This is a genomic window from Bradyrhizobium ingae (assembly GCF_055791185.1).
Map to the genome: position 1 here is coordinate 113,441 of NZ_JBVUBB010000017.1, position 53,496 is coordinate 166,936.

46 protein-coding genes (1 of these 46 running past the window's edge) are annotated in these 53,496 nt (G+C 64.5%); 36 read left to right on the plus strand and 10 right to left on the minus strand.

Features of this window, described 5'->3' with window-relative positions:
- The 3 genes from ACV1FX_RS23570 to ACV1FX_RS23580 all read right to left on the minus strand — a co-directional run.
- Positions 1-126, minus strand: partial view of a polysaccharide biosynthesis/export family protein gene (locus ACV1FX_RS23570; RefSeq protein WP_473119952.1) — the start only. The gene continues 615 nt to the left of window position 1, outside the view; the window shows 126 of its 741 coding nt (coding positions 1-126); it begins with the start codon at positions 124-126; its stop codon lies off the left edge, out of view.
- Positions 127-329: 203 nt separating this feature from the next.
- A complete protein-coding gene (gene msrA, locus ACV1FX_RS23575) occupies positions 330-986 on the minus strand; it encodes a peptide-methionine (S)-S-oxide reductase MsrA (protein WP_473119953.1) in 657 nt (218 codons plus the stop codon).
- 137 nt (positions 987-1,123) lie between these two features.
- Positions 1,124-1,441, minus strand: a complete 318-nt coding sequence (locus tag ACV1FX_RS23580) for a hypothetical protein (RefSeq protein WP_458148244.1) — start codon at positions 1,439-1,441, stop codon at positions 1,124-1,126.
- 387 nt (positions 1,442-1,828) lie between these two features.
- Between ACV1FX_RS23580 and rpsT the strand changes: the two genes are divergently transcribed.
- The 10 genes from rpsT (at position 1,829) to ACV1FX_RS23630 (ending at position 16,692) form a co-directional block, all read left to right on the plus strand.
- Positions 1,829-2,095 carry a 30S ribosomal protein S20 gene (gene rpsT, locus ACV1FX_RS23585; RefSeq protein WP_458148243.1) on the plus strand — a complete coding sequence of 89 codons (267 nt, stop codon included), beginning with the start codon at positions 1,829-1,831 and terminating at the stop codon, positions 2,093-2,095.
- Between the two features lie 1,316 nt (positions 2,096-3,411).
- Positions 3,412-4,830 (plus strand): chromosomal replication initiator protein DnaA, encoded by a 1,419-nt coding sequence (gene dnaA / locus ACV1FX_RS23590; RefSeq protein WP_473119954.1) that lies wholly within the window; start codon positions 3,412-3,414, stop codon positions 4,828-4,830.
- Between the two features lie 263 nt (positions 4,831-5,093).
- Positions 5,094-6,212 carry a DNA polymerase III subunit beta gene (dnaN, locus tag ACV1FX_RS23595; RefSeq protein ID WP_473119955.1) on the plus strand — a complete coding sequence of 373 codons (1,119 nt, stop codon included), beginning with the start codon at positions 5,094-5,096 and terminating at the stop codon, positions 6,210-6,212.
- A gap of 305 nt (positions 6,213-6,517) precedes the next feature.
- A complete protein-coding gene (locus ACV1FX_RS23600) occupies positions 6,518-6,823 on the plus strand; it encodes an endonuclease domain-containing protein (RefSeq protein WP_473119956.1) in 306 nt (101 codons plus the stop codon).
- Between the two features lie 90 nt (positions 6,824-6,913).
- Positions 6,914-8,050, plus strand: coding sequence for a DNA replication/repair protein RecF (gene recF / locus ACV1FX_RS23605; RefSeq protein ID WP_473119957.1), 1,137 nt, complete (start codon positions 6,914-6,916; stop codon positions 8,048-8,050).
- Positions 8,051-8,177: 127 nt separating this feature from the next.
- Positions 8,178-10,349: a hypothetical protein gene (locus ACV1FX_RS23610; RefSeq protein ID WP_473119958.1), complete on the plus strand. Its 2,172-nt coding sequence runs from the start codon at positions 8,178-8,180 to the stop codon at positions 10,347-10,349.
- Between the two features lie 450 nt (positions 10,350-10,799).
- The gene (gene gyrB / locus ACV1FX_RS23615) at positions 10,800-13,235 is read left to right on the plus strand and encodes a DNA topoisomerase (ATP-hydrolyzing) subunit B (RefSeq protein ID WP_473119959.1); all 2,436 of its coding nucleotides are present in this window, start codon (positions 10,800-10,802) and stop codon (positions 13,233-13,235) included.
- Between the two features lie 18 nt (positions 13,236-13,253).
- Positions 13,254-14,549, plus strand: a complete 1,296-nt coding sequence (murA, locus tag ACV1FX_RS23620; RefSeq protein ID WP_473119960.1) for a UDP-N-acetylglucosamine 1-carboxyvinyltransferase — start codon at positions 13,254-13,256, stop codon at positions 14,547-14,549.
- 269 nt (positions 14,550-14,818) lie between these two features.
- Positions 14,819-16,207: an MATE family efflux transporter gene (locus ACV1FX_RS23625; RefSeq protein ID WP_473119961.1), complete on the plus strand. Its 1,389-nt coding sequence runs from the start codon at positions 14,819-14,821 to the stop codon at positions 16,205-16,207.
- Entirely contained in the window at positions 16,204-16,692 is a 489-nt protein-coding gene (locus ACV1FX_RS23630) for a DUF2867 domain-containing protein (RefSeq protein ID WP_473119962.1), read from the plus strand. Before ACV1FX_RS23625 ends, ACV1FX_RS23630 begins: the two co-directional genes overlap by 4 nt.
- Here ACV1FX_RS23630 and ACV1FX_RS23635 read toward each other — a convergent pair whose 3' ends face one another.
- Positions 16,693-17,808 (minus strand): FUSC family protein, encoded by a 1,116-nt coding sequence (locus ACV1FX_RS23635; RefSeq protein ID WP_473119963.1) that lies wholly within the window; start codon positions 17,806-17,808, stop codon positions 16,693-16,695.
- Positions 17,809-17,931: 123 nt separating this feature from the next.
- On the opposite strand from ACV1FX_RS23635, the gene ACV1FX_RS23640 reads away from it, so the two are divergent.
- Positions 17,932-19,299 (plus strand): MmgE/PrpD family protein, encoded by a 1,368-nt coding sequence (locus tag ACV1FX_RS23640; protein WP_473119964.1) that lies wholly within the window; start codon positions 17,932-17,934, stop codon positions 19,297-19,299.
- A gap of 63 nt (positions 19,300-19,362) precedes the next feature.
- Here the strand turns inward: ACV1FX_RS23640 and ACV1FX_RS23645 are convergent, their stop codons facing one another.
- Entirely contained in the window at positions 19,363-20,790 is a 1,428-nt protein-coding gene (locus ACV1FX_RS23645; RefSeq protein ID WP_473119965.1) for a serine hydrolase domain-containing protein, read from the minus strand.
- A 143-nt stretch (positions 20,791-20,933) separates the two neighbouring features.
- Entirely contained in the window at positions 20,934-21,995 is a 1,062-nt protein-coding gene (locus tag ACV1FX_RS23650; RefSeq protein ID WP_473119966.1) for an AraC family transcriptional regulator, read from the minus strand.
- Positions 21,996-22,286: 291 nt separating this feature from the next.
- Between ACV1FX_RS23650 and ACV1FX_RS23655 the strand changes: the two genes are divergently transcribed.
- The 3 genes from ACV1FX_RS23655 to ACV1FX_RS23665 all read left to right on the plus strand — a co-directional run bounded on the left by ACV1FX_RS23655 (position 22,287) and on the right by ACV1FX_RS23665 (position 26,766).
- A complete protein-coding gene (locus tag ACV1FX_RS23655) occupies positions 22,287-23,204 on the plus strand; it encodes a pirin family protein (protein ID WP_473119967.1) in 918 nt (305 codons plus the stop codon).
- A gap of 63 nt (positions 23,205-23,267) precedes the next feature.
- Positions 23,268-24,182, plus strand: a complete 915-nt coding sequence (locus tag ACV1FX_RS23660; RefSeq protein ID WP_473119968.1) for a phosphoribosylaminoimidazolesuccinocarboxamide synthase — start codon at positions 23,268-23,270, stop codon at positions 24,180-24,182.
- Positions 24,183-24,549: 367 nt separating this feature from the next.
- Positions 24,550-26,766 carry an SLC26A/SulP transporter family protein gene (locus tag ACV1FX_RS23665; protein WP_473119969.1) on the plus strand — a complete coding sequence of 739 codons (2,217 nt, stop codon included), beginning with the start codon at positions 24,550-24,552 and terminating at the stop codon, positions 26,764-26,766.
- Between the two features lie 108 nt (positions 26,767-26,874).
- Here the strand turns inward: ACV1FX_RS23665 and ACV1FX_RS23670 are convergent, their stop codons facing one another.
- Both ACV1FX_RS23670 and ACV1FX_RS23675 read right to left on the minus strand, forming a co-directional pair.
- Positions 26,875-28,368, minus strand: coding sequence for an NAD-dependent succinate-semialdehyde dehydrogenase (locus ACV1FX_RS23670; RefSeq protein ID WP_473119970.1), 1,494 nt, complete (start codon positions 28,366-28,368; stop codon positions 26,875-26,877).
- Between the two features lie 108 nt (positions 28,369-28,476).
- Positions 28,477-28,797 (minus strand): hypothetical protein, encoded by a 321-nt coding sequence (locus ACV1FX_RS23675; protein ID WP_473119997.1) that lies wholly within the window; start codon positions 28,795-28,797, stop codon positions 28,477-28,479.
- Between the two features lie 342 nt (positions 28,798-29,139).
- Here ACV1FX_RS23675 and ACV1FX_RS23680 point away from each other — a divergent pair, with 342 nt between their 5' ends.
- Together ACV1FX_RS23680 and ACV1FX_RS23685 are read left to right on the plus strand one after the other, a co-directional pair.
- Entirely contained in the window at positions 29,140-30,333 is a 1,194-nt protein-coding gene (locus ACV1FX_RS23680) for a serine hydrolase domain-containing protein (RefSeq protein ID WP_473119971.1), read from the plus strand.
- A 116-nt stretch (positions 30,334-30,449) separates the two neighbouring features.
- Positions 30,450-32,144 carry an AMP-binding protein gene (locus ACV1FX_RS23685; protein ID WP_473119972.1) on the plus strand — a complete coding sequence of 565 codons (1,695 nt, stop codon included), beginning with the start codon at positions 30,450-30,452 and terminating at the stop codon, positions 32,142-32,144.
- A 186-nt stretch (positions 32,145-32,330) separates the two neighbouring features.
- Here the strand turns inward: ACV1FX_RS23685 and ACV1FX_RS23690 are convergent, their stop codons facing one another.
- Positions 32,331-33,332: an adenosine kinase gene (locus ACV1FX_RS23690; RefSeq protein WP_473119973.1), complete on the minus strand. Its 1,002-nt coding sequence runs from the start codon at positions 33,330-33,332 to the stop codon at positions 32,331-32,333.
- A gap of 121 nt (positions 33,333-33,453) precedes the next feature.
- Here ACV1FX_RS23690 and murJ point away from each other — a divergent pair, with 121 nt between their 5' ends.
- The 16 genes from murJ (at position 33,454) to trmB (ending at position 48,564) form a co-directional block, all read left to right on the plus strand.
- Positions 33,454-35,004: a murein biosynthesis integral membrane protein MurJ gene (gene murJ, locus ACV1FX_RS23695; RefSeq protein ID WP_473119974.1), complete on the plus strand. Its 1,551-nt coding sequence runs from the start codon at positions 33,454-33,456 to the stop codon at positions 35,002-35,004.
- An 87-nt stretch (positions 35,005-35,091) separates the two neighbouring features.
- Positions 35,092-36,144 (plus strand): tryptophan--tRNA ligase, encoded by a 1,053-nt coding sequence (gene trpS, locus ACV1FX_RS23700; RefSeq protein ID WP_473119975.1) that lies wholly within the window; start codon positions 35,092-35,094, stop codon positions 36,142-36,144.
- Positions 36,145-36,251: 107 nt separating this feature from the next.
- Positions 36,252-36,746 carry a universal stress protein gene (locus tag ACV1FX_RS23705; RefSeq protein ID WP_473119976.1) on the plus strand — a complete coding sequence of 165 codons (495 nt, stop codon included), beginning with the start codon at positions 36,252-36,254 and terminating at the stop codon, positions 36,744-36,746.
- Positions 36,747-36,903: 157 nt separating this feature from the next.
- Positions 36,904-37,473 (plus strand): NifU family protein, encoded by a 570-nt coding sequence (locus ACV1FX_RS23710; protein WP_473119977.1) that lies wholly within the window; start codon positions 36,904-36,906, stop codon positions 37,471-37,473.
- Between the two features lie 202 nt (positions 37,474-37,675).
- Positions 37,676-38,371 (plus strand): tRNA (adenosine(37)-N6)-threonylcarbamoyltransferase complex dimerization subunit type 1 TsaB, encoded by a 696-nt coding sequence (tsaB, locus tag ACV1FX_RS23715; RefSeq protein ID WP_473119978.1) that lies wholly within the window; start codon positions 37,676-37,678, stop codon positions 38,369-38,371.
- A complete protein-coding gene (gene rimI, locus ACV1FX_RS23720) occupies positions 38,368-38,853 on the plus strand; it encodes a ribosomal protein S18-alanine N-acetyltransferase (protein WP_473119979.1) in 486 nt (161 codons plus the stop codon). Before tsaB ends, rimI begins: the two co-directional genes overlap by 4 nt.
- Before the next feature lie 38 nt (positions 38,854-38,891).
- Positions 38,892-39,347 (plus strand): Fur family transcriptional regulator, encoded by a 456-nt coding sequence (locus ACV1FX_RS23725; protein ID WP_254101272.1) that lies wholly within the window; start codon positions 38,892-38,894, stop codon positions 39,345-39,347.
- Entirely contained in the window at positions 39,347-40,027 is a 681-nt protein-coding gene (locus ACV1FX_RS23730) for an HAD family hydrolase (protein WP_473119980.1), read from the plus strand. Before ACV1FX_RS23725 ends, ACV1FX_RS23730 begins: the two co-directional genes overlap by 1 nt.
- Before the next feature lie 193 nt (positions 40,028-40,220).
- The gene (gene miaB / locus ACV1FX_RS23735; RefSeq protein ID WP_473119981.1) at positions 40,221-41,618 is read left to right on the plus strand and encodes a tRNA (N6-isopentenyl adenosine(37)-C2)-methylthiotransferase MiaB; all 1,398 of its coding nucleotides are present in this window, start codon (positions 40,221-40,223) and stop codon (positions 41,616-41,618) included.
- A 65-nt stretch (positions 41,619-41,683) separates the two neighbouring features.
- Entirely contained in the window at positions 41,684-42,679 is a 996-nt protein-coding gene (locus ACV1FX_RS23740; RefSeq protein WP_473119982.1) for a PhoH family protein, read from the plus strand.
- Between the two features lie 56 nt (positions 42,680-42,735).
- Positions 42,736-43,233: an rRNA maturation RNase YbeY gene (ybeY, locus tag ACV1FX_RS23745; protein ID WP_473119983.1), complete on the plus strand. Its 498-nt coding sequence runs from the start codon at positions 42,736-42,738 to the stop codon at positions 43,231-43,233.
- Positions 43,234-43,246: 13 nt separating this feature from the next.
- Positions 43,247-44,365, plus strand: a complete 1,119-nt coding sequence (locus ACV1FX_RS23750) for a hemolysin family protein (protein ID WP_473119984.1) — start codon at positions 43,247-43,249, stop codon at positions 44,363-44,365.
- Entirely contained in the window at positions 44,362-45,975 is a 1,614-nt protein-coding gene (gene lnt / locus ACV1FX_RS23755) for an apolipoprotein N-acyltransferase (protein WP_473119985.1), read from the plus strand. Before ACV1FX_RS23750 ends, lnt begins: the two co-directional genes overlap by 4 nt.
- Before the next feature lie 219 nt (positions 45,976-46,194).
- Positions 46,195-46,608, plus strand: a complete 414-nt coding sequence (locus ACV1FX_RS23760; RefSeq protein ID WP_473119986.1) for a helix-turn-helix domain-containing protein — start codon at positions 46,195-46,197, stop codon at positions 46,606-46,608.
- A gap of 118 nt (positions 46,609-46,726) precedes the next feature.
- Positions 46,727-47,854, plus strand: coding sequence for a M20 family metallopeptidase (locus ACV1FX_RS23765; protein ID WP_473119987.1), 1,128 nt, complete (start codon positions 46,727-46,729; stop codon positions 47,852-47,854).
- Positions 47,851-48,564 (plus strand): tRNA (guanosine(46)-N7)-methyltransferase TrmB, encoded by a 714-nt coding sequence (gene trmB, locus ACV1FX_RS23770; protein ID WP_473119988.1) that lies wholly within the window; start codon positions 47,851-47,853, stop codon positions 48,562-48,564. Before ACV1FX_RS23765 ends, trmB begins: the two co-directional genes overlap by 4 nt.
- Before the next feature lie 91 nt (positions 48,565-48,655).
- On the opposite strand, the gene ACV1FX_RS23775 is transcribed toward trmB, so the two are convergent.
- The gene (locus tag ACV1FX_RS23775; protein ID WP_473119989.1) at positions 48,656-49,738 is read right to left on the minus strand and encodes a DUF2336 domain-containing protein; all 1,083 of its coding nucleotides are present in this window, start codon (positions 49,736-49,738) and stop codon (positions 48,656-48,658) included.
- Positions 49,739-50,193: 455 nt separating this feature from the next.
- On the opposite strand from ACV1FX_RS23775, the gene rimP reads away from it, so the two are divergent.
- The 4 genes from rimP to ACV1FX_RS23795 form a co-directional block, all read left to right on the plus strand.
- A complete protein-coding gene (rimP, locus tag ACV1FX_RS23780; RefSeq protein ID WP_473119990.1) occupies positions 50,194-50,949 on the plus strand; it encodes a ribosome maturation factor RimP in 756 nt (251 codons plus the stop codon).
- A 2-nt stretch (positions 50,950-50,951) separates the two neighbouring features.
- Complete coding sequence (nusA, locus tag ACV1FX_RS23785) at positions 50,952-52,562, plus strand: transcription termination factor NusA (protein ID WP_473119991.1); 1,611 nt, start codon at positions 50,952-50,954, stop codon at positions 52,560-52,562.
- A 24-nt stretch (positions 52,563-52,586) separates the two neighbouring features.
- Complete coding sequence (locus ACV1FX_RS23790) at positions 52,587-53,270, plus strand: RNA-binding protein (RefSeq protein WP_473119992.1); 684 nt, start codon at positions 52,587-52,589, stop codon at positions 53,268-53,270.
- A gap of 40 nt (positions 53,271-53,310) precedes the next feature.
- The coding region (locus tag ACV1FX_RS23795) for a hypothetical protein (protein ID WP_473119993.1) at positions 53,311-53,496 on the plus strand (186 nt) is incomplete at its 3' end.

Genomic DNA, 53,496 nt, shown 5'->3' on the forward strand with positions numbered 1-53,496 from the left:
GAGATCGCTGCGTGGCTGCGCCACCGCGATGGGACCGACGGTTTGCATGCAGCCGCCAAGGGCGAGCGCGGCGGACGCTGCCAAGATCGACAATCGAAACGCGCGCGCAACCCGCACTGGAGCCATCCCTTGAACCGAGATGGCTCCAGTCTTGCACCGGGTATGGTTAACAAAGCGTTGAGGGGACGTGAGACGCGACAATGCAACCAACGGGCATGGCGCGCTCCCTCTCCCGCTTGCGGGAGAAGAGTGGAGAGAGCCTTCAGCCGCATTGCATCGATGCAATGCGACCTTTCCCGCAAGCGGGAGAGGTGCAGCGAGTTCGTGGCTTACGCGCTCACACCGACGCCGATCGGGCAGGAGACGCCGGTGCCGCCCAAGCCGCAATAGCCGGCCGGATTCTTGGCGAGATATTGCTGGTGGTAGTCCTCGGCGAAATAGAACTCGCCGGCGGGCGCGATCTCGGTGGTGATGGCACCGAGCCCCTTACCTGCGAGCGCCTTCTGATAGAGCGCCCTGGACTCGTCGGCGGCCTTCTTCTGCGCATCGTTGTAGGTGTAGATCGCGCTTCGATATTGCGTGCCGACGTCGTTGCCCTGACGCATGCCTTGCGTCGGGTTGTGGTTCTCCCAGAACGCCTTCAGCAGCCGCTCGTAAGAGATCTTGTTCGGATCGTACACGACCAGCACCACTTCGGTGTGGCCGGTGCGGCCCGAGCAGACTTCTTCATAAGTCGGATTGGGCGTATGGCCGCCGGCATAGCCGACCGCGGTGACGTGGATGCCCTCGCCGAGCTCCCAGAATTTGCGCTCGGCACCCCAGAAGCAACCAAGCCCGAACACGGCCTGCTCGAGACCAGCCGGGTATGGCGGCTTGAGCTTCTGTCCGTTGACGAAATGGGTGGTTGCGGTCGGCAAAGGCTGCGCACGGCCCGGCAGCGCCTCGGCTGCGCTCGGGAGTGCAGTGGTCTTGCGCATGAACAGCATGGTCGGATCTCCGAAACGAGCTGTCCGTCGCCCAAGCAGGGGCGCCTGAGGCGGCGTGCTCGCGATACCAGTTGAATATAGGCAATTACGGCTGGAGAGGCAGCCCCGTTACGCCGCCCCCATGCACTGCGCGCGCGTCAGTCGCGCGAATAGCCGATAAGGGGCTTCCGCGGCCGAAACAGGATCATCAGGAGGATCCCGAGAATGCCGAGCACGGCGAAGACCGGCTGGTCCAGGATCAGGCGGATCACCGAGGTCCACAGCCAGGGGGCCTTGGCCTCGACCCAGGTCCGGAATGCCTGCTGGCTGGACTGATGGATATCGTTCCAGAACTGGCCGAACCGGGTGAACCGCAACGTCTGGTCCGCCACCCAGCGGGCGCCGTCATAGACCATGAAGATGAAGCCGCCAGCGAGCAGCAACAGGCCGATCAGTCGGAAAAAGCCGCGGATCATGCATCACCTTAATATGCCCGTCCGGCCGGGACGAGGCGAAACGCCGCCAGCCAATACCGGGGCGAGAGCGGAAATTCAACCTCGTCAGTACGTTACGGCAGTTCCCGGGCTGTCTGGGGGGCATTTCCAGCCCTCCCGAAGCCGTTGACGGTGCCGCAGGCCCCCTCTATAAGGGCGCCAACTGGCGGCGGGCGCAATCCCGCCGCCGCTGTTCTTTGAGCCATGCGAGGCAACCCTATTAGGCGATAGCCGCAAGGCTGGCGCGCGGGCTCCAAAGAACTGCTTAGCAACCGAACACCCTAAAACCGAGCGTCGATTTCGCGGTTCAAGCAACCGGCGCTAATCCGAGCAAGAAGCGACCGGTCACCGCAGAGGATCTTTCAGACTATGGCCAATACCACTTCCGCCAAGAAAGCGACGCGCAAGATCGCCCGTCGTACCGCCGTCAACAAGTCGCGTCGCACCCAGATGCGCGGCGCTGTCCGCACCGTCGAAGAAGCGATCAAGTCTGGCGATCGCACAGCCGCGCTGAAGGCGCTGGCGAACGCCGAGCCCGCCCTGATGCGCGCCGCGCAGCGGAATATCATTCACAAGAACAACGCGAGCCGCAAAGTGTCGCGGCTGACGCATCAGATCGCCAAGCTCGGCAAGTGATCTGACCGAACATCGCATGATCAGATGAAGCCCGGCATGCGCCGGGCTTTTCTTTTTGTCGGGCGCGTGACGAGGACCAGAGCGCTGCAGCCGGAGCTTCTGATTCAGAGCTCCGTCCTCGAAGCTCTTCGATCCGAACTCTGTTCTGTGACAGGAGTTCGCTGACGCATGAGAGCCCTCTTTGATCGAAGCTCTTTGAAAAAACCTTCGGCGCTATTTTACCTCCCGTAGTTTTACCTGCTGACGATTCTGTCACACCGGAAACTCTCACCGCAGTTGCGAAAAGCCTGCGTTGGCGCAGCAGAACGCATTCCTGCGTCGCCATCATTTCGCGTACCGTAGTTTCCAGGGGAGCTGCGTAATGAGAGGGTTACCCTGCAAAACGAGACTCGAAAAACGATGTCTCGATAATCACTTATCCACATAGTGACGGAAAGCATTTGGAAAATTGGCTCACACGGCACTCGCGTGACGCTTTTGTAAAAATTTTTTGCGCGCCGTCGGAGAATTGTCACACAACGCGCATTGCCTTCGATTCTGCACGGCGATTCAAAAACTTGGTTCTCGACCCTGTGTACAACTCGCGCGCGGCGTTAACGCAGATCAGGATTTAAGCTCCTCAACTGTGAATCAATTTCATTGCGAGTCTCGGCGCATCGTGTATTTCTTAAAGCCGTCCGCAGCGCCCACGATCTTGAGACCAGCGCGGTTTAGGAAACGGGGCGAGCGTGCAAATCGGCGGCGGTGTGCACGTTGGCGACGCTTTACCAAGCGATTGTCGGTTTGAAACCCATAGCAATATGGGAACGGTAGTGCTTTGTCCAAATGTCTCCAAGCGGGGCATTCGTGTCTCGTTCGCGTTCAGATGCAACGGAGAGACAGCGACGGGCGACCCGACAATCGTGAAGGCGGCGCCACCCGGACGAGTTAGGAAGACGGGCGGGCCTCGTGCCGGGAATGTGGAGTTCCTTGCGCGAAGTTCATAGACGACACGCAGGACCTTGCCGTGAGCAATCACGGCAGGACGGGGAGGCACCATGTCGAACGAACGTAACGCGGTATTGAATCACATCTCTTCTTCGAACGATGCCGTTTCGAGTTCGTCCTCCGACCAGCCCCCTGCGTGCCCTTGCGCGCTGAGTACGCGCTGACCTCGCGATCCCACCATTCTTGACATCACTGGTCTGCCTCGCGGCGTTCGCGCCGAACGGCCGATCTGTGCCTTCGAGATGGACTCGCTTGAGGTCGTGCCGTGGCAGGCAAACCTGCAACGGCACTCGCAACGCAACCTTATCTCCAAAGAAAAGTTACAAACGATGACATCGGAACAGGATCGCTGGTCACGCGTGAAGGGGCGGCTGCGCTCGAGCGTTGGCGAGGACGTCTACACGAGCTGGTTCGCACGCATGGACCTCGAAGGGGTGCAGGACGAGAGCGTGCGGCTGTCGGTGCCGACGCGTTTCCTGAAGAGCTGGATCCAGGCGCATTATGCCGAGCGCGTGCTCTCATGCTGGCAGGCCGAGATGCCGGAAGTGCATCGCATCGATCTCACCGTGCGCACCGCTGTGCGCCCGACCGTCGCGCTCAAGGAAGTGCCGGCACCGGTCGAAGCCAAACGCATGGACGGCCGCCCCTCCGCGGAGCTGCGCGCGACCGCGACCGCGCCGGTCTCCGCCAGCCATGACGCGCTCGGCGGCTCGCCGCTCGATCCGCGCCTGACCTTTGCAAGCTTCGTCGTCGGCCGCGCCAACACGCTGGCGCATGCGGCGGCACGCCAGGTCGCCGAGGGACGTCGCGGCGATCCCGTGATGTTCAACCCGCTCTACATCCATGCCGGCGTTGGCCTCGGCAAGACGCATCTGTTGCAGGCGGTGACCTGGGCCGGCAATTCCGGCAGCGAGCGCAAGGTGCTCTATCTCACTGCGGAAAAATTCATGTACGGCTTCGTCGCCGCGCTGAAGACGCAGACGGCGCTCGCCTTCAAGGAAGCGCTGCGCGGCATCGACGTGCTGGTCATCGACGACCTCCAGTTCCTCCAGGGCAAGTCGACGCAGGCCGAGTTCTGCCACACGCTGAACGCGCTGATCGATGCCGGCCGCCAGGTCGTGATCGCGGCCGATCGCCCGCCGTCCGATCTCGAGAGCCTGGACGATCGCGTCCGCTCGCGGCTCGCCGGCGGCCTCGTGGTCGAGATGGGATCGCTCGGGGAAGATCTGCGGCTTGGCATTCTCAAGTCGCGCGTCGCGGCCGCCCGCGCCCATCATGCGAGCTTCGATGTGCCCGAGGAGGTCTTGAACTATCTGGCGCGCACCATCACCCATAACGGCCGCGACCTCGAAGGCTCGATCAACCGGCTGCTCGCCCACTCGAAGCTGAACAACCAGCCGGTGACGCTGGAGATGGCCGAGCGCGAGGTGCGCGACCTGATCCGGCCGCAGGAGCCCAAGCGCATCAAGATCGAGGACATCCAGCGCGTGGTGGCGCGGCAGTATAATGTCAGCCGCTCCGACCTCCTGTCCTCGCGCCGCACCGCCAACGTGGTCCGGCCGCGGCAGGTCGCGATGTACCTCGCCAAGACGCTGACCCTGCGCTCGCTGCCGGAGATCGGCCGCCGCTTCGGCGGACGCGACCACACCACGGTGCTGCACGCGGTGCGCAAAATCGAGGCACTGGTCGGCAAGGATACGGCGCTGTCCGAAGAGGTCGAATCCCTGAAGCGCCAGCTTCAGGAATAAACCCCTAAGGCCATTCCGACCTGCCATCGATCGTCCCGGCTTTGCCGCCGGGGCGGGGTGAAACCGGCATGTAAATCGTGGGGAACAGCACCCCAATCCCTTGAATCGGATGGCTTTACGCGCCACCTTGCGCGACCCTGACGGCTTTGATCATATCGGCTGGATGATCCGGCTCTGTCGGGTGTCTTCCGTGCCGCGGCGCCGATTCTGGCCGCCCGGCTTTTCCAACGATGTGTTCTCTTGGGGATCGGGCGAGTAGTGCAATGAAGGTTACGGTCGAACGCGCGCAACTCCTGAAATCGCTGGGCCACGTCCACCGCGTGGTCGAGCGCCGCAACACGATCCCGATCCTCGGCAACGTGCTGGTACGCGCAGAGGGCGCAAAATTGGCGCTGAAGGCGACCGACCTCGATCTCGAGGTAACGGAGACGCTGCCTGCGGAAACCGCGACCGCCGGTTCCACGACCGTGCCGGCGCACATGTTCTACGACATCGTGCGCAAGCTGCCCGACGGCTCGCAGATCGTGCTGGAAGGCGATGGCGACCGTTCCGTACTGGCGATCCGCGCCGGCCGCTCGCGCTTCACGCTGCAGACGCTACCGGAGAATGATTTTCCCGATCTTGCGGCCGGCGACATGTCGCATTCCTTCAATCTTGCCGCCAAGGACGTGAAGCGGCTGATCGACCGCACCCAGTTCGCGATCTCCACCGAGGAGACGCGCTACTATCTCAACGGCATCTATCTGCATGCCGCAGGCTCTGCCAAAGCCGCGACCCTGCGCGGCGTCGCCACCGACGGCCACCGCCTCGCCCAGCTCGATCTGGTGCAGCCGGCGGGCGCCGCCGGCATGCCCGGCGTGATCGTGCCGCGCAAGACCGTCGGCGAGGTGCAGCGGCTGATCGAGGACAGCGAAGCCGAAGTCACGATCGAGCTGTCGCAGGCCAAGATCCGCTTCACCATCGGCAATGTGGTGCTGACCTCGAAGCTGATCGACGGCACCTTCCCCGACTACGGCCGCGTCATCCCGCAAAACAACGACAAGGAACTGGTCGTCGACAAGAAGGATTTCGAGGCCGCGGTCGACCGTGTCTCCACCATCTCCAGCGAGCGCGGCCGCGCGGTGAAGCTCTCGCTCTCCGCCGGCAAGCTGGTGCTGTCGGTCACCAACCCGGATTCCGGCAGCGCCACCGAAGAGCTCGAGGTCGAATACGCCTCCGACGCCCTCGATATCGGATTCAACTCCCGCTACCTCCTCGACATCGCCGCCCAGATCGAAGGCGAGGTCGCAACCCTCAAGCTCGCCGACCCCGGCTCGCCCACGCTGGTCCAGGATCGCGACGACAAGAGCGCACTGTACGTGCTGATGCCGATGCGGGTGTGAGGCGCGTGGCCCCGCGTCGACGCCAAACAATCTCTCATGAACCGGTTGCGCTGCGCATTGCTGTGCCCTCTCCCCCTGCGGGAGAGGGCAGCTCGGGCATCAGCCACGACCTTACTGGGGTGAGGGGTCCTCTCTCCACATATTCACTGCGGAGACAACCCCTCACCCGCCGTCGCTTCGCGACGGCACCCTCTCCCGCAAGGGGAGAGGGTAAAGCACCGCCATCACTCCACCAACAGGACGCGAGGTGAGGAGGCTGTGCCACAGGACCAGCACCATCGGCCGACCGCCAATTCGCGAAGAACATGCGGCACGAACCGACGGATGCAGAAGCCGCAATGTGGCGCTTGCTCAGGGATCGCCGGCTTTCTGCTTTCAAGTTTCGCCGACAAGTCCCAGTCGAGAATTATATTCTCGACTTCGTATGTTTCGAGAAGCGGCTTGTGATCGAAATCGATGGCAGTCAGCACGCAGAACTGCAAAGCGACACAAGACGCGATGCAGCGCTTATCGCGGCAGGGTTTCAAATCACCCGCTACTGGAACAATGAGGTGTTGCAACAGCCCACGGCCGTGTTGGAAGACATCCTTGCAAAGCTCAGTGCGCGGTAAGATACCCCTCACCCGTCGCCTCACTTCGTGAGGCGCCACCCTCTCCCACAAGGGGAGAGGGTGAAGAGTCCGGTTTGCGACGAACAGAGCATGACCCCCTCCCGCATTCATCGCCTGACGCTGACGCAGTTTCGCAATTACCGGGCGGCGGGGCTCGAGACGGCGGCTGACATGGTGGCGCTGGTCGGGCCGAACGGGGCGGGCAAGACGAACTGCATCGAGGCGATCTCATTTCTGTCGCCGGGCCGCGGCTTGCGGCGGGCGACGCTGGAAGACGTCGCCGACAATCAGGGCGACGGCGCCTGGGCAGTCTCCGCGCAGGTCGAGGGCGCGCTCGGCCTTGCCACGCTCGGCACAGGCATCGATGCGCCGCGCGCCGACAGCGCGGTGAGCCGGCGCTGCCGCATCGACCGCGAGCCTGTCAATTCGGCGAGCGCCTTCGGCGATCACATCCGCATGGTGTGGCTGACGCCGGCGATGGACGGGCTGTTCATGGGTGCCGCCTCCGAGCGGCGTCGCTTCTTCGACCGCCTCGTGCTCGCGCTCGACAGCGAGCATTCCAGCCGGATCTCGGCGCTCGAGCGTTCGCTGCGCTCGCGCAACCGGCTGCTCGAAGTGCGCAATTACGACGACCATTGGTGCGACGCCATCGAGCGCGAGACCGCAGAGCTTGCCGTGGCGGTCGCAGCGACGCGCGGCCAGACCGCGGCGAAGTTGACCGAGATGCTCAATGCGCGCGCGCAATCCTCCGCCTTCCCGTCGGCTCAAATCGCGCTCGACGGCTGGATGGAGAACGCACTGCTCAACGAGACCGCGACGTCGGTCGAGGACCGCTACCGCCAGATCCTGCGCGACAACCGCCCGCGCGATGCGATCGCCGGACGCACCACGGACGGACCGCATCTCACCGATCTGCAAGTCGTCTACGCGCCCAAGGGAATGCCGGCGCGCGATGCATCGACCGGCGAGCAGAAGGCGCTGCTGATCGGCCTGGTGCTGGCGCATGCAACACTGGTTGCCGAGATGACCGGCATCGTGCCGCTCCTGCTGCTCGACGAGGTCGTCGCACATCTCGACCCGAACCGGCGCGCCGCGCTGTTTGCCGAACTGCAAAGACTTGGCGCGCAGGTGTGGTTAACCGGGGCCGACCCTGCCGCCTTTGCCGAGATCGGCAGCTCCGGCGAGGTGTTCGACGTCGAGAACGGGCGCATCACGCCGCGCCGGTAGGGAAGTCACCGTTGAACCTGACGGGTTCCCCCGGCGACTAGTCTCTTGAGGCCACGACGGCAGTGTCGCAGCCGTTGCAATCGCGCGAGGCCCTTCAGTGGCGCGCGACATCCTTGGAGATTTGACGATGTCGACGGTAAGGCGCGGGACGAAAGTTCCGGCACGATGGCGGCTGTTTGCGTGCGGCCTCGCTCTTCTCGCAGGCAGCTCAATTTCGGCCAGAGCCGACGACGGCATCGTCGACGTACACACGCTGCCGAAGCTGGAGGGCGCGTTCGCGGACAATTCGCGCCCTGATCGCGTGCAGTATGGCGTGCCGACCGTGGTCGCGGTGACACGCGCTGCCGTCGGGAAGATGCTCGCCGCCGAGGGCTGGATGCCCTATGTACGGCCGCTCGACGAAAACAACACCGGTCTCGTCTTCAAGAAGGGACGGCAACTGCTTTCTGTCTCTTTCACGCAGGGGCTCGGCCGGCCCGACCAATCGGCGGTCGAATACAGCGCGGGGCGCATTTGGTCGAACGTGCCCTTCCCCGATGGCGCGATCGATCTCGTGTTCGACGAGACCCGGCCCTATCTCGGCTGCATCGCGCCCGCCGCCTTCGACGCAACGCTGGCCTTCTACACCAAGGAAATGGCCGCGATCAGCTGGGTCAAGCTGACGCCCGCGACGGCCGCAAGCTGGCCGAATGCGGACCTGACCGAAACCGTGCCGAACGGCATCCGTGCGTTCTACGGCCACCCCGATGACGCATCGACGGGGTTCTATCATCAGAAGCCGGTGATGCTGACGCTGACGCGCCGCGATGACGGCCGCACCAATGTCGAGATCAGGATCGCGCCGTTCGCCTTGCCGACCGATCTCGAGACAGAAGAGATGTCCGGCCTGCCGATACCGAAACCATACAAGTCGGCGGGGGGCAGAGGCGTTGCCAGTTCGAACCGGCAAGAGCTGAATGTCGCCGACCTTGCCGATCTGCCTGCCGTGCTCGCTTTCTACCATCGCGAATTTGCCGCGCGCGGCTGGACGGAAGAAGGAAATGCGCCTCTTGCCGCAGGCGATGAGGTCGCGCTCAAATTCTCTTCGCCCGAGGAAACAGGCGTGCTGCGGCTCGGCCGCAAGTATGACTTCACGATGGTCCATTTGACCGCGCAGGTGAAGGAGTCCGTGCTCGCCGCCCGCGCCAAGGCGAAGAAGGACGCCGACGACCAGTTCATGAAGGACGCGGATCAGATGGTGAAAGATGTCCTCGCTGCCGACGCGGTCAGGCGCAAAACCCAGGCCGCCACACTGTCGGATACGCCCTTGCAGGCGCAGGCCGGCAGCAACACGCCGGTGCCGCTGCCGGAGAATGCGCAGGCGGTGGATTTCAAAGGCGATGACGGCCGGCTCGAATTCAACTCCACCTCGAGCGTCAAGGCGATTGCCGCCTTCTATCGTGGCTCGATGAAGCAGGCGGGCTGGAAGGAGCAACCCTCGGTGATCAACCAGCCGAACATGGCGGTGCTGGAGTTTGCCAAGGGCGGCAAAACGATCTCGTTCACGCTGATGCAGATGGGCGCCCAGGTGAATGTCAACGCCGACGGATCCGGCCTGCGCGTGGCCGCCGCCAAGCCGGCATCCACCGGCAAGCAGGCCGGCGGCGATCAGGCTGGCGCACAGGCCAAAGCGTCCGAGCCACTGGAAGCCGACCCCGAGTCCGCCCTGCCCGTGCCGAAGCAGCGTACGTCGACCTCACTTGGCACGGCAAAGCTGCCCGGCATCGAAGTCCCGTTCCGCCGCGAGCTCGAAGCCAGCGTGCCTGCCGAGCTCGGCGACGTGCTTGCCTTCTACCGCACGGAGCTCGGAAAGCTCGGCTGGCAGGAAAAACCGGACGGAGCCGTGGTCGCTGCCGATCGCGTCCAGCTCGCCTTCGCCTCCCCGCAGGGACCGGCCATGCTGAAGCTCGGCCGTGCCAACGGCGAGACATCCGTCAATCTCGTGCAGAAAAATCCGGATGCCGCAACGAAAGCGGACATCATGCCCAAGCCCGGACAGGCCAAGCTGATGCTCGGCAACATGGGCAATCAGGAAGCGCAGCTGACGATCAACAAGCAGACCGTCAAGATCGCCGCCGGCGCCGGCGGTCCGCAATCGCCGAAGCCGCCGATGCTCGACCTGCCGCCCGGCAAGTACCAGTACTCGCTGAAAGTCGCGGGCCGCCCGGCCCGCACCGACAGCATCACGATCGCCGCGGGTGACGCCTGGGGCCTCATGGTGGGGCCGACCGGCGAGGTGCTGCCACTCCAGATGTACTGAGCTCCCCCTTTGTCTGTAACGGCCAGATTGAACCTGGCCGGTTCGCGAGGCGACTAGTCGTCTAAAGCGCGATGCGATCGCGATGAATCGTCATCGCGCGAAGTTCAAGACGCGCGATCCCCTTGGAGAGTGCGCATGACGACGGTAAGGCATGGGACGAAAGCTCCGGCACGGCGGCCGCTGGCGCGCGCACGGCGCTTCGGAACCCGCGCCGTCATACCGGGAAAATGCTGTCGTTCTCGACGCGAAAAAGCGCCCTCGAATCGGGCTTTTCGCGTGCGCCAGAATCGGCCTTGGAATGCCTTGAAAACCGGTTAAAAAACCCTATCTGCTCAATAGGTTGCGGGGGAGTACTTTGCGCTAGGCGCAATCCTCCTTTCATGGCACAAATAGCTTCCAAATCAGCGCCTTTTTGCGCCGCTGATTCGGACGTCACCTCGAAGGCCTCTCATGACAGAACCTGCTCGGCAGCCGCGTGCCGAAAACGAGCCCTCCAACGCGAGCGATTACGGCGCGGAATCGATCCGCGTGCTCAAGGGTCTCGATGCCGTCCGCAAGCGCCCGGGCATGTATATCGGCGACACCGACGACGGCTCGGGCCTGCACCACATGGTCTACGAGGTCGTCGACAACGCGATCGACGAAGCGCTCGCGGGCCACGCCACGCGCGTCGACGTCGTGCTCAATGCCGATAATTCCGTCACCGTGCGCGACGACGGCCGCGGCATTCCCGTCGACATCCACAAGGGCGAAGGCATCTCGGCGGCCGAGGTCATCATGACCCAGCTCCATGCCGGCGGAAAGTTCGACCAGAACTCCTACAAGGTCTCCGGCGGCTTGCACGGCGTCGGCGTCTCCGTCGTCAATGCGCTGTCCAGCAAGCTCGGACTTCGCATCTGGCGCGACGACAAGGAGCACTACATCGAGTTCGCCCATGGCGATGCCGTCGCACCGCTGAAGGTCGTCGGCGACGCGCCGGGCCGGCGCGGCACGGAAGTCACGTTCCTGGCCTCGACCGAAACCTTCAAAAACGTCGAGTATGATTTCGCGACGCTCGAGCACCGTCTGCGCGAGCTCGCCTTTCTCAACTCCGGCGTCAACATCATCCTCTCCGACATGCGCCATGCAGTCGAGAAGCGCGAGGAGATGCATTATTCCGGCGGCGTCGAGGAGTTCGTCAAATATCTCGATCGCAACAAGAAGGCCCTCGTCCCCTCCCCGATCATGGTGCGCTCGGAAGCCAACGGCATCGGCGTCGAGGCGGCGCTGTGGTGGAACGACAGCTACCACGAGAACGTGCTGTGCTTCACCAACAACATCCCGCAGCGTGACGGCGGCACCCATCTGGCCGGTTTCCGCGGCGCGCTGACCCGCCAGGTCAACGGCTATGCCGAGGCCAACGCCAAGAAGGAAAAGATCGCGCTGACCGGCGACGACTGCCGTGAAGGCCTCACCGCCGTCCTGTCGGTCAAGGTGCCCGACCCGAAGTTCTCGTCGCAGACCAAGGACAAGCTGGTGTCCTCGGAGGTGCGTCCCGTGGTCGAGAACGTCCTCAACGAAGCGCTGCAGGCCTGGTTCGAGGAGCACCCGTCCGAGGCCAAGATGATCGTCGGCAAGGTGATCCAGGCCGCCGCTGCCCGCGAGGCCGCGCGAAAAGCGCGCGAGCTGACGCGCAAGAGCCCGCTCTCGGTCTCCTCGCTGCCCGGCAAGCTTGCCGACTGCCAGGAAAAGGATCCGGCGAAGTCGGAGCTGTTCATCGTCGAGGGTGACTCGGCAGGCGGCAGTGCCAAGCAGGGCCGCAACCGCGAGTTCCAGGCGGTGCTGCCGCTGCGCGGCAAGATCCTCAACGTGGAACGCGTCCGCCCCGACAAGATGCTGTCATCCGAGCAGATCGGCACGCTGATCACCGCGCTCGGCACCGGCATCAGCGACGACTTCTCGGTCGAGAAGCTGCGCTATCACAAGATCATCGTGATGACGGACGCCGACGTTGACGGCGCCCACATCCGCACGCTGCTGCTCACCTTCTTCTACCGGCAGATGCGGGACATCATCGACGGCGGCTATCTCTATATCGCCCAGCCGCCGCTCTATAAGGTCTCCCGCGGCAAGTCCGAGCAGTACCTGAAGGACGAGCGCGCGCTGGAGGACTATCTGATCGACGCCGGGCTCGACGACTGCGTGTTCGTCTCCGGAAACGGCGGCGATCGCACCGGCCGCGACCTGCGCGCGCTGGTCGACGACGCCCGCATCGTTCGCAGTATCCTGCGCAATCTGCACAGCCGCTACAACCGCAAGGTGGTCGAGCAGGCCGCCATCACCGGTGTGCTGAACAAGTCGATCTACGGCAATCCCGAGAACGCCGCGGCCGCCGCGCAATATATCGCGAACCGACTGGACAACCAGGCCGAAGAGGTCGAACGCGGCTGGGTCGGGCAATTCGTCGAGGGCCAGGGCTTCCTGTTCGAGCGCACCGTGCGCGGCGTCAAGGAAGCCGCGATCATCGACGATGCGCTGCTCGGCTCGGTCGAGGCCCGCAAGCTCGACGAGTACACGACGAAGCTCCAGGATGTCTACGCCCGCTCCGGCAAGCTGCGACGCAAGGACAGTGAGCACGTGGTCCACGGCCCGGTCGACCTGTTCGAGGCGGTCACCGACGCCGGGCGCAAGGGCATCACGCTCCAGCGCTACAAAGGTCTCGGCGAGATGAACCCGGAGCAGCTCTGGGAAACCACGCTGGACACCGAGGTGCGCTCACTGCTCCAGGTGAAGGTCAAGGAGGTCGACGAGGCCGACGACATCTTCACCAAGCTGATGGGCGACGTGGTCGAGCCGCGCCGCGACTTCATCCAGGAACACTCGCTCAGCGCGACGATCGACATCTAGCCAACAGGGGCAGAAGCAGTGGCGCCCATCCAGTACATCGTCGAGGGCGGTCATCGGCTCTCGGGCTCGATCGAGCCGTCCGGCAACAAGAACTCGGCGCTGCCGATCATCGCGGCTGCGCTTCTCACCGAACATCCGGTGACGCTTCAGAACGTGCCGCGCATCCGCGACACCGAGACGCTGGTCGAGCTGATCCGCTCGGTCGGCGCGTCGGCCGAATGGCGCGAACGCAATACGCTCGTCATTCACGCCAAGAGCATCCGCGCGGCCGATCTCGATCCTGAGCTCTGCGTCCGCATCCGCGCCTCGATCCTGCTCGCAGGTCCCCTGCTCGCCCGCTGCGGCGAGGTGATGCTGCCGCCGCCCGGCGGCGACGTCATCGGCCGGCGCAGGCTCGACACGCATGTGCTGGCGCTGGAGCAGTTGGGCGCCAAGGTCACCGCGACCGACCGGCTCGAGTTTCGCGCACCAAAACTGACCGGCGCCGACGTGTTCCTGGACGAGCCGAGCGTCACCGCGACCGAGAACGCACTCGTTGCGGCCGTCGCTGCCGACGGCGTCACTTATTTGCGCAACGCGGCCTCCGAGCCGCATGTGCAGGACCTCGCCAATTTCCTCGTCGCGCTCGGTGCGAAGATCGAGGGGATCGGTACCAACACCATGATCGTGCATGGGCAGTCGACGCTGGGGTCGACGACCTATGCGATCCAGCCCGACCATATCGAGGTGGGCTCGCTGATCGGACTTGCCGCCGTAACGCGCTCGCCCCTGCGCATCGTGCGCGCCGGCGTCGAGCATTTGCGGTCGATCCGCATGGGCTTCGAGCGGCTCGGCATCGTCTGCCGCGTCGAGGGCGACGACCTCATCGTGCCGTCCAACCAGACCCTGAAGATCCAGGACGATTTCGGCGGCCACGTGCCGAAGCTGGAGGACCAGCCCTGGCCGGCTTTCCCGGCCGATCTGATGTCGATCGCGATCGTCACTGCCACGCAATGCGAGGGCGTGATCCTGATGTTCGAGAAGATGTTCGAATCCCGAATGTTCTTCGTCGACAAGCTGATCGCGATGGGCGCGCGCATCGTGCTGTGCGACCCGCACCGCGCCATCATCGCAGGGCCCAGCCGCCTGCGCGGCGCCTCGATGATCTCGCCCGACATCCGCGCCGGCATGGCGATGCTGCTCGCCGCGGTCTGTGCCGAGGGTACCTCCACGATCAACAATGCCGACCAGATCGAGCGCGGCTACGAGCGCATCGACGAGCGGCTGAACGCACTCGGCGCCAGGATCAAGCGCGTGCCGGAACGGAAGAGCTGAGGCTTTCTTCCCTTCTCCCCTTGCGGGAGAAGGTGGCGCGCAGCGCCGGATGAGGGGTTCTATCCGCGCATTCAAGTTGGAGGGTCATTCGCGGAGAGAAACCCCTCACCCGGCTTCGCTACGCGAAGCCACCCTCTCCCGCAAGGGGAGAGGGTGCAGAGAGCCTTCATGCCTCACCACGACGCAGTGCAACATCCTGCATTCACGATAGCGTCTCTTCCCCTTCGATCTGCCCCCTTTTCGACGCGCCGCAATGCTATTGCTCGGCCATGCTCGAGACCATCCGCCGCCCATCGCAGCAGCTCGCCGCGCAAAATCATCTCGCCGATGAATTCGGCGAGACGTTGCGGCTGGCCGTGCCGATGATGCTGACGCAGCTCGGGCAGATTGCGATGATCACCAGCGATCTCGCACTGATCGGGCGGCTCGGCGAGGAGGCCGTCGCAGCTGCGGCACTTGCGCACACCGTCTATTTCGTCAGCTTCACCTTCGGGCTCGGCTTGATGGCGGCCGTGTCGCCGCTGGCGGCCCAGGCGTTCGGCGCCGGCGACGTCAGACGCATCCGCCGCTCCTTGCGCGTGGGCTTGTGGGTCGCGTTCCTCATCTCGCTGCCGATGATGGCTTCGCCGCTTTATGGCGAGCACATACTGATCGCGCTCGGACAGGCGCCGCCTTCGGCCGCGCTCGCGCAGCGCTATCTGAATGGTCTTGCCTGGGGCATTGCGCCGGCGCTCGGCTTCATCGCGCTGCGAAGCATGATGAGCGCGGTGAACCGGCCACAGGCACCGCTATGGATCACGCTGGCGGCGATCCCTGCGAATTTCGCGCTGGTCTATTGCCTGATCCATGGCCTGTTCGGCTTGCCGAAGCTCGGCCTGTTCGGCGCGGGGCTTGCGACCACGCTCGTCAATCTCGGCACCTTTCTCGCAGCACTTGCCATTGCGGCGTGGCGCAAGCCGTTCGCCGACTATCATCCGCTCGCGCATCTCTGGCGGATCGACTGGCCCTTGATGCGCCAGCTGATCGTGATCGGCGCGCCGATTTCGTTCTCGCTGTTGCTGGAATACGGCCTGTTCTCCTCGGCGGCGCTATTGATGGGCCTGATCTCGACCACCGCATTGGCCGCGCACCAGATCGCGCTTCAGGTCACGGCTGTGCTGTTCATGGTCCCGCTCGGCATCGGCATGGCTGCGACGGTGCGGGTCGGCCACGCCTTCGGCCGCGACGACCCGGCGGGCGTCCGACGCGCGGGTCTCGTCGCAGCCCTGCTCGGGATTACGTTCGTCGCGGTACTGACGGTTGCGATCATCCTCGGCCGCTATGAGCTGGGACGGCTGTTCTTCGGAAGCAGCGAGGCGAGCGCACCGACTGTCAATCTGACCGCGACGCTTCTCCTGGTCGGCGCGACCTTCTTCGTCGCCGATGCGCTGCAGACCATCATGGGCGGCGCGCTGCGCGGCATCAATGACACCCAGATGACATTGGTGTTCGCGGCAATAGGCTATTGGTGCGTCGGCTTCCCGATCGCCTGGGTGCTCGCCTTCCACGCCGGCCTCGGCGCGGTCGGCGTCTGGATCGGATTATCGATCGGATCGTTCGTCTATGCCGGCCTCTTGATCTTGCGCTTTCGGATGCTGACGCGCAAAATCCCGGGATGACAAGTCCCGTTCGCGAAATCACCCCGAATGTCGATACCGGCACGGTGCTGTCAGGCGCGCAGTTCATCGACGCCTTTCGCGTCGACATTGGCACCGCAGCAGTCGACGCCCGTGAGGCCTGCACAAGGATGGTCTTGAACGGGCCACGCTGGGTCGATGCGCTGGTGCGCCTGCGCAATATTCTGGTGACGCCGTTCGGGCTGAAGAGATCGGGCGAAGGCGCACCTGCGCCCGGCGGCTTGATCGGCCTGTTCCCAGTGTTGAGCGAGACGCCCGAGCGACTGGTCGCCGGCTTCGACGATTCTCACCTCGATTTTCGCATTGTCGTCGACGTGGCCGGGGATGCAGCGAGCCGGCAGGTCACCTTGACCACTCTGGTGAAGACAAACAATTTCCTCGGCCGGACCTACCTCATGCTCATCACGCCGTTCCACAAGCTCGTGGCCCGCGGCATGATGGGAAGGATCGAGGAGCCGGTCCGCTAATTATTCCGCGGCTTTCTCCGGCCCATCGGCCACGGCTTCGGACCACTCGCCGATGACGCGATCGAGGTCGCAGAGATTCTGGTGCATCTGCTCCAGCGAGAAGCCGAGGGCGAAGAAGCGCTCCGCGGTGTCGCCGGGATGGCCGCGGATCACGCCGTCCTGACGGACGGCGGCAACCGCCTCGGCATAGTGCTGGAGCGCGACGTGCACGGGGTGGATCGGCGGCGCGCCGGCGCCCTGGCGCATGGCGTCGGCCGCCGACTTCAGGAAGCGCACGATCGCCGCGCTGACCTCTGCCAGGGGTGCCGCGAGCCTGACCTGCACCTCGACGGGCAGCGGCACCACGGTCGCGCGGCCGATCATCACGACGTCGTGGCGCAGCCGCAAGATCGTGCGCAGCAACGGGCCGGTATCCGGTCCGCTGGACAATCGCGCGGAGCGCTCGCGCTCGGCTTCGGCGCCAATGGTATTCATGCCCACCATCGCGGCGCCGATCCCGTCCTGAATCCGATGCAACGCATCATTGTCGCGGCCGCGCGTCAGACCCGCGAGCAGTTCGGTAAAGGCCTCCGCAATCAGCTCGAGCAGCTTGGCCGCGCTTGCGCGTATCTGCCGTACCGCGCGCGACGGCAGCACCAGGAACGAGACGAGCAGCCCGGTCACGGCGCCGACCGAAACCTCGCTGACGCGATCGATCGCCGAGGCCATGGGATCGGCATGATGCATGGTCGGAAGCACGAGCACGATCACGGCCGTCACCGTTGCAGAGCTCAGATTCGGATAGATCGATGCGATATAGGCAAGTGGCGCCACGGCCAGCACCAGCAAACACAGCAGGCCCAGTTCGCCGGAATAGGGGATCAGGATTGCGATGGCGCCGCCGTAGACGGCGCCGCCGATCGTGCCCAGCATGTAGTCGCGCGTCGCCTTGAGCGAGCGCCCTACGCTCATCTGAGTTACGATGATGGACGTCAGCACAGCCCAAAGTGGCAACAACAGGTGCAGCGCGGTGGCGAGTGCATAGGCGGCGGTGGCCGCCACCGTGACCCGGACCGCCAGCCCCAATTGCGTCTTTCGCAACCAGAGCCGGTCGAACAGCTGTCTTACGCTCACCATCGTCAAACGTCCCGGTCCCATCCTCGTCAACCGACCAAAATCATAGCTGATACCCGTGGCCGCGAGGCGGCTTGAAAGGGGAAATCCGCCCGCCTACCCTGCTGGCCAAAACGAGGAAACACGATGGCCCACGAAACCGCAACGCTCGCGGCCTATGTCGCCAAGCTAAAATATGAGGATATTCCGGCAGAGGTACTTGAGCGCGCAAAGGTGCTGACGCTCGATTTCCTCGGCAGCGCCATTCGTGCACGGCGCGAGGCGGAATCGACGCCGTCGCTGCTGAAGATGCTGGAAGCGCTGGCGCTCGACGGCAAGGGCGAATCCACCGTGTTCGGCGATGCCAAAACCTGGACGCCGGCGGTCGCCGCACTGCTCAACGGTGCCCTCGGCCACTCCCTCGATTTCGACGACACGCATGCCGATTCCTCGCTGCATCCGAGCGCGCCGGTGGTGCCGGCCGCGTTCGCGGTCGGCGAGATGGTCGGCGCCTCCGGACGCGACGTGCTGACCGCGATCGTTGCGGGCTATGAAGTCTGCTGCCGGCTCGGCAACGCGCTCGATCCGACTTCGCACTATGCCCGCGGCTTTCATCCGACCGCGACCGCAGGCACCTATGGCGCGGCGGCCGCAGCCGGCAAGCTGTTCGGCCTCTCCGAGGCGCAGATCATCTCGGCCTTCGGCGTCTCCGGCAGCCAGGCCGCGGGCTCGCTGCAGTTTCTGCTCAACGGCGCCTGGAACAAGCGCTACCAGGTTGGTGCCGCCGCGATGAACGGCGTGATCGCCGCCACGCTGGCGCGCAATGATTTCGTGGGCTCGACGGAATCGGTCGAGGGCAAGCATGGCCTGCTCGTCGGCTACACCGACGACGCGCATCCGGACAAGTCCGTCGCCGAACTCGGCAAGAGCTATGAGACCATGAAGATCGGCGTCAAACCCTATCCGAGCTGCCGCTATACTCATGCCGCGATCGACGCGCTGATCGCGATGCGGCGGGAGCACAATCTGACGCCAGAGCAGGTCAAGCGTGTCGAGATCGGCCTGCACCGCAACGGCATCACGCTGACCGGCGATGCCGCGACCAAGCGGCACCCGCGCTCGATCGTCGCCGGCCAGTTCTCGATGTTCTTCACCGGCGCGCTTGCGCTCGACCAGGGCAGCTTCGGCTGGGACGATTACAACCGACTTGGCGATGCCGTGATCGACGCGCTCGCCGACAAGTTCGAGGTGGTGCAGGATTCGCGGCTGGAAGGCCGCGTCCATCCCTTCGGCGCGCGCGTGCGCATCACCACCGACGACGGCGTGCATGAGCGACTGCACGCCGACCCTTCCGGCGAACCGACCTCATTTCCTGATGCGCAGGCGATGCAGCAGAAATTCTTGACGCTGGCACGCCCGGTGCTGAATGCACGCGCGGAGAAGTTTGCGGACGCGATCCTGTCGCTGGAGCGGTTCGATCGCGTGGTGAAGGCGACGCAGCTGGGGAGGCAGTAGATTCGCGCCACATCGGCGCTGCACCCTCTCCCCTTGCGGGAGAAGGGAAGAAGAGCCCACTGCTCAATTCGTACCCGCCATCTTGCCCTTGTCATGCGTCGCCGCAACCACGTCGCTTACAAGCTGGAACACCCCGTCCACCTCCGGCGGCCAGTTCAGCGAGCGGCCGAGGCGCACGATCACGAGTTGCTCGGACGGAATCACGATCGCGTATTGCCCGATCGTGCCCTTGGCGAAGAAGGCATCGCGCGGCCAGCCGTGTTCGACGCGAAACTTCGCGCCAAAGCTGTCGCCCTGGTTGGTCCAGAAGCCGACACCGATTCCGACCCAGGCATTCGGCGTGGCCGTCGCGGAATAGTTCACCCAGCCCTCGGGCAGGATGCGCTTGCCGCCAACGACGCCGTCGTTGAGATAGAGCTGGCCGAAACGCGCCCAGTCGCGTGCGGACGCCAGCATTTCGCCGGAGCCCTCGATCGTGCCTGTTACGTCGAGCTGAAGCGTGACGTTGACCATGCCGAGCGGCGCGAACAGTTCGCGGCGCGCGAAGCGGAGTGCATCTGCGGGCTTGCCGCCGACGGCGTTGCGGATCAGATGTGCGAGGATGAGGAAGTTGCCGTCGTGATAATTCCAGGCCGTGCCCGGCGCGGTCGCAAGCGGCGCGCGCTCGGCAAAGGCGGCCATGTCGTTTTCCGCATACTTCATCGTGTTGACCGGCTCGAGCACAGAGCCGAGCGAGGCCTGCAACGAGCTTCCGAGCGCGAGCCCCGCGGTGTGACGCAGCAATTGGTCGACAGTGATGGCATGGCGCGGATCATCCGGACTCTGCCAGGCGGCGGTCGGCGCAGGCCCGTCGAGCTTGAGTTTACCCTGGCGCACCAGAATGCCTGTCAGCGCCGAGGTCACCGACTTGGTCATGGAGAAGCCGAGCAGTGGGGTCTCCGGCCCGATGCCATCGGCGTAGCGCTCGGCGATGATGCGGCCGGCCTTTGTGACGACGATCGCGCGCGTGCGCCGGTAGGGCGGCTGCGCGGGTTCGGTGAAGGCGCGGTCGAGCGCGGTTGACAGTGCTTCGCTTTGCGGCGCCACCAGTCCTGGGCCGGCGATCTCCGGCAGCAAGGCAGGCTGCTTGTCATCCGGCGGCAACGCGACGTCGGTGATCCCCTGGCCGTGCTCGAGCGTGCAGCCGAGCCCCTCGCGATAGACGGCATGGCTGCGGCCGATGCCGAACAGGGACACCATCACGTCCTTGCGCGCACGATCGACCTGAAAATCCATCGCCCAGGTGAGCAGACCCGCGCCCGGCATCGCATCCGTGGTCTCGGCGAGGTTGCGGCCGGGATCGAGGCCGGAGACGAACGTCTCCGAACAGAGCGTGTGGGCGATGAAGCCGGTCGCAACCTTGGGCACGTCACGGGCCCGCGCCGCGGCGAGCGCGAGGCCGGCACAGGCAATGGCGGTAGTAGCGAGGATGATCTTGCGGCGGCGGGTCACGGGCTTTCTCCGGCTTCGGGGCGAGTACCGGAGAAGGAGCAGAGCGGGTCGATGGCGGCTCGCCGGATTTGGAAAATGACCTGGTTGAAACTGATCGGGCCTGGCCGATTCTAGAGTTATCCTGTGATTTCAAAGGCATAAGACTAAGCCACATCGGCCTTGAGGCGCCGATATTCCGTCGGTGTCACGCCCGTGACCGCCTTGAAGGCGCGGTTGAACGGGCCGAGGGACTGGAAGCCGGCGTCCATCGCGATGGTGATGACGGGAACTTCGGCCTGCGAAGGATCGGCCAGCGCGGCCTTGGCTTCCTCGATCCGGTGGTTGTTCAGGAACACATTGAAGTTGCGGTAGCCGAGCCGCTGGTTGATCAGCCGGCGCAACCGGTATTCGGGAATCTTGAGCCGGCCCGCCAGCACGCCGATGGTGATGTTCTCCTGGCGGTAGATCCGCTCGTCCGCCATCAGCCGCATCAGGGCGTCGATCAGCTTCTGGTCGGCGGCGTCTTCGGTAGCTTGCGGGCGGAAAATGACCGCCGGTGCCGCCTCCGCGGCAACCGGAAACAGATCGGCGGCGTCGACGCGCATCATCGCGTAGGCGATGGCCGCGACGATGCAGGCGAGCACGCCGGCATTGATCGTATCGGCGGCATCGCCGACGTGGTAACCCGCGACGGAGATCTGAAGCAGCGCATTCACCCCGCCATAGAGCGCGCCGGCACAGACGATGAAGACGCGAACGCGGCGGCGGCGCTCGACCAGGTCGGCCGGCCAGGAGGCGATCGTCTGCCCAATCGCAAGCGCGATGAAGCCGAGCACGATCAGGTTGACCACCGTCACCGAGAACCGCACGTGGCCCCCAGGCGCAATCCAGACGCAGCCTGCGAAGCTGAACGCCGTCACCAGCGCCCAGACCCATCCGTGCCACCAGCTTAAGCGAAACTCGTCGTCGAACAGCGCGCGCGTGAACAGCCAGAAGACCACGATGTTGCCGGTCGATAGCGCAACCAGCGGCGCATGCGATACCGGGATCCGCGACGTGACACCGACCGAATAGCTCACCGCATGCGCGGCCAAGCCAAGTGCGAGAGCAGCACCGAGCCGCCCCGCCAGCACGTTGCGGAAATCGGCGACCAATGACGCAGCCAGCACCAGCAGCAGCGCGACGCTGGCGGAGCGGAAGGCGAGCTCTGTTGCGGCAAGGGTCATCGGGTGCAATCGGGCGTGGTTGAAAGCAGCCGAACATCGTTCGTTACACCGGGTTTTTCAAGGACCATCCACGCACCAGGATTAGTGGCACCTCGCTCACAACTGTCATCCCCCGGCTCGACCGGGCGATCCAGTACTCCGAGACGGAAGTGATTGAACCGAGCCGCCGCGGCGTACTGGATTCCTCGCTTTCGCGGGGAATGACGGCGGAGTATGTGCCCGGCCTTTGCCGCGACGGCGCTGCAGATTTCTGCTAGGCTCGCGGCCAAGAAAGCCAAAAAGGAGTCCACCATGAGCTGGATGCCCGACAACGATCCCGTGCTTGGCGACCCCAAGACATGCGATGCGCTCGATCTCGTCATCGTACCGCGCACCCGCGATCTCGGCGATGGATTTGAAGTCCGCCGCGCGCTGCCGCATGGCAAGCGGCAGATGGTGGGGCCCTTCATCTTCTTCGATCATTTCGGACCGGTGCAATTCGTCTCCGGGAAGGGCATGGACGTGCGGCCGCATCCACATATCGGCCTTGCCACCGTCACCTATCTGTTCGACGGCGCGATCATGCACCGCGACAGCGAGGGCAACATCCAGGAGATCCAGCCCGGGGCGATGAACCTGATGACCGCCGGGCGCGGCATCGCGCATTCCGAGCGCACGCCGGATACGCAGCGCGCCTCGGGTCAGAAGATGCTGGGCTTGCAAAGCTGGATCGCGCTACCGGCGGCTTCGGAAGAAATCGCCCCATCGTTCCAGCATTACGCCGCGGGCGATCTGCCGATGATCTCCGAGCGCGATTTCACCGCGCGGGTGATCGCAGGCTCCGCCTTCGGCATCACCTCGCCCGTGTCGATGGTCTCGCCCTGGTTCTATACCGAGGTGACGGCCGCGGAAGGCGCGCGTGTGCCGCTCGACCCTGACCATGAGGAACGCGCGGTCTATGTCGTCGACGGTGAGGTCGAGATCGCCAATGAACGCTATGAGAGCCCGCGCCTGCTGATCTTCCGGCCCGGCGATCGCATCACCGTGAAGGCCGTGAGGCCGACGCGGATGATGTTTCTCGGCGGCGATGCTCTGGAGGGCCCGCGCCACATCTGGTGGAATTTCGTCTCCTCCAGCAAGGAGCGGATCGAGCAGGCCAAGCAGGACTGGAAAACCGGCCGCTTTGCGGCAGTTCCGCAGGAACACGAGTTCATTCCGCTGCCGGAATAGGTTATCCCGATCTCAGGCCGCGTTGTCGCGCGGCCCGAGATCTCCTGCCCGAAGGCCCTGCCGATGACCACGATGCTGACCAGCGACCTGCCGCTCCCCAAGATCGGACGCGGCAAGGTGCGCGATATCTACGCTGTCGATGACGATCGCCTGCTGCTCGTCACCACTGACCGCATCAGCGCCTTCGATGTCGTGATGGGCGAGACCATTCCGATGAAGGGCGCGGTGCTCACGCAAATCAGCGCCTTCTGGTTCGGCGAGCTCGAAGGCGTGGTGCCGCATCACGTCATCAGCGCCAATACGGACGAGATCATCGCAGCGGTACCGGCGCTGAAAGCGCACCGCACCGACATCCTCGGCCGCGCCATGCTGTGCAAGCGTACCACGGTGTTTCCGATCGAATGCGTGATCCGCGGCTACATCTCCGGCTCGGCATGGAAGGAGTACGCGGCCTCCGGCACGCTCGCCGGCGAAAAGCTGCCGGCAGGCCTCGTCGAGAGTGAAAAACTCGATCCGGCGATCTTCAGCCCGGCGACCAAGGCGGAGACCGGCCACGACGAGAACATCACGATCGCGCGGATGCGTGAGATCGTCGGCGACGAGGTCGCCTATACGCTGGAGAGCATGACGCGCGCGATCTACACGCTCGGCGAAGAGCTGGCGCGCGAGCAGGGCATCATCATCGCCGACACCAAGTTCGAGTTCGGCCGCGACAAGGACGGCCGCATCATCCTGATCGACGAGGTGATGACGCCGGACTCCTCGCGTTTCTGGGCGGTTGATGCCTACAAGCCTGGCCAGCCGCAGGCGAGCTTCGACAAGCAGCCGCTGCGCGACTATCTCGATGTCGAGCGCCGCGCCGGCCGCTGGAACGGCGACGCCCCTCCCCCGCCGCTGCCGGCGAACGTGGTGGAAGCGACCAGCAAGAGATATCTGGAAGCCTACCGGCGCGTGACGGGGAAAGAGCTGAAGATTTAGCGCCGTCGCAAGTCATCGACCGGGGACGCCGTCGAGCGATGGGCACCGCGCATCCTGGTGTCGTCCTGGCGAAAGCCAGGACCCATACCGCGAGGTCTATCGATCGCGGGCGGTCCTGGTCCCGAACGACCAATCGTCGCCAAACTTCTTCCTGGGGTGATGGGTCCTGGCGTTCGCCAGGACGACACCGGTTGTGTGGCGCCTCGCTTGGCCTTTCCCAACCATTGCCTGCCTTGAGAATGGCTTTGGCCGATCATTTCAGATCGCCCGAAACTGTTGGCGATTTCATATTTGCAAGAATCCTTTTGCGCTAGGCTCGCAGTCGTTTACGTCTCGGACGGGAATTTTCAGCGGCGGGCGCAAAGGCGTGACAGATCCAGCAATCACCTACAGTCCGGCCGCTCGATTCGATCCGACCCTCAAGCGTGCGCTGAATGACATATTGGGCGGAAGCGCCGCCAGCGTCCTGACCGTCACCTTCGGGCTCTCCTATTCACTGCTGATCTTTGCGGGGCCGCTGTCGCCCTACCTGTCATATGGAATCGCCGCGACTTTCATCGGCTCCGCCGTGCTTGCGGCCGTCATCGGATTTGGAAGCTCCCTGCCCTTTGCGATTGCCGCGCCGGACAGCTCCACCGCCGCGGTAACGGGAATCCTGGCCGCCTCGCTGGTCGAGCGCATCGAGGCGGCGAATCTACCGGCGCCATTGCTCTCCTCCGTTTTGATCACGCTCGGCCTGTCGACCGTCCTGACCGGAGTCACGCTGTGCGGATTGGGGCTGACGCGGATGGGCCGCGCGATCCGCTACGTGCCTTATCCCGTGGTCGGCGGCTTCCTCGGCGCCACCGGACTCCTGATCGTCATGGGCGCAATCCGGGTGATCACCAACCATCCGGTGCAACTCGGGACGCTGTTGCGATTCACCAGCGGCATCACGCTGTCGGAACTGGGCGCGGCCTGCGCGATGGCGCTGGTGCTGTACCTCACCTGGCATCGTTCGCGCAGCCCGTTCGGACTGCCTATCATTTTGGTCGGCGGCATGCTCACGGCGCATCTGGCGTTCTGGTTCGCCGGCATCTCGCCGGAGGACGCGCGCAGCCTGGGCTGGACCTTCCAGCCTCCACCGCCGGCCACCTTCATGCTGCCCTGGCATGCCGATGATCTCATCCGCTATCCCTGGGGCGCCGTGCCGGACCTGCTCGGCAACGTGGTCGCCGTCATCTTCGTCACGGCATCCAGCACGCTGTTCAACACCACGGGGATCGAGGTCGCCGTGCATCGCGAGGCCAATCTGGAGCGCGAGCTGAACATCACGGGGACGGCCAACATCCTGACGGGGGCGCTCGGCGGTTATGCCGGCTGCATTTCGGTCAGCCGCTCGATCCTCAATTTCAGCAGCGGCGGCCGCGGACGCTTGTCCGGCCTCACCGTCGCGGCCGTGTCGCTGCTGATGCTTGCCATCGCCCCCGACCTGCTCGGCTTCATGCCGAAATTCGTGCTTGGCGGCCTTCTGCTCTATCTCGGCGCGGACCAGCTTCACAAATGGATCATCGAGTCGCGCAAGCGGCTCTCGAAGCTCGAATATCTGTCGCTGATCGCCATCATCGTGATCATCGTGGCCTGGGGCTTCGTGCCGGGCATCCTGATCGGGGTGATCATCGGCTGCCTGACATTCGCGTTCAGCGCGGCGCGGGTGGAATCGATCAAGTACAGCTTTGACGGCTCCGAATACCGCTCTTCGCTCGACCGCTCGCGCGATGATCAGGAGGTGCTGCTGGCTCATGGCGGCACCATCCAGGGCCTGAATCTCCAGAGCTACCTGTTCTTCGGCTCCGCCAACCGGCTCTATCAGCACGTCAAGCGTCTGCTCCAGGAGCGGCCGGAGTGCCGCTATCTGCTGTTCGACTTCAAGCTCGTGACCGGCGTCGATTCCTCGGCCGCCTACAGTTTCGCCCAGATCAAGCGCAGCGCGCGCGATCTCGGCGTCGAGCTGATCCTGGTGCATCTGTCAGCCGCGGCCGAAAAGGTGTTGCGGTCCAGCGATTTCATCAGCGAAGGCGTCACCATCATTCCCGAGCTCGATCATGCGCTGGAGTGGTGCGAGAATGAGATCATCTCGCAACATCAGGGCCTGGCGCAGGAGGAGGCCAATTTGCGGGACTGGTTCGCGCGAATTCTCGACAGCGAGCGCGACGCCGACGAACTGATCCGCCGCTGCCAGCGCCTCGAGGTCGATGCCGGGGAGATCATCGTGCACGCCGGCGACCCCGCCGATTCCATGCACTTCATCCTCGACGGTCGCGTCGGCGTCATGGTGCCCGCTGAAGACGACCGCACCACGCGCGTTCGAAGCCTCGGCCGTTACACCACGATCGGCGAGATGGGCCTGGTGGCACACATGCCGCGCAGCGCGACCATCCAGGCCGAGGTCGCGAGCGTGCTCTATGTGCTGAACACCCACCAGTTCGATGCGATCAGGGATGAAGACCCCGAGCTCAGCCACAAGCTGCTGACCTATTTCGTGTCGGTGATGGCCGAACGGCTGAGCTTTGCAAACAGGACCATCGCGGTGCTACGGCGGTAAGCATCGTCATCGCGCAAATAACACGCCTCAAACTCTGTGTCGTCCTGGCGAAAGCCAGGACGACCAGAGAGGCAGCCACTCCCCTTCATTGCGCGCGCAATGGCGGAGTCAGATCCCCGCCATCATCACGTATTTGATCTCGACATATTCTTCCATGCCGTGATGCGAACCCTCGCGGCCAAGCCCACTCTCCTTCACGCCGCCAAAGGGCGCGACCTCCGTGGTGATCAGGCCGGTGTTGACGCCGACCATGCCGGACTCCAGCGCCTCGGCAACGCGCCAGACGCGGCCGAGGTCGCGGGAATAGAAGTAGGAGGCGAGACCGAACGGCGAGTTGTTGCACATCGCGACGACCTCGGCTTCGTCCTTGAAACGGAACACCGGCGCGAGCGGGCCGAAGGTCTCTTCATGCGCAACGAGTGCGTCCGGCTTGACGTTGGCGAGCACCGTCGGCTCGAAGAAGCTGCCACCGAGCGCATGGCGCTTGCCGCCGGTGACGATCCTGGCGCCGCCCTTGACGGCATCCTCGATGTGCTTTTCGACCTTCAGCACCGCGTCCATGTTGATCAGCGGCCCCTGCACCACGCCGGTCTCGGTGCCGTCGCCGATCTTCATCGCCGCAACCTTCCTGGAAAGCTTCTCCACGAATTCGTCGTAGATCTTGTCCTGGGCATAGAGGCGGTTGGCGCAGACGCAGGTCTGACCCATGTTGCGATATTTCGAGACGATCGCACCTTCAACCGCCGCGTCGATATCGGCATCGTCGAACACCACGAACGGAGCATTGCCGCCAAGCTCGAGGCCGAGCTTCTTCACTCCAACGGACGCCTGCTGATAGAGGATCTTGCCGACCTCCGTCGAACCGGTGAAGCCGACGAAACGCACCGCGGGATGCTCGCACAGCACCTTGCCGATCGCCGACGAATTGCCGGTGAGGATGTTGAACACGCCCTTCGGCACGCCGGCCTTCTCGGCGAGCGCGACCAGCGCAAGCGCCGTCAGCGGTGTTTCATTCGCGGGCTTCAGCACCACGGTGCAGCCGGCAGCCAATGCCGGCGAGACCTTGCGGGTGATCATCGAGCAGGGAAAGTTCCACGGCGTGATAGCGCCGCAGACGCCGATCGGCTGCTTGATCGCAAGCAGACGCGCATCGGGACGCTGGGTCGGGATGGTCTCGCCATAGACGCGGCGCGCCTCCTCGGCAAAGAACTCGACATAGGCGCCGCCGATATCGACCTCGCCAAGCGCTTCAGCCAGCGGCTTGCCTTGCTCGGAGGTCAGGATCAGCGCGATATCCTCGCGATTGGCCGCGATCAGTTCGAACCATTTGCGCAAGATGTTGGAGCGCTGCTTGGCGGTCAGCTTGGCCCAGGCCGGGAAGGCGCGCTCGGCGGCTTCCACCGCCTGCGTCGTTTCCGCCGTGCTCATGACCGGGACTTTCGCGAGCTCGACGCCATTTGCCGGATTGGTCACCGACCGCGACGGCGTGCCGACCCAGGCGCCGTCGATGTAGCAGGCCTCGCGCAGCAGCGACGCATCCTTCAGGCGGTCGCGCAGGGTGGATGTGGCTTGCGAGGCGCGTGCGGCGGCGGTCGGGGTCATGGCGTTGCTCCTGGGCTCAGATTTGCCCGGTATATAGGGGTAAACGGCGCATATTGCACCGCCCCGCAACGCAAGTCTGCTTCAAGCTAAGCTAGGGTCGGCGCTGCCTTAGGCGGCGCCGCTCATATAAGTCTCGCGCCGGCCGATCATGCGCTCGGCGGCCGCCTTTGCGTCGGCCTTGGTCGAGGTCGCGCAGGTCCGGTATTCGAGATCCGGCAGGGCCGTCGCCGTGCGCCGGCCAAACCACGATTTCGAGCCGACCTGCAGCAGTGCGAGAGCTTGCGCCAGATTGTCGACCGCTCCGAAGGAATGTAACGCGCCGGTGCCCGCGATCCGGACTTCATAGATGCCCGGCGAAATCGGCGCCTCAAGGTTGTCGCCCCGTCCGGCACGGGGATAGCGTTTCCATTCGCTCCAGGTCGAAATCATTTTCAGCCCCCTTGCGGCAATCGAAGCCGCCAGCATTTGCTTCAAATCCTCGGTCGGCCGCGACGATTTGGCCGTGTTCTGAACGCCTTGGTGCACAATATGTTTCACAGCAGTATGTCGGGAGCATATCGCCTGATACCCTGCGGGGTCTCGGCGAAGTGCACCCATCCACCGCAGATTGTGACGAGGTGTTGCAGTTTGGTTCGCTTGTCGTCCTTCGCAGGTGATCCGCCGTCAAGTCACGACATCGCGAACGGCGCGGGGATTGAGATGCTTGCCGCACGTGGTTGGCGGGAGGACAATCGATCGCTTCCAACAATAATCAAACCGGAGGAAACGCGCATGCAAAGCAAAGCCCAGATTGATCAGGTTCTGCGCCAGAAGTGCGATGCGAAGGCCATTCCCGGCGTCGTCGCCATCGCCGCGACCGGCAAGGACGTGCTGTATGAAGGCGCGTTCGGCAAGCGTGACCTGTCCAAGCCCGATGCGATGACCGTGGACAGCGTGTTCTGGATCGCCTCGATGACGAAGGCGGTTACCGCGGCAGGCGCGATGCAACTGGTAGAGCAGGGCAAGCTCTCGCTCGAAGCGCCGATCAACACAGTGTTGCCGGACCTCGCCTCGGTGCAGGTGCTCGAAGGTTTTGACGCCAGCGGCGCGCCCAAGCTGCGCCCGGCATCGAGACCGATCACGCTACGTCAGCTCCTGACCCATACTGCCGGCTTCTGCTACAACGTGTGGAACGGCGACTGCGCGCAATATCTGGAGAAGACCGGGACCCCGAACATCTTTTCCTGCCAGAACGTCGCGCTGAAGACGCCGATCATGTCCGATCCCGGCACACGCTGGGAATATGGCATCAACATCGACTTCGTCGGCAAGGCCGTGGAAGCCGTCAGCGGCAAGAAGCTCGATGCCTACCTGCGCGACAATCTTTTCGCGCCGCTTGGCATGAGCGATACGGCGTTCAAGATCACCGACAACATGCGCCAGCGGCTGGTCGCAACGCATGCACGCGGCGAGGACGGATCGCTGGCGCCGATCGCGTTCGAGATCGAACAGAACCCGGAATTCCACATGGGTGGCGGCGGCCTCTATTCGACGGCGGGCGACTACATCAAGTTCACCCAGATGATCCTCAACAAAGGCCGCGGCAACGGCAACCAGGTGCTCCGGCCCGAGACGATCTCGACCATGAGCCAGAACCACATCGGCGATCTCAACGTCACCAAGCTGACGTCCGTGGCACCGATGTACACCAACGACGTCGATCTCTACCCGGAGCAGGCGAAGAAGTGGGGCCTCAGCTTCCTCATCAACACGGTCAAGACTGCTGAAGGCCGCAGCGCCGGCAGCCTCGCCTGGGCCGGACTTGCCAACACCTATTTCTGGATCGACCCGTCACGCGACGTTACCGGCGTCATCCTGATGCAACTCCTGCCATTCGTCGACAAGGAGTGCCTCGAGGCCTACGCCGGCTTCGAGCGCGGCGTCTATGCCGGGCTCGATGCCGGAAGCGGCCAGAGGGCGGCATAGCCCCTTAAGTCTAAGGCGCGCCCTGTCGCGCGCGCCGAGAACAGGATGTACCGTGCCCCGAAGGCCCTCGCCCTCGGGGCACGCGGCCATCATGAACCAGGCTGGAGGACACGACCTTGGCGGACAAAGCTGACAGCTACGTTTGTGGCATCTCCGATACGCCGCTGCTCGGCGACACGATCGGCCGCAGCCTCGACCTGGCCGTGCGGCGCTGGGGCGATCGCGAGGCGCTGGTCTCGCCCAGCCACGGCGTGCGATGGACCTGGAAGGAGTTTGCCGAACGGGTCGACGCGCTCGCCGCCGGCTTCCTTGCGCTCGGCCTTGAGCGCGGGGCGCGGATCGGCATCTGGTCGCTGAACCGCCCGGAATGGACCTTGACCCAGTTCGCGGCCGCCAAGGCCGGACTGATCCTGGTGACCATCAACCCCGCCTATCGCCTCAGTGAGCTGGAATTCGCGCTTCACAAGGTCGGCTGCGCGGCGATCGTCACCGCGACGGCCTTCAAGACCAGCAACTACATGGAGATGCTCAACACGCTGCTGCCGGAGCTTGCCGGCGCCAGGCCCGGACAGTTGCACGCCGCGCGGCTGCCGGATTTGCGCATCGTCATCCAGATCGGCGGTCCTGCCGTCCCAGGCACGATCCCGTTCGACGAGGTCGCGCGGATGGGCGGCAACCGTCACCGCGAGCAGTTGGCGGCGCTCGGCGCGTCCTTGCAGTTCGACGATCCCGTCAACATCCAGTTCACCAGCGGCACGACCGGCTCCCCCAAGGGCGTGACGCTCACCCATCACAACATCCTCAACAATGGCTATTTCACGGGACGCGCGATGCGCCTCACTGAGACGGATCGCATCTGCATTCCGGTGCCGCTCTACCACTGCTTCGGCATGGTGATGGGCAACCTCGCCTCCGTCACGCTCGGTGCGGCCATGGTCTATCCCGGCGAAGGCTTTGATCCGCTGGCAACGCTGCGCACGATCGAGCAGGAGAAGTGCACCGCAGCCTACGGCGTGCCGACGATGTTCATCGCCGAGCTCGATCATCCCGAGTTCTCGAAGTTCAATCTGAAATCGCTGCGCACCGGCATCATGGCCGGGGCGCCGTGCCCGATCGAGGTGATGAAGCGCGTCAACACCGAGATGAACATGGGAGAGGTCACGATCGCCTATGGCATGACCGAGACCAGCCCGGTGAGCTTCCAGAGCGCGGTCGACGATCCGCTCGAACGCCGCGTCTCGACCGTCGGCCGCATCCATCCGCATGTCGAGGTCAAGGTCATCGATCTCGACGGCAAGATCGTCGAGCGCGGCGAACGCGGCGAGCTCTGCACCCGCGGCTACAGCGTCATGCTCGGCTATTGGGAGGACAAGGAGAAGACCGCCGACGTGCTCGACGCCAATGGCTGGATGCACACCGGCGATCTCGCCACCATCGATGCCGAGGGCTATTGCAACATCGTCGGACGCATCAAGGACATGGTGATCCGCGGCGGCGAAAACCTCTATCCGCGCGAGATCGAGGAATTCCTCTATCGTCACCCCAAGATCCAGGACGTGCAGATCTTTGGCGTGGCGGATACGCGCTACGGCGAGGAGCTCTGCGCCTGGATCCGCGTCAGGTCGGGCGAGAAGCTCACGACCGAGGAGGTCCGCGCCTTCTGCGAGGGCCAGATCGCCCACAACAAGATCCCGCGCTATGTGGAGTTCGTCGACGAATTCCCGATGACGGTGACGGGAAAGATCCAGAAATTTTTGATGCGGGATGCCGTGGAGAAGCGGCTCGGGCTCAAGGCGGCGAAGACGGCGTGAGGACTGTCATGTCAAACGACGCTGTCATTCCCCGCGAAGGCGGGTGATGACAGCGAAAGTGCGAAACGTCAGCACCACAAGCTACGCCACTGCGAGCAGCGCAGCGACAAAGCAATCCAGAGTCTTTCCACGGAGACTGTCTGGATTGCTTCGCTTCGCTCGTAATGACGGAGGATAGAGCTGTGCCTACACCGTCAGCCCGCGCTGCTGCGCGAGCTCCTTAAGCGACACAAGCGGGCGGGCGCCGATGTGCTGGATGACTTCGGCGGCGGCGAGCGCGCCGAGCTGGCCGCATTGCTTGTAGGAGAGATCCCGTGCGAGGCCGAACAGGAAACCGGCGGCGAAGAGATCGCCGGCGCCGGTGGTATCGACGAGCTTGTCGATCGGCGAAGCCGGCACCGCGACGGCGTCCTCTGACGACACTACCATGCAGCCCTTCTCACTGCGCGTGACGACGCCGAGATTGACGTCGTTGCGGAGCTGCTTGAGCGCGGTGTCGAAGTCCGACGTCGTGTACAGCGAGTGCAATTCCGCCTCGTTGGCGAACACGATATCGACCGTGCCGTTACGCATCAGCGACAGGAATTCGTCGCGATAGCGGTCGACGCAGAATGAATCCGACAGCGTCAGCGCCACCCTGCGGCGCGCATCATGCGCGATCTTCGCCGCCTTGACGAAGGCATCCTTGGCGTTCTTGGGATCCCAGAGGTAACCCTCGAGATAGACGATGCGCGCGGCCGCGATCTCGGCCGGATCGATATCGGCGGGCGACAGATCCTGCGCCGCGCCGAGATAGGTGTTCATGGTGCGCTCGCCATCCGCGGTCACCAGGATGTAGGAGCAGCCGGTGGCCGGACCATCCTTGGCGGCCGGCGTGTCGAAGGCAACGCCGGCGGCGCGGATGTCGTGCACGTAGAGCTTGCCGATCTGGTCGTCCTTGACCTTGCCGACATAGGACGCCCGCGCTCCCAGGCTCGCAACGCCGACGATGGTGTTGGCGGCCGAGCCGCCCGACACTTCCGTGGCCGGCCCCATGTCGCTGTAGATGGCGGCAGCGCGCGACTCGTCGATCAGGGACATGCTGCCCTTGGTCATGCCATGCTTGGCGAGAAAGGCCTCATCGGTCCTGACCAGCACGTCGAACAGCGCGTTGCCGATCCCGAGAACGTCATATTTCGCGTCAGCCATTCACCTTGATCCTGTTGCCCGATTGCGGTTACGCGGAAAATCCGCTTCGTATCAGCTCGAAAACTTGGCTCGCGGCCTATCACGTTAGACCCCGCGCGAGCAAGCAACGGTATTAGGCCAGATGATCCGCTCCTTCCTGACAGTCTCGACGGGAACATTGGCCTCGCGGCTGCTCGGTTTTGCGCGCGATTCCCTGATCGCGGCGCTGCTCGGCACGGGCGCGGTGGCCGATGCGTTCCTGGCCGCGTTTCAGCTCGTCAACGTGGTGCGCCGGCTGCTCAGCGAAGGCGCGCTCAATGCCGCTCTGGTCCCGGCCTGGCTGCGCACGTGCGAGCGCGACGGCGAACAGGCCGCGGCGGCCTTTGCCGGCCGCGTGCTGGGGACGATCAGTGCGGCGCTGATCGTGGCATCGATCGCGATCGCGCTCGTGATGCCGCTGATCATCACCGTCATCGCACCGGGTTTTGCCGGAAGCGACACGCGCGATCTCGCCGTGGCCAACGCGCGGCTGATGCTGCCTTACCTCGCCTTTGCTGGCCCGGTCACGGTGTTGATGGGGCTGCTCAATGCACAGGGGCGATTTGCGCTCACCGCGTTCTCGCCGCTGCTGTTCAACATCGCGCTGATCATCGCAATCGCGGCTCTCCTGCTCGGACATGCCGATGCGGTCTTCGCCGCATGGGCGCTTGCCGCGACCGTCGGCATCGCCGGCCTCTTGCAACTGGTGATGCTGGGCTCGCAGCGCAGCGCGCGCCTCGCCACGCCCTTGCGCGTCACCTTTGACAAGGAGATGCGCGGCTTCTTTGCCAAGGCGATCCCCGGCATGCTCGCAAGCTCGGGGCCGCAATGGCTGATGGTGGCCGGCGCCATCATCGCCTCCGCAACGCCGTCCGCGGTCTCCTGGCTTTATTTCGCCAACCGCCTGATCGAGCTGCCGCTCGGCATCGTCGGCGTCGCCATGGGCACGGTGCTGGTGCCGGAGCTGACGCGCGCGACCGGCAACGGCGACCGCAGCGCCGTGGCGCATGCCGAATCGCGCGCGCTCGAGCTCGCCACAGGTCTCGCGCTGCCGGCGACCCTCGGCCTGATCGTGCTGGCCGAGCCGATCGTGCGGCTATTGTTCGAGCATGGCGCGTTCGGGGCAGGCGACAGTGCGGCCACCGCACGCGCATTGATGGCGCTGGCGCTCGGCCTGCCGGCCCATGTCCTGATCAAGGCACTGTCGCCGGCCTTTTTTGCCCGCGGCGACACGATGGCACCACTGATCGCAACCGCAAAAGGATTCGTGGTCGCTGTGGCGCTCGCCTTGGTGCTGGGCCATGTCTTCGGCGCGACGGGCATCGCGGCGAGTATTGCGTGCGGCGCCTGGAGCAGCGCGCTCTCGCTGCTTCGCAAAGGCGCCGCCGAATTCGGCTTCGCGGTCGACGACGCCGCCCGCAAGCGGCTGCCGCGGATCGCGCTCGCTGCGCTTCTCATGGGTGCCCTGCTCTGGCTCGCGACATCAATTACGCCCGCCGGCGGCCGCAGCCTGCTCGGGCTGATCGTTCTCGGCCTTCAGATCGCGGGAGGCCTCATCGCCTACGGCCTGTTCCTGAAACTGTTCGGTATCGCCTCCTGGCGCGAGGCCGTTGCCGCCTTGAAGCGGCCGGCGCACCAGAACCGGGGCACGTAGGGCTTGCGAATTACACTTGACGGAGCAGCGCCGCTGTTGGAAACGACGGCCCGTCGACCTCAGGAAGGCTTGCCAGGAAAGCTTACCATGCCATTCGTTGAACGGGTTTTTTCGGGCGTCCAGCCGACGGGCAATCTGCACCTCGGCAACTATCTCGGCGCGATCGTCAACTTCGTGAAGATGCAGGAAACCCACAACTGCATCTATTGCGTCGTCGACATGCACGCGATCACGCAAGGCGTGGACGTCTGGGGCGGACCGGCCGAGCTCGCGCGCAACACCCGCGAGGTGACCGCGGCATTCATCGCGGCCGGCATCGATCCGAAAAAGCACATCGTGTTCAACCAGAGCCAGGTCGCCGGCCATGCCGAGCTCGCCTGGATCTTCAATTGCGTCGCGCGCATGGGCTGGCTCAACCGAATGACCCAGTTCAAGGAGAAGGCCGGCAAGGACCGCGAGAACGCCTCAGTCGGCCTCTACGATTACCCCGTGCTGATGGCGGCCGACATTCTGCTGTATCGCGCCACCCATGTTCCGGTCGGCGAGGACCAGAAGCAGCATCTCGAGCTCTCGCGCGACATCGCGCAGAAGTTCAACAATGATTTCGGCGATTCGATCCGCAGCAACGGTTTTGGCGACGGCCTGTTCTTCCCGCTGCCGGAACCCTTGATCACCGGACCGGCGACGCGCGTGATGTCTTTGCGCGACGGCACCAAGAAGATGTCGAAGTCGGATGCGTCGGACTATTCGCGCATCAATTTGACCGACGATGCCGACACCATCGCGCAGAAGGTCCGCAAGGCGAAGACCGATCCGGAGCCGCTGCCGACGGAGGAAAAGGGCCTGGAAGCGCGGCCCGAGGCGGACAATCTCGTCGGCATCTTCGCCGCGCTGTCGGGCCAGCCGAAGGCCGACGTGCTGCGCGATTTCGGCGGCGGCCAGTTCTCCAGCTTCAAGAACGCGCTGGTCGATCTCTGCGTGACGAAGCTGGCGCCGATCGCCGGCGAGATGAAGCGCCTGGTCGCCGACCCCGGCCATATCGACGCCATCCTGAACGATGGCGCCGACCGCGCACGCGCGATTGCGGATGAGACCATGGCGCTTTCCAAGGACATCGTCGGCTTCATCCGCAAGCGCTGATTTTTGCGCCTGCGAAGTTGGCCGACGCCGCGGTGCCGACCAACGTCCCTCTCCCAAAGACAAAGGGAGTGTGGCAGCATGCCAGGCGGGGATACGCCGGGACATGCATGAGCAGCAAGCGACGATGCTTCGAGCCGGGTCACAAGCCCAAATGCCTTGTCATCGTTGACGACACCGCCGAATGGGATCGCGCGGTCTATTACGCGAGCCGCTGGGCGATCCGCGCCGGCGGCGGCGTGGTGATGCTGCGCATCATCGAGACCGAGGACCAGAACCAGCAATGGCTGGGTGTCGCCGACATCATGCGCGCCGAGGCGCAGGAGGCGGCCGATGCCGCGCTGGACCGCGCTGCCGGCCGCGCCAACGGCATCGCCGCGATCACGCCCGAGCGCGTGATCCGGGAGGGTGCTCCGATGGAACAATTGCTCGAGGTCATCGACCAGGACCCTGATATCGCGATGCTCGTGCTCGCCGCCAATCCCGGCGCCGAGGGACCGGGGCCGCTCGTCGCGATGCTCGCCAATGCGGTCGGCACCTTTCCGATTCCGGTCACGATCATCTCGGGCGAACTGAGCGACCCCGAGGTCGACGCGCTCTCGTGAGGTGGTCTTCACCTCGCTCCGCGGGCGGGAGAGGGAGTTAACCCGCTGATGCCGCAGCGAAACTCCTCCGCCCGCCCCTTGACCGTGCGTTTGGCGTCGCCATCTGGTACTGAGAGTGCACGCGCCGGCCTTGAACCGGCGACGTCCGGAGAAAACCATGTTCATTCAGACCGAAGCCACCCCCAATCCCGCTACGTTGAAGTTCATTCCCGGCCGCGTCGTCTCCGACGGCGGCCCGATGGAATTCGCCTCGCGCGAGGCCGCCGCCCGCTCGCCGCTGGCCGAAAGGCTGTTCGACGTGCCCGGCGTGACCAGCGTGTTCTACGGCAGCGATTTCATCACCGTGACCAAGGCGAGCGGCGAATGGCAGCAGCTCAAGCCCGCGATCCTCGGCGCCATCATGGAGCATTACATGTCCGGCGCGCCGCTGCTCGCCGATGGCGTGACCGCCAGCGACGACAACCTCGACGAGGAAGATGAATTTTTCGACGAGGCGGATGCGGAGACGGTCGACATGATCAAGGACCTGATCGAGACCCGGGTGCGGCCGGCGGTCGCCAATGACGGCGGCGACATCACCTTCCGCGGCTTCAAGGACGGCGTCGTCTATCTCAACATGAAGGGCGCCTGCTCCGGCTGCCCGTCTTCGACCGCGACGCTCCAGCACGGCATCCAGAACCTCTTGAAGCATTTCGTGCCCGACGTGGTCGAAGTTCGGCCGATGTGATCAAGGTATCGTAGGGTGGGCAAAGGCGCAGTGCACCGTGTCCACCGTCCAAGGTGAAATAGCAGTGGTGGGCACATTTTCGCTTTGCCCACTCTACGAAGTGCGGCGATAGCAGGGGGCTGCGAATAGTGCGTGACGCATGGCGAATGGACGCTTGGTTCGCTAGACTGTTCACCATTCACCACTCGCCATTCGTTCTTTCATGCTGATCCTTGCCATCGATACTGCGCTCGACGCCTGCGCCGCGGCCGTACTCGACACCGAAACGGCCGAACTGCGTGCCCAGGAATCACTGCCGATGAAGCGCGGGCATGCGGAAGCCTTGATGCCGCTGATCGCGCGGGTGATGCAATCGGCCGAGCTCAGCTTCACCGCCCTTGACCGCATCGCGGTCACCACCGGTCCCGGCAGCTTCACGGGCCTGCGTGTCGGCATCTCGGCAGCGCGCGGACTTGCGCTCGCCGCCGGCAAGCCGGCGGTGGGTCTGACGACGCTGTCTGCCTATGCTGCCGCCGTCGTCAGCCAGAACAGGCCGGCGCCTGTCATCTCCGCGATCGATGCGCGGCACGATCACGTCTATTTCCAGATCGTCGCCGGCAATGGCACCCAGCTCGTGCGGCCAAGAGTTGCCAGTGTCGACGAGGCGATTGCCGCCTCGCAATTCGGCGCACCGCATCTGGTCGGCAATGCCGCCAAAATTCTCGCCGATCGCTGGCAAAAGGACGCAGCCCGACCGATCGCCGTCGATCCGCAAGGAGCGCCCGATATCAATTGGGTGGCCTGGCTGGGTGCGGCCGCTGATCCCGACACCACACCGGCACGTCCGTTCTACCTGCGCGCGCCCGATGCGAAACCGGCCGCCAATCCGCCGCTCGCAGCACACGCCGCAACCTCATGATGAATTGGCTCGCACAATGGTGGCGCGGCGGCAGCGCCGTCGTCGAGGGCGCGACCGCGCGCGACGCCGCAAGGCTTGCCGAGCTGCATGGCGCGTCCTTTGCGCGTGGCTGGGGCGAAGGCGAATTCGAAAGCATGATGAGCGAGCGCAACACGCAGGTGGATCGCCTGCGATTGGGCCGCAGGACGATCGGTTTTGCGGTCTCGCGGATGGGCGCGGACGAGGCGGAAATCCTCTCCATCGCAGTCGACCAGGCCTATCGCGGTCGGGGGTTCTCCCGCGCGCTGCTCCTCACCCATCTCGGCCACCTCGCCGGCCGCGGCGTGCGCACTATATTTCTCGAAGTTGAGGAAAATAACCGGCCCGCGCGGGCGCTCTACGACGCCGTCGGATTCATGGTGGTCGGGCGCCGCGAACGCTACTATAAGCAGGCGAACGGGGAACAATTGAACGCACTTCTGATGCGACGTGACTTGTCGTAACATCGATTCAACAAAGCGCCGGCAAGGCAGACAACCCTATGACCGTACTCAAACATTCTTCCGCGACCAAGGCGACCGGCATCGAGGCGCGCTGTGCCGCCACCGGCATGCGCATGACCGAGCAGCGCCGCGTCATCGCCCGCGTGCTCGCGGAAGCTGTGGATCATCCTGATGTCGAGGAACTCTACCGGCGCTGCGTCGCCGTCGACGACAAGATCTCGATCTCGACCGTCTATCGCACGGTAAAATTGTTCGAGGATGCCGGCATCATCGAGCGCCATGATTTCCGCGAAGGCCGCGCGCGCTACGAGCAGATGCGTGACAGCCATCACGATCACCTCATCAATTTGCGCGACGGCAAGGTGATCGAGTTCACCTCCGAAGAGATCGAAAAGCTGCAGGCGGAGATCGCCCGCAAGCTCGGCTACAAGCTGGTCGATCACCGGCTCGAGCTCTATTGCGTCCCGCTCGACGACGACAAGCCCCAGAACTAGTGCCCATCGATCTCATCATCTTCGACTGCGACGGCGTGCTCGTCGACAGCGAGGTCATCTCCTGTCAGGCGCATGCTGACGTGCTGAGCCGGCACGGCTATCCGATTACGTCGGAGCAGGTGTTCGCGCGCTTTCTCGGGCGCTCGACGCGGCAGGCCAATCTCGAGATCGAGGCCGAGCTAGGCCGCAAGCTGCCCGACATCTATCACACCGATCTGCAGGATGAGCTGTTCGGCACGTTCAAACGCGATCTGGAGGCGATTCGCGGCATTCACGACGTGCTCGACCAGGTCACGCAACGCGTGTGCGTGGCCTCCAGCGGCTCGCATCAGCGCATGCGCGTGAGCTTAGGGATCACCTCGCTCTATGAGCGCCTCGCGCCGAACATCTTTTCGGCCTCGCAGGTCAAACACGGCAAGCCGGCGCCAGACCTGTTCCAGTTTGCGGCCAGCGAAATGAAGGTCCTGCCCGAGCGGTGCGTCGTGATCGAGGACAGCGTGGCCGGCATTGCCGGCGCGCGGGCGGCCGGGATGACCGTGTTCGGCTTTTACGGGGGCAGCCATTGTCGTCCAGGCTACGCTGACGTGCTGCGTCAGGCGGGCGCCGACCTGACTTTTGACGATATGCGACAACTGCCGGACCTGGTCCGGCGGGTGAATGCGGACGCTGCTGTGGGCTGATCTCACCCGTTCAAAGTCATTCCGGGGCGCGCGCAAAGTGCGTGAACCCTGAATTCAGAGGCTTTGGCGCGAGAATCCGGGTTCGATGCTTGGCATCGCCCCCCGGAATGACGGCCCAGGGGCCTCCAATCGCTGGATTTTCCCCCTTCCAACCTATATCTGAGGGCCGTTCTCCACCTCAAAACCGGGTTCCATGACGCCGCCGCGCAAGCTGCACATCAAATCATATGGCTGCCAGATGAACGTCTACGATGCCCAGCGCATGGTGGACACGTTGGCTCCGGAAGGATTCGTGGAAACGGCGAGCGCAGAGGATGCCGACCTCGTCATCCTCAACACCTGCCATATCCGCGAGAAGGCGTCGGAGAAGGTCTATTCCGAGCTCGGCCGCCTGCGCGTCGCCAAGGACGAGGCGGCGCGCGGCGGCCGCACCATGCAGATCGCGGTCGCCGGCTGCGTCGCGCAGGCCGAGGGCGAGGAGATCGTGCGCCGCGCGCCTGTCGTCGATGTCGTGGTGGGCCCGCAGAGCTATCATCATTTGCCGGAGCTGCTGAAGCGCGCGGGCCATGACGGCCGCGCGATCGAGACGGAATTCCCGGCGGCCGACAAGTTCGGCTTCCTCGCCCAGCCGAAGCCCGAAGCGATCCGTGCGCGCGGCATTTCCGCCTTCGTCACCGTGCAGGAAGGCTGCGACAAGTTCTGCACCTTCTGCGTCGTCCCGTATACGCGCGGCGCCGAGGTGTCGCGGCCCGTGGCGAAGATCGTCGACGACGTGAAGCGGCTCGCCGACAACGGCGTGCGCGAGCTCACGCTGATCGGCCAGAACGTCAATGCCTATCACGGCGAGGGACCGGACGGGAAAAGCTGGCCGCTCGGCAAGCTGCTCGAGCATCTCGCCCAGATTCCCGGCATCGCGCGGCTGCGCTATTCGACCAGCCATCCCCGGGACGTTGATGACAGTTTGATTGCAGCCCACCGCGACCTTCCCGGTCTGATGCCCTTCGTGCACCTGCCGGTGCAGTCCGGCTCGGACCGGATCCTGGCGGCCATGAACCGCAAACATACCGCCGATGATTATCGAAAAGTCATCGACCGTTTCCGGGCTGTGCGCCAAGATGTTGCTTTTTCATCAGATTTTATCGTGGGTTTTCCCGGGGAGACCGAGCAAGATTTTCGCGCGACCCTCGCACTGGTCACACAAATCGGCTACGCTGCAGCCTACTCGTTCAAATATTCGGCCCGGCCGGGAACCCCGGCCGCGGACATGCAGGAGACGGTGTCCCTAGTCGAGATGGACCAGCGATTGGAGCGGCTCCAGGAGTTGATCGACGCCCAGCAATCGGCCTTCAACAAGGCTGCGATTGGCACAACCGTCGACGTATTGTTCGAGCGCGAGGCGCGCAAGGACGGCCAGATCGTCGGCCGCACCGCTTACCTTCAGCCCGCGCATGTGATGGCATCGCCCGACATCATCGGTAAAATCCTGCCGGTGCGCATCGACAGCCTCGAACGCTACAGCCTGCTCGGCGAGCTCGTGACGCCGGAGCCAGCGCAGCGGCCCGCTTTATCACCAATCGCCACTGGAGCCTGAAACCCTTGCCAAAAAGCGCATCGGATTCGTCTTCGTTCGCTCCCAGCCGCAAATTTGATCGCGACATGCAAGTTCCGCCCGAAACCCAGGTCGTCATCGACTTCGACGACAACCGCGCCGCTTCCGCGCTGGTCGGCCCCTACGGGCAGAACCTGGCGCAGATCGAGCGCCGGCTAGGCGTCGTCGTCGACTCCAAGGGCAATCACATCACCATCGGCGGCACGCGCGACGGCTGCGACGCCGCGCGGCGCGTGCTGGAGATGCTCTACGCCCAGGCCGTGAAGGGACAGGATCTGGACCAGGGCGAGGTCGAAGGCGCGATCCGTGCCGTGATCGCCCAGGGCTCGCTGTTCGAGTTCGACGCGAAATCGGCCAAGTCGACCTTCGAAAGCATCAATCTGCGCAAGCGCCCGGTGCGCGCGCGCACCGCCGCACAGGATTCCTATATCCGTGCGCTCAAGCGCCATGAGCTGGTGTTCGGCATCGGCCCGGCCGGCACCGGCAAGACCTGGCTCGCCGTCGCGCACGCCGCGCAACTGTTCGAGCGCAAAGAGGTCGACAAGATCATCCTGTCGCGCCCGGCGGTGGAAGCCGGCGAGCGGCTCGGCTTCCTGCCCGGCGACCTCCGCGAGAAGGTCGATCCCTATCTGCGCCCGATCTACGACGCACTCTATGATCTCATGGACGCGCGCATCGTCGAGCGCGCGCTGCAGACCGGCGAGATCGAGATCGCGCCGCTCGCCTTCATGCGCGGCCGCACCCTGACCAATGCCGTGATCATCCTGGACGAGGCGCAGAACACCACCTCGATGCAGATGAAGATGTTCCTGACCCGTCTCGGCGAGAACAGCCGCATGATCGTGACCGGCGATCCGTCGCAGATCGACCTGCCGAACGGCCAGACCTCCGGCCTGTCGGAGGCGACCCGTCTGCTCGGCGGCGTCGAGGGCATTTCACAAGTTCATTTCACCGCCGAGGACGTGATCCGCCACGAGCTCGTGGCGCGGATCGTTGCCGCCTATGAGGGATCGGCACAGCGGCCGGCCACAGGCAAGCCATAGCGAGAAAATCCGGATCGAACGACGCGGAAAAAGCGCCGTCCGTTCCGAACAGCACCATGTCGCACTCCAACCTTCCCATGACCGAGGTTCTCGTCGTTGCCGACTGCTGGCAGAGCGAGCCCGATGCCGAAGCGGTGATCCAGCGCGCGATCGCCGCCGCGGCCTCTTCCGTCGACGACGACGTCACGGACGCCGAAGTGGCCGTGATGCTGACCGATGATACCGGCATCCGCACGCTGAACAGCAACTGGCGCGGCATCGACAAGCCGACCAACGTGCTGTCCTTTCCCGCGCTCCAGCCGGAGGGCGAATGGAAGGAAGGCGATGCGCCGCGCATGCTCGGCGACATCGCCATCGCCTATGAGACGCTGCGGCGCGAGGCGGACGAGGAACAGAAGCCGTTCGAGCACCATTTGAGTCATCTCGCGGTGCACGGTTTCCTGCACCTGATCGGCTATGACCACGAAAACGACGCTGACGCGGAGGAGATGGAAGCGCTCGAACAGAACGTCCTGGCCCAACTCGGTATCCCGGACCCCTATGCAGAGCGCTGACGGATCGATTGAGATGGCGGATTCCGAACCAATTCACGACAATCCGCGCAACACCCGCAACCTGCCTGCGGTGGTGCAGCCGGGTGAGATCGCGCGTCCGACCGCCGAAGGCTGGCTGGTCCGCGCCATCCGCACGCTGTTCGGCTGGAAGGCGGGATCGGTCCGCGACGACCTCCAGGTCGTGCTCGACGCCACGACACCTGACGATGCCGGCTTCTCTGCCGTCGAGCGCACCATGCTGCGCAACATCCTCAATTTGCATGAGCGCCGCATCGCCGACGTCATGGTGCATCGCGCCGACATCATCGCGGTGAAACGCGACATCCCGCTCGGCGAGCTGATGGACCGCTTCGAGAGTGCGGGCCATTCCCGCTTCGTGGTCTATAACGAGACGCTCGACGATCCCGTCGGCATCGTGCACATCCGCGACCTCCTGACCTTCATGACGGCCAAGGCGAGGGTCTCGGACGCCACCAAGACCAAGCGCAAGAAGCCGCTGCCCGCAGGCCTCGATTTGCGCGCGGTCGACCTCGCGCTGCCGCTGCAGGACGCCAACATCATCCGCAAGCTGCTCTACGTGCCGCCCTCGATGCGGGCGATCGACCTGCTCGCGCAGATGCAGGCCTCGCGCATCCATCTCGCGCTCGTGGTCGACGAATATGGCGGCTCCGACGGCCTGGTCTCGCTCGAGGATATCGTCGAGCAGATCGTCGGCGAGATCGACGACGAGCACGACAGCGACGAGCCGCCGTCGATCGTGCGCCAGCTCGACAATTCCTTCATCGCCGATGCGCGCGCGAGCCTCGACGACGTCCGCTCCGTGATCGGCGAGGATTTCGTGACCGGCGAAGCGGGTGAAGAGGTCGAGACGCTCGGCGGCTATCTCGTCAGCTTCGTTGGCCGCCTGCCGGTGCGCGGCGAGGTGATCTCCGGCCCCGGCAATTACGAGGTCGAAGTGCTCGACGCCGATCCGCGCCGCGTCAAGCGCCTGCGCATCGCGGCTCGCAAGGAACGTCCGGCCCCGCGCACCCAGCGCGAAAGCCGCCGCCGCGAGCCCTCATCCGATCAAGGCACCTCGCCATCCGGCGACACGCCCAATCCGCCGCCTGGCGACGGAGCCGGCACGCAGTGACCCCAGCGCAACGACTTCGGATGGTCGCGCTTGCCATCATCCTCGCCTGGGGATGGAAGCGCGCGCTCATTGCCATGGCGGCCGGCGCGCTCTCTGTTCTGGCGCTGGCGCCGTTCAACGCCTGGCCGGTGCTGTTCCTGACCTTCCCGGTGCTGGTCTGGCTGATCGACGGCGCCGGCGGCGGCCGGTTCGGCGGTGTTCCCGCCGCGGCGCTGACGGGCTACTGGTTCGGGCTCGGCTATTTCGTCCCCGGCCTCTACTGGATCGGCTACGCCTTCTTCGTCGATGCCCAGACCTTTGCCTGGCTGACACCGTTCGCGGTGCTCGGCCTGCCGGCCTATCTGGCCATCTACACGGCGATCGGATTTGCGCTGGCGCGGCTGCTCTGGACCAAGGATGCCGCGCGCATCCTCGCGCTCGCGGCGAGTCTCACCGTCGCCGAGTGGTTGCGCGGCCATGCCCTGACCGGCTTTCCCTGGAATGCCTTCGGCTATGCGCTGTCCGAGCCGCTGCCGCTGGCACAGACGGCATCGCTGATCGGCCTGTGGGGCATGACGTTCCTGACGGTCGCGATCTTCGCCAGCCCCGCGGCGCTGATCGACCGTACGCCGGACAAGAAAATGCCGTGGCGCGCGCCGGTCGCGGCGGTCATGTTGCTGATCGTCATGGGCATCTTCGGCACGATCCGCCTGTCACTGCACCCGACGACCATGGTGGCGGGCACAAAGCTCCGCCTGATGCAGCCGAACCTTCAGCAGGACGCCAAATTCAACTACTCCGCCAAAGCGGAGGTCATGAAGAAATACCTGGCCTTGTCGGACCGCGCCTCCGGACCCCAGTCGACTGGCGTACGCGATGCCACGGTCCTGATCTGGCCGGAATCAGCCTTTCCATTTTTCCTGACCCGCGAAGCAGATGCGATGGCGCAAATCGCGGACCTGCTGCCCAAGGGAACGGTGCTGATCACGGGATCGGTCCGCGCGCCCGATCTGCCGCCGGGCACGCGAATCACGCGCGCCTATAACTCGATCTATGTGATCGACCATGATGGCGGCGTGCTTTCAGTCTACGACAAGCTGCACCTGGTACCGTTCGGAGAATTTCTTCCCTATCAGGACCTGATGGAGAAGCTCGGCTTCGAGCAGCTGACCAAGGTCCAGGGCGGCTTCATTCCCGGCACCGTGCGGCATGCGCTGCCGGTGCCGAGCGCGCCGTCCGCGCTACCGCTCATTTGCTACGAGGCTATCTTTCCCGGTGACGTTGCGGGACGCGAAGAACGGCCGGGCTGGATCGTGAACCTGACCAATGACGGCTGGTTCGGAATTTCGACTGGCCCCCATCAGCACATGGAGCAGGCGCGGATGCGCGCCATCGAGCTCGGACTGCCGCTGGTTCGCTCGGCAAATACAGGGGTTTCAGCGGTCGTCGATCCCGTCGGCCGGATCGTCGCCAGCCTTGGCCTCGGCATCGAAGGCGTGCTGGATTCGGGCCTGCCCGCAGCGATCGCGCCGACCATATACGCCAGGGTCGGCGACATTCCAGCCGCGATCCTGGTCGCGCTCGCCGTCATTCTTGCAGTGCGCAAGCGCGTTGCCAGACGGCTTCCCTGATCGCCGGCGGCGCTGCCGGTAAGCTTTTGACAACCGTAATCCACCGGTTGACAGATCGACGGCGCGCTCCGCATTCTGCCCTTGCTGCACCAAGACAGTGGAACGTTGCTAAATTTCTCCGCAATGTTTCCCCAAAGATTCGAAGAGAGGTTTTGGCGACGTTATCACCTGACGCATACTCCCCTGTTGCGCTAAAGGTGTCTGAGGAGGGCAGAGGAGATGTCAAAAGCGCCCAACCCTGTTGACAAATATGTCGGCAGCCGCGTGCGCATGCGCCGCATCATGTTGGGCATGAGCCAGGAGAAGCTTGGCGAAGCGCTTGGCCTGACGTTCCAGCAGATCCAGAAATACGAGAAGGGCACCAACCGGGTCGGCGCGAGTCGCATTCAGCAGATCGCGGAAATCCTCCAGGTGCCGGTGTCGTTCCTGTTCGAGGGCGGACCGAGCGGCACGCCGGGTCCGGAGGGATTCAGCGAAGGCGCCTCGCCCTCTTACGTCTCCGATTTCCTCGCGACCTCCGAGGGGCTGGCGCTGACCAGAGCCTTCACCCGGATCGCCGATTCCAAGCTGCGCCGCTCGATCGTCGATCTCGTCGAGCAGATCGCCGCCCGCGAAGGTCCCGACAAGCGCTGATGCGCTCTGCATTCGGGCCATGAGGCTGCGCCAAATCTGGCCTATGTCGTGATATGTGGTCCGCGTATAAGGCGCGCGATCCTCCACGACATTCCTCATCCGAGGCACAGGCGACGACATGTCCAGCTCAAATCCGTTCGACACTGCGACCATCCTTGAGGGCATCCGCCGCTGGGTGGAGATCGAGACGCCGACGGAAGCGCCCGAGCAGGTCAACAAGTTGATGTCCGTCGTCACCGAGCAGCATCGCGATTTGCCCGTCACGACCGAACGTGTCGCCGGCATCGATGGCTGCGGCGATCATCTCGTGGTGCGCTCGACATGGGGACAGGACAGGCCCGGCATCCTCGTGCTCAGCCATCTCGATACCGTACACCCCATGGGCTTCATCGAGCGCCTGCCCTTCAAGGTCGAGGGCGACAGCGCTTTCGGCCCCGGCATCTACGACATGAAGGGCGGCGCCTATATCGCCCATCACGCATTCCGTAATCTCTGCGCCACGCCTGACCGCTCGCCGCTCGGCATCACCCACATGTTCACCTCGGACGAGGAGATCGGCAGCCCGACCTCGCGCGCGCTGATCGAGGCGGAAGGACGCAAGGCCAAATATGTGCTGGTGACCGAGCCGGCGCGCGACGGCGGCAAGATCGTCACGGGCCGCAAGGGCGTGGGGCGTTTTGAAGTCTTCATCAAGGGCGTGCCCGCACATGCCGGCTCACGGCCCGAGGATGGCCGCAGCGCCATCCGCGAACTCGCCAATATCATCCACGCGCTCGAAGGAATGAACGATCTCGAGCGCGGCGTCAGCGTCAATGTCGGCGTGGTGCGCGGGGGCACGCGGCCCAACGTCACGCCGGAAGATGCCTATGCCGAGGTCGATCTGCGCGTGCTCAGCAATGCCGACGCCGAGGAATTCGTCGGAAAGATTCTCGGGCTGACATCGAAGACCGAAGGTGTCACCGTCAAGGTGACGGGCAACCTCAACCGGCCGCCCTACGAAAAGAGCAATTCCGGCGCCTCGCTCTACGAGCACGCGAAAACGCTGGCGGGCGAGCTCGGCTTCGATCTGATCGACACCTACACCGGCGGCGGATCGGACGGCAATTTCACCGCGGCCCATACCGCGACGCTCGACGGGCTCGGCGTCGACGGCAAGGGCGCGCACACCCATTATGAGCAGCTCTACGTCTCCTCGCTCGAGCCGCGCGCGCGGCTGCTCTATCGCCTGTACCAGACGCTGCGATGAGCGAGCGCAGATCGGATCCAGCTCGCGCTGACGACGGCGAGCGCGCGTTCTTCGGCCGCCGCAAGGGGCACAAGCTCCGGCAACACCAGGCCGACCTCGTCGCGCATCTGCTGCCGCATCTCGCGCTCGACATCGCGCAAGGCGCACCTGCGAACGTATGCGAGATCTATGATCCTGCGGCAGAGGAGCTGCGGCTCGAGATCGGCTTCGGCGGCGGCGAACATCTCGCAGCCGAAGCGCAGAGTTTTCCCTCGACCGGCTTCATCGGCTGCGAGCCCTATGTCAACGGCATGGCAAAGATCCTCGCGCAGATCGAGGCGCACAATATCGGCAATATCCGCCTGTTCGCGGGTGACGCCGCCGAGCTGCTCGCCTGGCTGCCGGCGGACTCGCTGTCGCGGATCGACCTGATCCATCCCGATCCCTGGCCGAAACGGCGGCACTGGAAGCGGCGCTTCGTCCAGGACAAGACCATTGCCGCGATGGCGCGTGTGCTTAGAAGCGGCGGCGAATTCCGCTTCGTCTGCGACATCGACGATTACTGCGCCTGGACGCTGTCGCGCCTCGCGCGCTCGCCGGATTTCGCCTGGCTCGCCGAGCGCGCCGACGATTTTCGATTGCCATGGGCCGGCTACACCATGACGCGCTACGGCAGAAAGGCCGAGCGCGAGGGCCGCAGGGCGGCGTATTTGCGATTCCGGCGAGTGTAGATTCTTCGCGCGGTCGATCTGCAGTCGTCATGCCCGGGCTTTGTCCCGGCCATGACGCGAAGGGTGGATGCCCTGGTGCGTTACTTTGATTTCAGATCGCCTGGCGGTTGCGCCAGAAATTGACGACGCGCTCGGCGGTCGACGGCATCAGCTTGGTGAAATTCATTCGCGCCGCTTCGATATCGGCATCGGCGGGCGCGCGCTGCGGGCCGTACCACAACAGGATGAGAGCGCGCACGGTCGGCCAGCCGAGATTCAAGACCCGGCCCAGGATCAGGATCGGATCGTAACGATCGCCCGCGATCAGGCGATCGAGGACGGAGAGCCTGACGCCGGACATCGCGGACAGCGCGGCGATGGATTCCTCATATTTGTTGGCCTTGGCGAAGCCGAGCAGCGCGCTCTCGCCGAGATGGCCTTCGCGATGGAGGCCGAGCACGGTGCGCTGTGCCGCCGCGTAGTCGCGCCGCGGACCCTGCGGCAGCGACGCCTCCTCGAGCTCGGTTATCGCCCGCCTGATCTCCATCTGGCGCGCAGGCTTGACCACGCTCGACAGACGACGGCGGATGACATCGAGAGTCCCGCCCAGGAGCTCCTTGAGCTGGTCGCCGGAGAGATCGTCGCGCTGGCCGATCTTGAGCGTCAGCACGCCGTCCTGCGCCGCGCGCTTGATCAGCTCCGAATAGCCTCCTGCCGAGAACATCGCACCGGCATTGCCGGCAGCACGCCGCACAACGTCGCGATCGCCGCGCTCGACCAGAACATCGGTAAGATCAGCGGAAAGAACGGGCCGCTCGGTCATGGCAAGAAGGTGACCCTGACCTTTCAGGCGCGCAATCTCGAGCAGCGCGGCTTCATCGAGCACCGGCGAGCGGCGCAGCACGGGGCCGGCCACCTGGATTTCGTTCTCGCGCGCGAGCTGACCGACGAGATGCCGCGGCGCGTTCGCCACGCGCGAAAACCGTTCGGCGAGGTCGATGCGCGCGTTGAGATCGGCATGCGGAACGAGGTCGATCAGCAGGTTGTCGAAGAGCTCGACGAGATCAGGCCTCAGCTTGGCGGCATCCTGGAAGAACAGATCGGCGATGGCGCGCGCGATGTCGCTGCGACGCCTGGGGTCACCGCGCCTGACGATCTCGTCGAGTCCGGGAATGAGCGACGTGGCAACGGTCATGAAACGCAAACTCGCATTGGGCACGCCGGGAGTACACGAGAAGCCTTAAAATGCACCGCCAACAGGCAATTTAGGCGATCCTTGGTGAAGGAACGGTTAGAGCATGATCCGGGAAAGCGCGTATCGATTTTCCGAAAAGATCATGCTCAAACAAGGGCCTAAAGCGCCATCACGCGTCGTCCTGATGTCGTCGCGCTTTGGGCCGGGGACCGCATAAAAAGGCGCTTCCGGGGCGGCCGGGCCTTGTCGAGAGGGGCGAAAAGCGCTATATCCGCGCCAACTTATCTTCTCATACGATCGGTATTGAGAGTGGGCCCGGAAGGACCCGCTCTTTTTTATTACCTGCATCGACGACGAGATCGGGCGACCACCGCTGTGAAGGCCGACCGACCCCGCGAGTTCCCTAAGGCAGCGTAAAGCAAGCGTTAACCACAAGAAGCGTCTTGACCCCTGATATGATCGAACCGACCGCTGGTTCCACAGATACCGAGCTACTGGCCGAGCCGCGGCTCGTGGTCGAGCCGGGCGTGGCCGCGCGTGTCTCGGCGATCGCGGGCCCCGTGCTGCAGGGCATGGGCTATCGCCTGGTGCGGATCCGCATCTCCGGGGAAGCCGGCTGCACGGTCCAGGTCATGGCGGAGCGGCCGGACGGCTCGATGCAGATCGAGGATTGCGAGGCAATCTCGCGGGCGCTGTCGCCGGTGCTCGACGTCGCCGATCCGATCGACCGCGCCTATCGGCTGGAGATTTCCTCGCCGGGGATCGACCGGCCGCTGGTGCGCCGCTCCGATTTCGAGCGCCATCTCGGGCACCTGTTGAAGATCGAGATGGCCGTCGCCCATGACGGACGAAAGCGCTTCCGCGGCACCATTGCCGGCATCGAGGGCGACCGCGTTCGCATCACGCGCGACGACGTCAAGGCCGGCGAGGATGCCGACGTTCTCCTGGTGATGGAGGATATCGGCGAGGCGCGGCTGGTCCTGACCGATGAGCTGATCGCGGAGTCCATGCGCCGCGGCAAGGCGCAGGAGCGCGAGATACGCCGCAATCTCGGCCTGGAGCCGCCGCAACCGGCGCACGCCAAGATCAGCGAGAAGACGACCAAGAACACCAAGCCGAAAAAGAAGCCGGCACCGAACAACACCAAGCAACATCGCCTGGCCGCCGAACGTGCGCGGCGCGGCGAGATCGAGCCTGACGAAGGAGACTAGCCATGGCAGTCAGCGCCAATCGACTTGAATTGCTGCAGATCGCCGACGCCGTTGCGCGCGAGAAATCGATCGACCGCGGCATCGTCATTGCCGCGATGGAGGACGCCATCGCGAAGGCGGCGCGCGCCCGCTATGGCAGCGAGACCGACGTTCATGCCGAGATCGATCCCAAGAAGGGCGAGCTCCGGCTGTCGCGCCACATGCTGGTCGTCGACAAGGTCGAAAATCATTCCAACCAGATTTCACTGGTCGACGCACAGCGCGCCAATCCCGGCGCCCAGGTCGGCGACACCATCGCAGACACGCTGCCGCCGCTGGAATACGGCCGTATCGCCGCGCAATCGGCCAAGCAGGTCATCGTGCAGAAGGTGCGCGAGGCCGAGCGCGACCGGCAGTACCAGGAATTCAAGGACCGCATCGGCGACATCGTCAACGGCGTCGTCAAGCGCGTCGAATATGGCAGCGTGATCGTCGATCTCGGCCGTGGCGAAGCCATCATCCGCCGCGACGAGATGCTGCCGCGCGAGGTATTCCGCAACGGCGACCGCGTCCGCGCCTATATCTTCGACGTACGCCGCGAAACCCGCGGCCCGCAGATCTTCCTCTCCCGCACCCATCCGCAGTTCATGGCGAAGCTGTTCGCGCAGGAAGTGCCGGAAATCTATGACGGCATCGTCGAGATCAAGGCGGTGGCCCGCGATCCCGGCTCGCGCGCGAAAATCGGCGTGATTTCCCGCGATTCCTCGGTCGATCCGGTCGGCGCCTGCGTCGGCATGCGCGGCTCGCGCGTGCAGGCCGTAGTGAACGAATTGCAGGGCGAGAAGATCGACATCATTCCGTGGTCGCCGGATATTGCGACCTTCGTGGTCAACGCGCTGGCGCCGGCCGAAGTGTCCAAGGTCGTCATCGACGAGGACCGCGAGCGCATCGAGGTCGTGGTGCCCGACACCAACAACCAGCTTTCGCTGGCGATCGGCCGCCGCGGCCAGAACGTCCGCCTCGCCTCGCAGCTCACCGGCTGGGACATCGACATCCTGACCGAGCAGGAGGAATCGGAGCGTCGCCAGGCCGACTTCGAGAACTCCACCCGCGTCTTCATGGAGTCGCTCAATGTCGACGAGGTGGTTGGTCAATTGCTGGCGTCGGAAGGCTTCACCTCGGTCGAGGAGCTGGCGATGGTCGACGTCAAGGAGCTCGCCGGCATCGAAGGTTTCGACGAGGAGACTGCGCAGGAGCTGCAGAACCGCGCGCGCGAATATCTCGAGCAGCAGGAAGCCGAGCTCGAGGCCAGGCGCAAGGAACTCGGCGTCGAGGACGCCTTGAAGGACGTGCCCGGCGTCACCTCGAAGATGCTGGTGAAATTCGGCGAGAACGACATCAAGACCGTCGACGACCTCGCGGGCTGCGCCACTGACGACCTGGTCGGCTGGACCGAGCGCAAGGAAGGCGGCGAGCAGACCAAGTTCAAGGGCGCGCTCGACGGCATCGACATCTCCCGCGACGACGCGGAGGCGATGATCATGCAGGCGCGCGTCAAGGCCGGCTGGATCACCGAGGCCGACCTCGCCAAGCCCGCTGAAGACGCCGAGGCGTCTGAACAGCAGCCGGCTTAAGGGCACTCAGGAGATGTCGCCCGGATGCTTGCCAGCGCTGACCCCGAACTCGATCATGGACCGCGGACCGAAAGGTCCGCGACCATGCGCATGTGCGTGGTCAGCCGAAAGGTCCGGCCGATCGACGAGCTGATCCGCTTCGTCGTTTCACCCCAAGGCGATATTGTTCCCGACCTGAAGCGCAAGCTGCCGGGCCGGGGCATGTGGATATCGGCCTCGCGACAGGCAGTTGCGGAAGCCGTCCGCCGACACCATTTTACCAAAGCCTTCAAGCGCAATTTGCGCGTCCCGCCGACGCTTCCATCCGACACGGAAACGCTGCTGGTTCGGAGTGTGACCGAGGCGCTGGCGATTGCCACCAAGGCGGGTCAGGTCCTGGCCGGCTTCGGCAAGGTCGAGACCGCCCTGAAAGAGGGATCGGTTGCGGTCCTGATCCACGCCAGCGACGGAGCCCAGGACGGAATCCGCAAATTGGACGCGGTGGTGCGGCAAAACGAGCGGAATCGCGGCGAGAAGCCACAAATTCCCGTCGTCACCGCATTGAAATCGGCAGAATTGGATTTGGCACTGGGCAGGTCAAATGTGATACATGCTGCGCTGCTCGCGGGCCCGGCGAGCAGGACATTTTTGTCACGTAGCCAGATGCTGGTCCGATACCGGATGGCGGACGATGACGAGACTGCCGAAAAGCGCGGCCAGGATTTCTGAAGACAGAACGACGACCGGTATGACAGTGCGGCAACGCACAATGACAACAAGATCAGGATTAGGACTGCTGCTGTCTCTTATACACGGGGTGTGTTTTGGTTGGGGAGGGGGGGGGGGGGGGGGGGGGGGGGGGGGGGGGGGGGGGGGGGGGGGGGGGGGGGGGGGGGGGGGGGGGGGGGGGGGGGGGGGGGGGGGGGGGGGGGGGGGGGGGGGGGGGGGGGGGGGG

Bases quoted from the DNA above. Each gene is read 5' to 3' on its own strand.
- msrA (WP_473119953.1), bottom strand. From the start codon at position 986: ATGCTGTTCATGCGCAAGACCACTGCACTCCCGAGCGCAGCCGAGGCG.
- ACV1FX_RS23580 (WP_458148244.1), bottom strand. From the start codon at position 1,441: ATGATCCGCGGCTTTTTCCGACTGATCGGCCTGTTGCTGCTCGCTGGC.
- rpsT (WP_458148243.1), top strand. From the start codon at position 1,829: ATGGCCAATACCACTTCCGCCAAGAAAGCGACGCGCAAGATCGCCCGT.
- dnaA (WP_473119954.1), top strand. From the start codon at position 3,412: ATGACATCGGAACAGGATCGCTGGTCACGCGTGAAGGGGCGGCTGCGC.
- dnaN (WP_473119955.1), top strand. From the start codon at position 5,094: ATGAAGGTTACGGTCGAACGCGCGCAACTCCTGAAATCGCTGGGCCAC.
- ACV1FX_RS23600 (WP_473119956.1), top strand. From the start codon at position 6,518: ATGCGGCACGAACCGACGGATGCAGAAGCCGCAATGTGGCGCTTGCTC.
- recF (WP_473119957.1), top strand. From the start codon at position 6,914: ATGACCCCCTCCCGCATTCATCGCCTGACGCTGACGCAGTTTCGCAAT.
- ACV1FX_RS23610 (WP_473119958.1), top strand. From the start codon at position 8,178: ATGTCGACGGTAAGGCGCGGGACGAAAGTTCCGGCACGATGGCGGCTG.
- gyrB (WP_473119959.1), top strand. From the start codon at position 10,800: ATGACAGAACCTGCTCGGCAGCCGCGTGCCGAAAACGAGCCCTCCAAC.
- ACV1FX_RS23625 (WP_473119961.1), top strand. From the start codon at position 14,819: ATGCTCGAGACCATCCGCCGCCCATCGCAGCAGCTCGCCGCGCAAAAT.
- ACV1FX_RS23630 (WP_473119962.1), top strand. From the start codon at position 16,204: ATGACAAGTCCCGTTCGCGAAATCACCCCGAATGTCGATACCGGCACG.
- ACV1FX_RS23635 (WP_473119963.1), bottom strand. From the start codon at position 17,808: ATGGTGAGCGTAAGACAGCTGTTCGACCGGCTCTGGTTGCGAAAGACG.
- ACV1FX_RS23640 (WP_473119964.1), top strand. From the start codon at position 17,932: ATGGCCCACGAAACCGCAACGCTCGCGGCCTATGTCGCCAAGCTAAAA.
- ACV1FX_RS23650 (WP_473119966.1), bottom strand. From the start codon at position 21,995: ATGACCCTTGCCGCAACAGAGCTCGCCTTCCGCTCCGCCAGCGTCGCG.
- ACV1FX_RS23655 (WP_473119967.1), top strand. From the start codon at position 22,287: ATGAGCTGGATGCCCGACAACGATCCCGTGCTTGGCGACCCCAAGACA.
- ACV1FX_RS23660 (WP_473119968.1), top strand. From the start codon at position 23,268: ATGACCACGATGCTGACCAGCGACCTGCCGCTCCCCAAGATCGGACGC.
- ACV1FX_RS23670 (WP_473119970.1), bottom strand. From the start codon at position 28,368: ATGACCCCGACCGCCGCCGCACGCGCCTCGCAAGCCACATCCACCCTG.
- ACV1FX_RS23675 (WP_473119997.1), bottom strand. From the start codon at position 28,797: ATGATTTCGACCTGGAGCGAATGGAAACGCTATCCCCGTGCCGGACGG.
- ACV1FX_RS23680 (WP_473119971.1), top strand. From the start codon at position 29,140: ATGCAAAGCAAAGCCCAGATTGATCAGGTTCTGCGCCAGAAGTGCGAT.
- ACV1FX_RS23690 (WP_473119973.1), bottom strand. From the start codon at position 33,332: ATGGCTGACGCGAAATATGACGTTCTCGGGATCGGCAACGCGCTGTTC.
- murJ (WP_473119974.1), top strand. From the start codon at position 33,454: ATGATCCGCTCCTTCCTGACAGTCTCGACGGGAACATTGGCCTCGCGG.
- trpS (WP_473119975.1), top strand. From the start codon at position 35,092: ATGCCATTCGTTGAACGGGTTTTTTCGGGCGTCCAGCCGACGGGCAAT.
- ACV1FX_RS23705 (WP_473119976.1), top strand. From the start codon at position 36,252: ATGAGCAGCAAGCGACGATGCTTCGAGCCGGGTCACAAGCCCAAATGC.
- ACV1FX_RS23710 (WP_473119977.1), top strand. From the start codon at position 36,904: ATGTTCATTCAGACCGAAGCCACCCCCAATCCCGCTACGTTGAAGTTC.
- tsaB (WP_473119978.1), top strand. From the start codon at position 37,676: ATGCTGATCCTTGCCATCGATACTGCGCTCGACGCCTGCGCCGCGGCC.
- rimI (WP_473119979.1), top strand. From the start codon at position 38,368: ATGATGAATTGGCTCGCACAATGGTGGCGCGGCGGCAGCGCCGTCGTC.
- ACV1FX_RS23725 (WP_254101272.1), top strand. From the start codon at position 38,892: ATGACCGTACTCAAACATTCTTCCGCGACCAAGGCGACCGGCATCGAG.
- miaB (WP_473119981.1), top strand. From the start codon at position 40,221: ATGACGCCGCCGCGCAAGCTGCACATCAAATCATATGGCTGCCAGATG.
- ACV1FX_RS23740 (WP_473119982.1), top strand. From the start codon at position 41,684: ATGCAAGTTCCGCCCGAAACCCAGGTCGTCATCGACTTCGACGACAAC.
- ybeY (WP_473119983.1), top strand. From the start codon at position 42,736: ATGTCGCACTCCAACCTTCCCATGACCGAGGTTCTCGTCGTTGCCGAC.
- ACV1FX_RS23750 (WP_473119984.1), top strand. From the start codon at position 43,247: ATGGCGGATTCCGAACCAATTCACGACAATCCGCGCAACACCCGCAAC.
- ACV1FX_RS23760 (WP_473119986.1), top strand. From the start codon at position 46,195: ATGTCAAAAGCGCCCAACCCTGTTGACAAATATGTCGGCAGCCGCGTG.
- ACV1FX_RS23765 (WP_473119987.1), top strand. From the start codon at position 46,727: ATGTCCAGCTCAAATCCGTTCGACACTGCGACCATCCTTGAGGGCATC.
- trmB (WP_473119988.1), top strand. From the start codon at position 47,851: ATGAGCGAGCGCAGATCGGATCCAGCTCGCGCTGACGACGGCGAGCGC.
- ACV1FX_RS23775 (WP_473119989.1), bottom strand. From the start codon at position 49,738: ATGACCGTTGCCACGTCGCTCATTCCCGGACTCGACGAGATCGTCAGG.
- rimP (WP_473119990.1), top strand. From the start codon at position 50,194: ATGATCGAACCGACCGCTGGTTCCACAGATACCGAGCTACTGGCCGAG.
- nusA (WP_473119991.1), top strand. From the start codon at position 50,952: ATGGCAGTCAGCGCCAATCGACTTGAATTGCTGCAGATCGCCGACGCC.
- ACV1FX_RS23790 (WP_473119992.1), top strand. From the start codon at position 52,587: ATGCTTGCCAGCGCTGACCCCGAACTCGATCATGGACCGCGGACCGAA.